Raw genomic sequence first — 57,671 nt, 5'->3', positions numbered from 1 at the left:
ATCTGGTAATGCACCAGGTTTTTTTGTAAGGCCAAAAGGTATAGCAGTAGATGAAAAAGGGTATATTTATGTAACAGATTCCTTCTTACACAGAATTCAAATTTTTGATAAGTACGGAAACGTATATCTTGGTATAGAGGGAATAGGGTGGAATCCAGGTGAATTCAGGTTACCAGCGGGAATTTTTATAAGAAATAAAAAAGTTTATGTGGTAGAACAGATGAATTCAAGAATACAGATATTTAGTATTCTTTATTAGAGTCTTTCTTCAAATTTACGGAAAGGGGAAGAAATGAAGGTGAAATTGCAAAAAGCACATTTATAGGGAGAAAAGTTTTCCTTTACAAAGAATATATTTTCGCATTCAGGACATTTGATTTTTACTTTCAAGTCAACATCAAGTTCAATTTTTATCATTTTACCCCTACATAAGGGACAGAATAAAGGCTCTTTTTCTCCCTGAATACCAATTAAAGAACCACAACTTTTACATTCAAAAATTTCCATCATATTTCTTTATAAAAAACTCTAAAAACCTTATAGGGCAATCCACCCAATCTTTTAATTAAATTATTTATTTCTAAATTATTCTCAAGAGTAAGTGAGCCTTCTCCATACCTATAACCCAGTTTATAACCCTTTAAGAGGATTTTTGCTGCCATTAGAACACCAGCTCCTTCCTGATATTCCTTTTTTACTCCAAGTATAAGTAACCTTCCTGATTTTAATCTTGGAATTTTTGATGAAAAAGGAATTTTGTTTAATCTCCATATTAATTTTAAAACATTCATGGGATTTAAACTTCCTCTAAAATCTCTTATGGCTTCAAGAAAATTTGGAATTCCTATTGCAACGCCAACTGGCTCATCTTTTACTTCTGCTATAAGTGCTGCATCTGGAAGTATAACAGGTTTTAGTTCTTCTGCTATATATTCCATATCTTCCTCATCAAGAGGAACAGTTCCCCAGTTATTTTCCCATGCTTTATTATAAACTTCTCTCACTCTCTGAAGTTCATTTTTAAAATCTTTTAAATTGGCTCTCCTAATTTTAATACCATTTTCCTTATATAACCTTTCCTCAGCATTCACTATTTTTGATAACCTTGGATGTATAATATACAAAGGTATGAACCAGGCAAAAAAATCAATAATTTTTTTATAACCTTTTTCCTCTATAAGGTCTGCATAATATTCCGGGTTCCATGGTGTCATTACCATGGGAAGGTATTCGAAACCTTTGATCTGAACCCCATATACTCCATCATAGGCAAAACTTGCTGGTCCAATAATTAATTTAGAACCCTCTTTTTTTAAAAATTTTTCAGCCTCTTCAAGAAGTGCATCTGCTACTTCTTGGTCAGGAATTGATTCAAAATGTCCAAAAAAACCGGTTATTTTTTCATCAACACCAAAAACTTTATGATTTGCCTTATATGCACTTATTCTTCCAACAGGTTTATCATTTCTAAGGGCAACAAAGTATTCAACTTTTGCTTTTTTAAATAAGGGATTTTTTCCTTTCTTGTTTAAATGCTCTTTTTCCAGAATCTTTAAAGGTTCAATATAACCAACAAGAGGAAGTCCTTTATAGATTTCTTTTTGAGTATCTATAAAAATCTCTAAATCCTTTTTACTTTCAACTTTTATAATTTTTAGATTGCCCATTTATTTAATCTTTAATTATAATTTTTTTTCAATCAAGGAGGCAAAAATGAAAGAAAAAATTTTTTTTGAAGGAAAATGGCAGGAAGGTGAAAAATATTTTCCTGTTTATAAAAAAGGGACAAAGGAAATTGTATATGAATTTCCTGAAGCCACTCATATACAGATAGAAAGGGCAATTGATTTTGTCCATAAAAATAGAGAAAAAATTAAAAAACTTACTTCTTTTGAAAGATATAAAATTCTTATGAAAGTTAAAGAATTAATTGAAAAAAAGTTTGAAGAGCTTGCAAAAACAATCTCAATAGAATCTGGAAAAACAATTAATGAGGCTAGAATAGAAACCAAAAGAGCACTTGAAACAATTAATTTTTCAGCTGAAGAAGCAAAAAGAATTTATGGAGAATTTATACCAATGGATGCCTCTGAATTTGGAAAAGGAAGAATAGCTTTTACAATAATGGAACCTGATCCCATTGTTCTTGCTATTACTCCTTTTAATTTTCCTCTTAACCTTGCTCTACATAAAATTGCTCCAGCAATTGCAGCAGGATGTAGTATAATCTTTAAACCATCAAGCTATACCCCTAAAACAGGGAAAATTCTAACAGAAATAATTCTTGAAGCAGGTTTTCCAGCAGAAGGTTTTGCTTTTTTGACAGGTGGTGGAAGTAGTGTAGGTGAAACTTTGTGTAAGGATGAAAGAATAAGACATATAACTTTTACTGGTTCAAAAGAAGTAGGCGAAAGAATATCTCTTATAGCGGGTTTAAAAAAGAAGACCTTTGAACTCGGTTCAAATTCAGCCCTCTGTATTTTCTCAGATTTTGATTACAGAAAAATCCTCGAAAGAATAATAAAAGGTGCATATTCTCTTGCAGGTCAGGTTTGTATATCAATTCAAAGAGTTTATGTAGAAAAGAAAATTAAGGATGAATTTATTAATGACTTTCTGAATGCAATCAAAAATTTGAAAGTTGGGGATCAATTAAAAGAAGATACAGATGTAGGACCTATGATTTCAGAGGAAGCTGCAAAAAGAGCAGAAGAATGGGTTAAAAGGGCAATTCGAAGAGGTGCTAAGGTTTTACCAGAATTAAAAAGAGAAGGTTCATTTTTTTATCCGATACTTATAGTAGATGCTCCTGAAGATAGTGAGGTTTGTGCAAAAGAAGCTTTTGCTCCACTTGCTGTTTGTAATGAATTTGAAACAGAAGAAGAACTTGTTTTAAGGGTAAATAATTCTGAATATGGTCTTCAATGCGGTATTTTAACTAATGATTTAACGAGAGCATTAAAACTTGCAAAGGAGATTGAAGTTGGAGGAGTTATTATAAATGATATTCCATCTTTCAGAGTTGATCATATGCCCTATGGTGGAATGAAGGGTTCAGGTCTTGGAAGGGAAGGACCCAAATATGCTATAAGGGATTTTTTAGAAGAAAAAATTGTTGTAATAAAAATAGAATAGTTTTTATAACTATTTGAATTAAAATTGTGCAATTTTTTTAAAATTAAAATGGAATAATATTTGCTATTTAATTATTTGGGAGGTGATAAAATGAAAAAATTAAATTTTTTAATTTTTTTAAACTTAATGGGATGTTCTATATCCCTTTACAGGGGAGATATACCTTTTATAAAAGATGATATAAAGAGTATAAAGGCCCCCTATCCTGAAGATCCTATGATAGGTCTTTCCTTTGATGCTATATCAAGGGATCAAAATGCAATAATTTTTGCTTCCTTTCAAGGTGGTTATACATGGAAAGGTGGGGCAGAGCTATATGCGCCTCCTGATACATACAAAGCTGTTGAAACAAAATTTACTTATTTACAGGGTTCTATAAATTTTGGTGTTTTACCCTTTTACAGAATGAGACCTTATATTTATCCCTATGCTGGTATAGGTCTTGGAATATTTAGTTCTGAAGCCTATGGGGTTTACAAAAATGATTTTACAACTATTTTTTATCCCTATTTAAGGGGTGGATTTCAAATTTCGTTTACATTTTCAAAGGAAATTCTTAAAAGAGAAAAAAGTAAATTTTCTCCCTGTTTAAATTTTTCCTTGGGTTATCAATTTTCCTTTGAAAGATGGCTTCAAGGGCCGTATTTAACGATGGGTTACTCTGGTTTTTTTCCACCTGAAGGCATATGGGCAATTTTGCTTGGTGGAGCACTTATAATTTTAGGAGGCATAGAATGAAAAAATTAATAATTGTTTTAAATTTATTTTTAGTTTCCTGTATTTCCCTTTACCTTGAATCAGGTTCAGAGTATCTTGATTTGAAAGGTATAAACAATGAGATTAAACTTTTGAATTCTGAGGAGGTTAAAAACTATTCCCTTGGCTACGGATTTGGTGGTGGTTTTTATAACCCAGGTAAAGTTTTTTTGCGTTTACTTTTTCATCAAAATAAATTTGTTTCAGATAATAAGTTAAACAGATTTTACATTCAGACAGGAATACTTGATGGAGGAGCAAACTTACTTAAGTCAGATATTCTTGGTATTTATCCAATTGTCGGAATAGGAACAAGTTTTCAGGAACTTATACTTAAAGGTAAAAGTTATAGAAATTATGTTTATCCAGTGATAAAGGGTGGTGTTGAGTTTAACATAAATTTAACAAGAGAAATGCCAGGAATTTTTACCTTATATTTAAGAATGGAAGGAATTTATTCTTCAGGATATTTTCTTGATAGGCCAGATTTTTCAGACTTTATAATTTCAAATCCTTTAAAGGGTATTAATTTTTCCTTTGGTTTATCAATGGGTTATTATAAGGAAGATTGAAGGAAATCTTACAAAAAATTTTATTCACAAAAGGACTAATTGGTGGAACAGTATGGTCAACCTTTGGACTTTTTTCAAATTCTGTATTTTATTTTCTTTATTTATCCTTTGTAGGCAAAATTGTGAGCGCTGAAGGAGTAGGAGTACTTGGTATTTTTTATTCTTTCTATACCTTTTCTTCCTTTTTTCTTGGTTCAGGATTTAGGGACTATTTAACAAGAAAAATAACTGAATTGAAAGCTAAAAATGAATATAAAAAGCTCAGTGATTTACTTGATGAAACTTTTACTTATGTTTTTTTGACCTTTATTTTTTCTTTTATTTTTTTCTTTGTTTTTAAAGATTTGCTTTTAAAAAAATTGTTTAATAACAGTTTTTTCCTTTTTCTATGTGCCTTTTTAGCTCATTTTTTTTCAACCATCTCATTAATAGGTAGGGGTATTCTTCTCGGAAAAAAACTTTTTTACCTTTTCAGTTTACTTACTTTTATTAGAGGCTTAATATTTTTAATTTTTGGTTTTTTATTCTTTTTAAAGGGAATTGATAAAATCCCCATTTTCATAATCCCATACATTATTTCTGAATTTTCAAATTTTCTTTTCTTTGTTTTATATTTTATTTACTTAAAAAAAGGTTTTAGATTTAAAGCAAATTTCAATTTTTTAAAAGAAGGCATTTTTTCAATGAGTTTTTCCAATACAGTTTTCCAAGGTTTTTACAATTATCCCATAATACTTATGAAAATTAAGAATATCTCTGATACTTTAATTGGTAATTTAACCGCCGAAATTTCAATTTTTCAGTCAGTAAGGTTATTTTTCAATTCCTATTTTGTTCCAGTTTATCCCCATGTGGCAAGTTCTTATTATGAAGGTAAAAGAAAAAAATTTTTCAAAACAATTTTTTATTCACTTATTTTAATTTTTACATCAGTTTTAGCTTTTACAATTCTTGTAATATTCGGAGGGAAAACCTTTCTTTATTTGTTTTTCCCAAAAAATAAATTTACTTTTTACACATCAGAATTTTTATTGCTCTCCCTTTCTCTTTTACTTCATCTTTTAACAAGATTTTTTTCAAGGATATTTTTTGCAATTCAGAGAGAAAATTTTGTTTTTAATATATTACTTATGTGGCTTTTGATTTTGACAATTCCTTATGTTATAATTAAATCAAACAATGAAATAATTTTTTTACTGTTTTTAATTAACATATTAAGTTTTATTTCTGCTTTAATTTTTATATATTTTTCAATTAAAATTTTTACTAAAAAAGGTTCCAATCCTTTTAAGGAAGGAGAAATAAGAAATGAAAATTTTTCTTGATAGTTCAAATCTTGAAGAACTTAAAAAATTTAAATTACTTGGAATAATTGATGGAGCAACCACAAATCCAAGTCTTCTTTCAAAGGAAATTAAAAGACTTTATCCAGATTTTAAAGCTAAGGATAAAAGAGAGCTTTTTGAAAAGGGTAAGGAAATATTAAAAGAAATATGTGAAATAGTGGATGGACCTGTTTCAGCAGAAGTAATTGCCACTGATTCTGATGGAATGGTTAAAGAAGGAAAGGAATTGTCAAAGGTTCATAAACATATTGTTGTAAAAGTACCTTTTGGAGAAGAAGGTTTAAAGGCAACAAAAAAGCTTTCTTCAGAGGGAATTAATGTTAATATGACCCTTATTTTTTCACCTTCACAGGGTTTACTTTCAGTAAAAGCTGGTGCAAGGTATATATCACCTTTCATAGGAAGGCTTGATGATATTTCAAACGAAGGAATGGAAGTTGTGAGAGTTCTTTCACAAGTTTTTTCAATCTATGATTTTGATGCTGAACTCCTTGTAGCAAGTGTAAGGCATCCAATTCATGTGATAGAAGCTTCACTTACTGGAGCTGATATTGTAACTGTTCCCCCAGAAGTTCTTGATAAAATGTTAAAACATCCTTTAACAGATATAGGGCTTAAAAGATTTCTTGAAGACTGGGAATCACTTATAAGTAAATGAGTTTTTTTTTAAATTCTTTTCTTTTAATTTTATTTTTAATATTTCAAAAGGAGATAAGTGAATCAAGAGAAAATGCCATAATCAATGCTGTTAAAAAGGCTCAAAATTCTGTTGTTTCAATTACATGCTTTAAAACAAGGTATGTTTCTCTTGCACCCTCAATAATAAATGACCCTTTTTTCAGAGATTTTTTTGAATTTTTTGATTTTCCAGAGTATAAAGAGAAAATTTCTTCACAGGGCTCGGGTTTTATAATTTCAGAAGATGGTTTAATTCTTACAAATGAACATGTTATCAGTAATTCTGATAGTATAATTGTTACATTACCTGATGGAAGAAATTTTGTTGCAAAAGTTATTGGTTCTGATTATTCGCTCGACATTGCTCTTTTAAAAATTAATGAAAAGAATTTACCCTATCTTTTATTTGCTGATTCTGATAAACTGGAAAGGGGAGAGTGGGCAATAGCAATGGGTAATCCCTTTGGTTACCTATGGGAAGATGTTGAGCCAACAGTTACAGTGGGTGTTATAAGTGCGCTTAACAGAACTTTTAAAGGAGAAGGTGAAAGAATTTACAGAGGAATGATACAAACAGATGCTGCAATAAATCCAGGAAATTCAGGTGGTCCTTTACTCAATTCAAAGGGTGAAGTAATAGGGATGAATACTTTTATAGTATCAAAATCTGGTGGTTTTGAAGGTATAGGTTTTGCTATTCCTTCAAATATTTTAAAAAATGTTCTTTTTTACTTAAAAAAGTATTCTTATTACCCAAGGGGATTTCTTGGTATTGAAGTGAAACCTGATGAAAAAGGTATAAAAGTTATATCTGTTCTGGAAGGGAGTCCTGCTCAAAAATCAGGGATAGAGAAAGGAGATGTAATTGTAAAAATTGGAAGAAATGTTATAAAAAATTATTCTGATTATAAAAAAATAGTAGACCTTTTAAGAAGTGATGAAAATGTAGTTATAACAGTAGAGAGAAGAAAAAATAAAGAGGTAATCAATCTTGCACCTATATCACGATATGAAGGTGTTATTAAAATGCTTGGTGCAACAATTGAAGAGCACAGGGGTTCTCTTATTTTAAAAAATATAAAAAGTGGAAGTTATGCAGCAAGAATTGGTCTCAGGGAGAAAGATAATATAATTCATATTGAGGGAAAAGAGGTAAATAGTATAAAGGATTTAGAGAAGATTCTTTCAGAATATGTAAAAAGGGAAAAAAAATGGGGTATAAAAAGGGGAAGGTATATATATGAAATTGTTTTCAAAGAATTGGATTAGTTTTTTAATTATTTTTATAATTTTAACAACTGGAATTTTCCTTGGTTTCTATTTTTATTTATCAAGGGATTTACCTCCTCTTGAGATGATATATTTTTATAAACCGGATAAGGTCACCTATGTATATGACAGGGAGGGGAAGATAGTTTATGAATTTTTTACAGAAAAAAGAGAACCTGTGCCCCTTGATTCAATTTCTCCTTTAATACAGAAAGCTTTTATAACACTTGAGGATAAAAGATTTTACAAGCATTTTGGTATAGATTTTTTACGATTAATTAAAGCATTCTTTGTAAATATAAAAGAAGGTAAGTACACACAGGGTGCATCAACAATCACACAGCAATTAGCAAGAAATATGTTTCTTACTTTTGAGAAAACACTTGAAAGAAAAATAAAAGAGATTGTTTTAGCTTTAATAATAGAGAAAACCTTTACAAAAAATGAGATTCTTGAAAGATATTTAAATCAGATTTACTTTGGAGAAGGTATATACGGTATAAAAACAGCATGTAAACATTTTTTTGGTAAATCTCCGAAAAATGTAACATGGGCTGAAGCTGCTTTACTTGCTGCTATTCCCAAAAATGCAAACATTTATTCTCCTTTTAAAAATCCGGAACTTTCTAAAAAAAGAAGAGACTTTGTCCTTAAAGTTCTTTATGAAAATAAAGTTATAGATAAAAAAACTTATGAAAAAGCTTTAAAGGAGCCTTTACCTCAGAAACAAGATAAGGATAAGGAATCTGTTAAAAGTATAGGAAGATATTATTTTGAGGAGGTTCGTAAATATATTAATTCTCTTTACGGAGAAGATTTTCTTTACAAGGAAGGAGTTAAAGTAAAACTTTCAATGGATTTAAGATTGCAGAAAATAGCAGAGAAAATTGTTGATTCTATTTTACCTATTTATGATAAAAGAGTAAGAACCTACTATAAAGGAAGATATAAAAAATCTGATTCTTTAAAACTGGAAGTCGCTATGATTGCAGTTGATGTAGAGACAGGTGATGTTCTTGCTCTTATAGGTGGAAGAAACTTTTTAAAGTCGCAGTTTAACAGGGCAATTCAGGCTAAAAGACAGGTAGGTTCAGCTTTTAAACCCTTTATATATCTTACAGCAATTAATTCAGGGATTTTTCCTGGTGATCCGGTTGAGGATTTACCTTATGTTATAGAAGATGATGGTTCAGGGAAACCATGGAAACCAAGGAATTTTGATGACCAGTTTATGGGTCTTATTACAGTTAGGGATGCCCTTGCTCATTCAAGAAACCTGGCTACAGTTCATATTCTTGAAAAGATTGGGCCAGAATCAGTAATTGAGTTTGCCAACAGACTGGGTATAAAAGGTTATATACCTCCTGTTCTTTCAATAGCTCTTGGTTCCCCCAGTCTTTCTTTGTGGGAGATGTGTGAAAGTTATCTTACTATTGCCAATTTAGGAAAAAGGAAAAAGATGCATTTGATAAATGAAATAGAACTTTCTAATGGTAATATAATTGAAAAATTTACATATGAACCAGAAAAAGTTTTTGATGAAAGGGAAGTCTATATTTTAGTAGATATGATGAAATCCACTTTCCAGTATGGAACAGCTTATTATGCAAAAGATTACGGTTTTAAAGGAATTGCTGCTGGGAAGACTGGAACAACTGATAAATATACAGATACCTGGTTTATCGGTTTTACACCTAAAATTTTATGTGGAGTATGGGTAGGTTTTGATTCAGTTATGACAATTTTTGATAGAGCTACAGGAGCTGTTCTTGCTTTACCTATATGGTCTCTTTTTATGAAGAGATCAAACGAAATTCTTGGAATTCCTGATACTGTTGATTTTAAAAAACCTGGAGGAATTATTTATGCCACAGTTTGCACTGAAACAGGAGAACTTGCTACAGAGTTTTGCCCAAAGAAAAGGGTTGAAATTTATATTGAAGGAAAAGAACCAAAAGTTTTATGCTCAAAACATTTAAAAGAAAGGTCTCCTCTCAAAAGGGGAAAATTGTAAAAAAATATTGAATTTTTGAAAAAAATTTTTTATAATTTATACTATGAAAGGAAGAATAAAAGAAACTGAATTAAATCGAAAAAAACACAGAAAATGGAAAATAAAAAAATTGAGAGAAAAATATTTAAAGGCTCAAACAGAGGAGGAAAGAAAAAAAATTATAGAAAAAGCATTAAAAGTTAATCCCTATTTAAAGAATGCGGAGGAATTTTTAAAGCCAATAAAGGATAAGTTGAAATCTGTTTGATTTATCAAAGGGTTCAAATCCCTATCTTATATATTTTATCTCTATTTTATTTTAAATATGAGAACTAAAGAAGTTTTAGTTCCTGAGATTGAGGTAAAAAGGAGTATTTTATTAAAGTCTGATGAAACTTCTTTAATTATTGTTGATATGCAAAATGATTTTGTGGATGAAAAAGGAGCTCTTTTTGTTCCTGATGCAAAAAAAACTATTCCTGTTATAAAGAATTTAATAAAAAAAGCAAGAAATAAAAGAGTTAAGATTTTTTATACACAGGATTATCATGAGGAAGAGGATATTGAATTCCCTATATGGGGAAAACATGCTGTTAAGGAAACATGGGGTTCTGAAATAATTGATGAGTTAAAACCTGAAAAAGGAGATTATGTTATTAGGAAACTTAGATACGATGCCTTTTTTGGAACCTCCCTTGACCATCTTTTAAGGATAAATAATGTAAAAAATGTTATAGTAACAGGAACTGTTGCAAATATCTGTGTTTTACATACTGCTGGTTCTGCTGCTTTACATGGTTATAAAGTAATTGTTCCTATGGATGCCATATCAGCAATAAATGAATTTGATTTTTATGCTGCATTAAGACAGGTTTCTTTTTTATATAAGGGTATAATAACAGAGGAAAAGGAAATAAGTTTTGAATAAATATCCTGTCGTTCTTACCATAGCAGGTAGTGATAGTGGTGGTGGAGCAGGAATTCAGGCAGATTTAAAAACCTTTGCTGTTCATAAAACTTTTGGACTCTCAGTTATCACTGCTATAACTTCACAGAATACAGAGGGGGTTAAATCTATTCAGGGTATTGACCCTGAGATTGTAAAAGATCAGATAGATATGGTTGCAAGGGATTTTCAAATTAAAGCCTTTAAATCAGGTATGCTTTATTCAAAGGAAATAATAGAAGTTGTTGCAGATAGAATAAAATTTTTTAATTTAAAAAATTATGTACTTGATCCTGTTGTTTTTGCAGGTTCAGGAGATAGATTACTTCTTGAAGATGCAAAAAATGCTTTAATTGAAAAGCTTTTTCCACTTTCTCTTATTTTAACACCAAACAGATGGGAAGCTGAAAATTTTACAGGAATAAAAATAGAAAGTATAGAAAATGCAAAAAAAGCTTCTGAAATCTTAAAAAGTATGGGGCCAAAATATGTGGTTATAAAAGGGGGACATTTTGGTGATAAGGCTATTGATGTTGTATATGACGGAAAAAATTTTGAGCTTCTTGAAGGGAAAAAAATTATAAAGGGAAAAAAATTTCATGGAGCCGGGTGCACTTTTTCTGCAAGTATTGCAGCGAATCTTGCTCTTGGTTTCTCACCTTTTGATTCTATTTCAAGAGCCAAAAAATTTATTGAAGGAGCAATAAAATATTCTTTTGAAATAGGCAAAGGCTCAATTCCTGTAAATCATATATGGGTTCTGAGCTGATTTTTTATAATGGGAAATTTGTAAAAAGTAAAAATTATTATAATTTTTTAAAAGATAGAGGTTTTAATTTCGGTGAATCTGTTTATGAGGTTATAAAATACAGTAAAAAAGTTTTAATTTGTTTTGATGACCATATGGAAAGAATGGAAAAAGGATTGAATGAGATTATGATTAAAAATCCATTAAACAGGGATGAATGGAAAAAAATATGTCTAAAGGTTGCTAAAAAATTCAAAAGTGATGAATGCTCAATTTATATTCAGGTAACAGGTGGTTCAACAGAAAGAGAGCATTTTGTTAAAGCAAAACCAGAGCCCAATTATTTAATTTTTGCTCAAAAAATTCCTGAAATTCCTGAAAAATTTAAGATAATATTTTATCCTGAAATAAGATGGAAAAGGGCTGATATTAAAACGATAAATTTATTACCAAATGTTATGGCAAAGTTCCAGGCAAAGAAAAGGGGATATGATGAGGCCTTATTTTTTGAAGAGGACGGCTCTATAAAAGAAGGTTCATCAACCAACATTTTTTATTTTAAAAATCAAGTATTTTTCACTCCCAAGCTTAATGGTATATTACCAGGTGTGACAAGAAAAAGGTTTATTGAATTTTTAAAAAATAAAGGTTTTAAAGTTATTGAAAATAGAGTTTATTTATGGGATTTATTTGATGCTGATGGTGTTTTTCTTACAGGAACAACAACAGAACTAAAACCTGTGGAAGTTATTAATGGAGTTGAAATTAAAGTTTTTAAAGATTATAAAAATTTAGAGAGAGAATTTATTGATTTTCTTTTAAAAATTTCAAGTTAGTGCTTTATAATTAATCCCATAATTAAAAAGGAGGTAAAAAATGTCAGAAGTCTGGAAAGGACCTTTAAATCAAATTGATGATGTTACATTTGAAATTCCCAAAAATTACAAACCTGGAATGAGGGTTCCTGGAATTATTTTTGCTACAAAAAAACTAATGGAAAGTATAGTTCAGGATAAAGCTCCTGAACAGGTTGCAAATGTAGCCCACTTACCCGGAATTTTAAAGGCTTCTCTTGCAATGCCTGATATTCACTGGGGATATGGATTCCCAATAGGGGGTGTTGCTGCAATGGACGAAAATGAAGGAGTAATTTCACCAGGTGGTGTTGGTTATGATATAAATTGCGGAGTAAGAGTATTAAGAACAAATTTAAAAAAAGAAGAAGTAGAACCGTATCTTGATAAATTACTTGATGCTCTTTTCGTCAATATACCTTCAGGAGTTGGAGCAAAGGGTAAATTAAGAGTAAGTGAAAAAGATTTGGAGGATGTAATGGTTTTAGGAGCAAAATGGGCTGTTAAAAAGGGATTTGGAACAGAGGAAGACTTAAAAAGAACTGAATCATATGGAGCAATGCCTGGAGCGGATCCTTTGCCAGTTTCAAAGAAAGCAAGAGAAAGGGGTATGCCACAACTTGGAACTCTTGGCTCAGGGAATCACTTTCTTGAGCTTCAGGTTGTAGAAAAAATTTTTGATGAAGAGTCTGCTAAAAAGATGGGTCTTTTTTTAGGGCAGGTATGTTTAATGATTCACTGTGGTTCAAGAGGGTTCGGTCATCAAATAGCTGATGATTTTATAAAAATAATGTTAAATGCCATGAGGAAATATAATATTGACCTTCCTGATAAACAGCTTGCCTGTGCTCCAATTAATTCGAAGGAAGCAAAGGATTATATTAAGGCGATGACCGCTGCTGCAAATTTTGCTTGGTGTAACAGACAGATGATTGCACACTGGGTAAGAGAAAGTTTTGAGAAAGTTTTTGGAAAAAGTTCCGAAGAACTTGGAATACATATGGTTTATGATGTTGCCCATAACATAGCAAAAAGAGAAAAACATGTTATAAACGGAAAAGAAAGATGGGTTTGGGTACACAGAAAAGGAGCCACAAGAGCTTTTCCTCCTCATCATCCTGAAATACCAGAAGTTTATAAAGAGATAGGTCAACCGGTTTTAATTCCAGGAAGTATGGGGACGGGTTCATATATACTTGTTGGAACAAAAACTGCGATGGAAAAATCCTTTGGTTCAACTTGTCATGGTGCAGGAAGAGTTCTTTCAAGAGCAGCAGCAGTAAGAGCTTCAAAAGGGAGGAATATAGAGGCTGAACTTTTAAAAATTGGAGTTAAAATAAGAGCAGCATCAAGAGATACAATGGAAGAGGAAATTCCTGATGCTTACAAAGACCTTGATATTGTGGTGGATGTTGTTGATAGAGCAGGAATTTCAAAAAAGGTTGCAAGATTAAAACCTTTTGGAGTTGTAAAGGGGTAGAAATTATTTAAAACAATATAATGGGAAAGTCCTTTAATCTGATTATTAAAAAAGGAGAAGAAATTTTAAAAATTTTTCCGATAAAAAAAAATGAGATTTTAATAGGCAGAAATCCAGAGAATGACCTTGTTCTTGATGATTCCCTTGTTTCAAGAAAACATTGTAAAATTTTTTTAAAAGAAGATTCTATTTTTATAGAGGATCTTGGTAGCACAAATGGAACATTTTTAAATGGTCAGAGAATAAAAAGGGAAAGATTAAAAATTGGAGACGAAATTGGAGTTGGAATTTATAACTTGATTTTTACCACTCAAGAAATAACACTTGATGAAAGCACAAAACAGATTTTAAATGTAAGCAAAAGACTTTACTATATAGCAAAAGAGGAGAGAGAAAAAATTTTAAGACTTGAAGAAATGGCTTTAAGGGATGAGTTAACTGGACTTTTTACAAGAAGAGCTTTCTATCAGAAGATAAAGGAAGTTCTTTTAAAAGCAGAAGAAATTTTTATTCTTTTTATTGATATTGATAACTTTAAAAGATTCAATGATATTTATGGTCATGATACAGGAGACAGCCTTTTGGTTTTTATTTCAAGGATATTAAGAGAGTTAGAAGATAGGGGATTTGTTATAAGATGGGGAGGAGAAGAATTTTTAATTATTTTACCAGATTTTAAAAAAGATGAAGTTATTAAAATTGCTGAGGATATATTGAATAAAACAAGAGAAAGTTCACAAGAGGAAATAGGGGAGAGGGTCACTGTATCAATAGGGATAAGTTCCTGTAAAGAAAAGGAGAATATTGAAGAATGTATAAAAAGAGCAGATAAAGCACTTTATTTAGCAAAGAATAAGGGAAAAAATAGATTTGAATTTAAAGAGTAAACCGTTTTAAAATTAATTCTTAAAAATTAAATTCGGTTCAACTCCGAAGGATTATTTAATTTAACTTATGAAAAAGTTTGTTTATTCTTTTGGAGATAATCAAGCAGAAGGAAATGCTCAGATGAAAGACCTTTTGGGGGGAAAAGGTGCAAATCTTCATGAAATGACAAGAATAGGAATAAGTGTTCCGCCCGGATTTACAATATCAACTGAAGCCTGTGTATATTACTTTAAAGAGGGTAAACTCCCTGAAGGTTTAAAAGAAGAAGTAGAGAATGCTTTAAGGCTTCTTGAAAAAAGAACAGGAAAAAAATTTGGAGACCCTGAGAATCCTCTTCTTGTTTCTGTGAGGTCAGGTGCAAGGGCTTCAATGCCAGGAATGATGGATACAGTTTTAAATCTTGGTCTTAACGATGAAACGGTAAAGGGACTTGCAGAAAAAACAAAAGATGAAAGGTTTGCCTATGATTCCTATAGAAGGTTTATTATGATGTTTTCAGATATTGTTTTAGGCATAGACAGGAAAAAATTTGAGGAAATAATAGAGGAGAAAAAAAGAGAAAAAAATGTTAAATATGATAATGAATTAAAAGCTGAGGACTGGAAAGAAGTTGTAGAAAGCTTTAAAAAACTTGTAAAAGAGGAGAAAAAAATAGATTTTCCACAGGATCCATATGATCAGTTATGGAAAGCAATTATTGCAGTTTTTGAGTCATGGAATAATAAAAGAGCAATTGAATACAGGAGAATATACAAAATACCCGATGACTGGGGAACTGCATGTAATGTTCAAGCAATGGTTTTTGGAAATATGGGTGAAGATTCAGGAACAGGAGTTGCTTTTTCAAGGAACCCTTCAACAGGAGAAAAGGAAGTTTTTGGTGAGTTTTTGTTTAATGCTCAGGGTGAAGATGTTGTAGCAGGAATAAGGACTCCTCTTCCACTTTCAGAATTAAAACATAGAAAACCTGAAATTTATAATCAATTAGTGGAAATTTTTGAAAAACTTGAAAGACATTATAAGGATATGCAGGATATGGAATTTACAGTTGAAAAAGGTAAGGTTTACTTTCTTCAAACAAGAGTGGGAAAAAGAACACCACGAGCTCAAGTTAAGATTGCTGTAAGTATGGTTAAAGAAGGAATAATTGATGAAAAAACAGCTCTTAAAAGGGTTTCACCAGAAGACCTTGAAAAGCTTTTACATCCGCAAATTTCACCTGAATTTGAAAAGAAAAATTCAGCAATTGCAGTTGGACTTCCCGCATCTCCGGGAGCAGCAGTAGGAAAAATTTATTTTACAGCCGACGATGCAATGGAAATGGCTGAAAAAGGAGAACCTGTTATACTTGTAAGAGTTGAAACTTCTCCTGATGATATACATGGGATGGTTAGGGCAAAAGGTATTTTGACAGCAAGGGGAGGTATGACTTCACATGCAGCAGTTGTAGCAAGGGGAATGGGAAAACCATGTGTTGTTGGTTGTGAAGCCCTTCATGTTGATGAAAAAGGTAAATTTATGGAAGTTAATGGAAAAATTTTGAGAGAGGGTGATTATATAAGCATTGATGGAAATACTGGAAAAGTCTATGAAGGAAAGGCTGATCTTATTGAACCTGAAATTTTTCCTGAACTTGAAGAGCTTTTAAAATTTGCAGATAAAATAAGAAGATTAGGAGTAAGAGCAAATGCAGATACTCCTCGTGATGCAAGGAAGGCAAGGGAATTTGGAGCAGAGGGTATAGGTTTATGCAGAACAGAGCATATGTTTTTTGAAGGAGAAAGAATATACACAATGCAGGAAATGATCCTTGCTGAAAATGAAGAAGAGAGAAAAAGAGCTTTGGAAAAGCTTTTACCTCTTCAGAGAGAGGATTTTTATTTAATTTTCAAGGAAATGGACGGTTATCCTGTAACTATTAGAACGCTTGATCCTCCTTTACATGAATTCTTACCAAAAGATGAAGCGTCAATAAGAAAATTAGCAAAAAGAACTGGAAAAACTGCTAAGGAAATAAAGAAGATTGCAGAAAGTTTAAAGGAAATGAACCCAATGCTTGGTCACAGGGGTTGTAGACTTGGTATAACCTATCCAGAAATTACTGAAATGCAAGCAAGGGCAATTTTTGAAGCAGCAGCTAAGGCAATAAAGGAAGGAATAAAAGCAATACCTGAAGTTATGATTCCACTTGTAGGTATAAAAGAAGAGTTAGTTTTACAGAAGGAAACTGTGGATAGGGTTGCAAAGGAAGTTATGGAAAAGGAAGGTATCAAGATTGATTACAAAGTTGGAACAATGATTGAAATACCGAGAGCATGTATAACAGCAGATGAAATAGCACAGGTTGCTGAATTTTTCTCCTTTGGAACCAATGATCTGACACAAACAGTTTTTGGTTTTTCAAGAGATGATATAGGAAAGTTTTTGCCCTATTATATTGATAAAAAAATTTTAAAAGATGATCCCTTTAAAACTCTTGATCAAGAAGGTGTTGGTGAGTTTATGAAAATTGGAGTTGAAAAAGGTAAAAAAGCAAATCCAAATTTAAAAATAGGAATTTGCGGAGAACACGGAGGGGACCCTGAGTCAGTGAAGTTCTGTCATAGAATAGGTCTCACTTATGTTTCCTGTTCACCTTTTAGGGTTCCTATTGCAAGATTATCAGCAGCACATGCTGTAATTGAAGAAGAAGATAAAAACCTTGTAGAGGAACATTATGGAAAATAAAAATTTAACAAAAAAAATTTTTTTCTCTTTATCTTTTATAATAACTTTTGTTATTTATCTTAAAACAACGGCTCCAACAATTGTTTTCTGGGATGTGGGTGAATTTTTGGCAACTTCCTGGATTCTTGGAATACCTCATCCTCCAGGAACACCTTTTTATGTTATTGTAGGGAGATTCTTTTCTCTGCTCCCTATACCCTTTTTAAATGTAGTCCAGAAAATTACTCTTGCTGCTATTCTTTCAGGAGCATTTTCAGCAGGAATTGGCTATTTACTTTTATATAAAATCTTTAACAGGGTTTCTAAAAAGCTACCTGATATTTTAAAGCATTTCTCAGCTTTTATGGGTTCTTTATGTGCACCCTTTACCTTTACAACCTGGTGGAGTGGAATAGAAGCTGAGACTTATGTTCCTTCAACCTTATTTATTACTCTTTCAGTGTATTTACTTTTTCTCTGGTGGGAGAAAAAAGATAAAAATGATTCCCTTAGGTATATTATAACAGCTTTTTACTTATTATCTTTAAGTTCTGGAATTCATTTACTTTCTCTTATTATAATTCCTGTTTTGCTTATTTTCATTGCAGTTATCAAAAAAGAAGAAATTTTTAATATAGAATTTTTATCCAGTATAGGGATTTTTTTGCTTCTTGCAGGAGCTTTAAGGGCAACATATGAGCCTTTCAGTTTGAAGGCTCTTCTTCTTTTTATAATTACAGGTTCTTTATTTTCTTATACTTCCATATGGAAAAAGCATAATAAAAAATTTCTTTTTAATTCTTTTGAAATAATTTATTTTATTCTATTTATTTTGTCCTTGGTTTCAATATTTCAGCAGTGGAAAATTTTAATTTTTGTTTCCACAATCTTTTTATTACTTATAACTTTCATATATACAAAACTCTTTCTTGATGCAAGGGGTTTTGCTTTAATTTTTATAATTATTGGAGTTACACCTGAATTTTATCTTTTGATAAGGTCAAGATTTGATACTCCAATAAATCAGGTTGAACCAAAAACATGGCAATCTTTCTGGGATGTTTTATCAAGGAAACAATACGAACCTATGAATATTTATCCAAGAAGGACAAGTAATGTAAGACAAGGTGAGTTTTTTTCAACTCCTGTTTATAATCAATTCTGGTCTTTTATAGATCAAATATGGGGATTTTTTTATTATTTTTCCTGGCAGTTTATCCCCTTAATTGTAATACTTGGAATAATAGGTATAATTTCGCATATATATTCTGACTGGAAAAGTTTTGTTCTTTTTGGTGGAGCTTTTATAATAGGAACTCTTGGTTTAATAGTTCAATTAAATTTAAATTACCCTTCAACTCTAATAGATTTTCTAAATTTCATAAAGCAGTTTCCCAAATTTTTATATTCTCAAAGAATAAGAGAAGTTTTATCAATATTTGATTTAAATAACCCAAGTTTCTTACAACTTTTAAACTCAATTCCTACAGAGGTTAGAGATAGGGATTACTTTTTTATTCCTGGATACTTTTTCTTTGGTCTCTATGCTGGATTTGGACTTTTTGAAATAATAAGACTTTCTTTTGAAAATTTAAAAGAAAAATTCAGTGTTTATTTAAAATATATCTTTATTATCTTTTCAATTTTTATTCCAATCTGGCAGATAAGTGCTTTCTATCATAAAGTTGATAGAAGTAAAAATTATATTGCTGAAGATTACTCTTATAATTTACTTTCCTGTGTTGATGATGGTGGAATAGTATTTACAAACGGTGATAATGATACATTTCCCCTATGGGCTTTACAGATTTTATTTGGTTATAAGAAGAGTGTTATTGTTGCTAACCTTTCTCTTTTAAATACTGACTGGTATAACATTCAGCTCAAGAGATGGGGAGTTCCTATTCATTTTACAGAGGATGAAATAAAAAAACTTATTCCTTTCAGAACAGAAAAAGATATTGTTCTTGTGAGAGATATAATGATAAGGGATATTATTGCTGGTGTATTTGGCTATGAATTTAATGAAAATACGAAAACAAGAACATTACCCACAGGGGTTTCAATACCTGAAATTTTCTTATGGGATGGAAGAGAATTTATGAAGGAAGTAATTGAAAAAGGTAAAAACAAATTGCCTAAACCACCTTTATTTTTTTCTATGACCTGTGAAAGAAAATCTTACAGGGATTTTCAAGATTATCTTTTACTTGAAGGTATGGTTTATAGAGTTACACCTTTCAAACAGGAAATTACATCACCATTTGGAACAGGTATGGATGTTAGTAAAACAGAGGACTTTTTACATAATAGGTTTAGATACAGAGGGATATTGAAAGATGGTAAAAAAGATGAAAGTGTTTTTAAGGATTTAACTCATGATAGATTACTTGGTCAGTATCGTTCTCTTGCAATAGTTCTTGGTCTTTATTATCAGAGTATTGGAGAAATTGAAAAGGCTATTAAAGAGTTTGAATTTTCTGAACTTTTCCAGGGTGATGTTAAATCAGGTGAACCTGAGGAGGAAAGAGCTTGGATTGCAGTGAAACTCACTCTTGCTGATCTTTATAATAGGAAAGGTGAATATGAAAAAGGTTTATTGAAGGCTCAGGATATTTTAAAAGAAGCTCAGGCTCCTGAGATTTATAGGGTGATTGGTGAAAGTTATTTGGGACTTAAAGATTTAAATAAAGCAGAGGAGAATTTTAATAAAGCTTTGAGTTTTAGATTTGCTGATCCCTTCTTAATAATGGACTTTTTGACCCTATATAATCTGAAAGGTGATACACAAAAATTGAGAGAGATTATAAAACTTACCGAGAGGATGCGTAATCTACCTGAGCCCTTTAAAAATAAGATAGATTCTTTAAAAAAAACTTTAAAAAATAGATGATTGAGTATTTAAAAGAATTATCAGAATTAAAAGGGCCTCCTGGAAGAGAGGAAGAAGTTAGAAATTTTATTAAAAAAAGACTGGAGGAAAAAGGGATTAATTATGAAGAGGATTTTTTTGGTAATATTTATGTATACAAAAAGGGAGAAAATAAAACAGATTTAAACATTGCGATTCTGGCTCATATTGATGAGGTTGGTTTTATAATTACAGGTTATACCCAGGATGGTTTTTTAAAATTTAAACCTCTTGGAGGACTTGAAGCTGAAATATTACCAGGAACTGAGGTTGAACTTTTAAATGGTGTTAAAGGTGTGATTTCGAGCCTTCCACCACACAAAAAAAACAGCATAGAATATACCTATGAAAAACTTGTAATAGATATAGGTGTTTACTCAAAAGAGGAAGCAAAAGGAAAAGTAGATATAGGTGAAGAAGGTGTTTTTTTGACTAAATTTGAAGAAATTGGAAAAGGAGTTTATAAGGGAAAAGCTTTTGATGATAGAGCAGGTAGTTCTATTCTTCTTTCTTTAATCCTTGATGATACTTTACCCTGTGATTCTGTTTTAATATTTACAACTCAGGAGGAAACAGGTCTTATGGGTGCAAGGATTGCTTCAAAAAGAAAAAATATTGATCTTGCCTTTATTCTTGAAGGAACTTTTGCTTTTGAACCATATCACCCAGAGGAGGAGTATTACCCGAAGATGGGAGGGGGACCTGTTATAACAAAAATGGATAGATCTCTTATAGTTGATGAAGTTTTAATTAAATATATAGAAAAGGCAGCTTTTAAAAATAATATTAAATTTCAGTGGAAAATACCTTTAACTGGAGCAACGGATGCAGGAGTTATTTCTTTGACAAATAAAGGAGTAAAATCTTGTGTAATAGCTGTTCCATGCAGATATATTCATTCAAAAGCCTCACTTTTATATGAAGAGGATTTAATCAATACAAAAAAGCTTCTTTTAAAAACTTTGGAGGAAATGTATGGAGAAAATTTTAAAGGAATTGTGTGAAACTTTTGGTCCATCTGGATTTGAGGAAAAAGTAAGGGAAAAAATAAAGGAACTAATTAAAGATGAAAATTTAAAGTTAATTGAAGATAGATTTGGTAACCTTATTTTTCATCATGAAGGAAGGAAACCCTCTCTTGCTTTTAGTGCTCATATTGATGAGATAGGTATTGCCTGTGTGGATGCTGATAAAAGAGGATTTATAAAATGTTCCCCCTTAGGAAGGGTTTATCCGCATCTTTACACAGGCCACAGAGTAATTTTTAGAAATGGTGTGATAGGAATTTTTAGTGGTAAAAACTGGAAAAAAGAGGAAATAAAAGGATTTGAGGAAATAATCATAGATATAGGTTGTTCTTCAAGAGAAGAAGCTTTAAACCTTGTTCCTGTTGGTGAACCTGCTGTTATTTCTTCTAACTTTATAGTGCAGGATGATAAAGTGATAGCAAGGAATTTAGATAATAGAGCCGGTGTAAGTTTATTAATAAAATTAATAAAGGATATAAAAAATTTAGAACAGGACATATATTTTGTATTTAATGTTCAAGAAGAACTTGGTTTGAGGGGTGCAAGAGTTTTTGCTGATTACTTAAATGCTGATTTTGTATTTACTATCGATGTTTCAACTACAGGTGATACTTATACTGAACCTGAAAGGTCATTCAGACTTGGTGGAGGAGCAGGCATAAGGGTTATGGATTTAAGAACTGTTTTTCCGTTAAAACTTGTAAATTATCTTGAAAAACTTGCTGAAAAAAGAGGTATTAAGGTTCAAAGGGATGCTGGGAGCTGGGGAGTGACAGATGCTTTCTCAATTCAAACTGCAAGAGGTGGGATTCCATCAATAGCAATAACAATTCCAATAAGATACACACATTCCCCTTCTTCTTTAATTTTGTTGAAAGATTTAAAAGAAACATATGCTCTTTTAAAAGCTATAATTGAGGAGCCTCCTTCACTTGAATAAAAAAGAAAAAGGGGTTTTTTTAAAAATAATACCTGACGGTGCTTCTCAAGTTAAAGACTTTTATTTATCTCCCTCTTTAATAAAATTTTTAAAAGTTTTATCAATATTTATTTTAGTTGTTTTAAGTTCAATAACATTTTTTTCTTTATGGATGCTTGGAAATTTTGTAAAGATGAAAATGCTTGAATATGAAGCAAATAAAGTAAAAATTCAAGAAAAAAAAATAAAAGAACTTGAATCAAAACTTGAAAAATTTATACTTTTTTCAAAGAAGCTTGAAAATCTTTTAAAACCTGAAGAAGTTTTAAAAACTGAATTAAAAAATATTAAGGAAAACTTAGATTTTGTGCAATCTGAAATATCTGAAAATAAAGATAAGGAACCAAAAAGGAGTGCCCTATCTTTTGATTTACCTGTGAAGGGTATTATAAGTAATTTTTATTCACCTCTTCATCCTGGTATTGATATAGTTTCTTCATCTGGAACACCTGTTAGAGCACCTTTTGATGGAATAGTTAAGGAAAAAGGAATTGATGAAAATTATGGACTTTATCTGTGGATAGAACACAGTGGAGGTATAAAGACTTTTTATGGACACTTAATGGAGATAAAAGTTAAAAAGGGAGAATGGGTAAGAAAAGGTGAAATAATAGGGAGGGTCGGGAATACAGGTAAAAGTACAGGACCACATTTACATTTTGAGATATGGAGTGAAGGTTTTCCTGTTAATCCATTAAATTTTACAAATTATAATATATTTGCTTTAAAATATAGGAGTAAATAAGGAGGTGTAAAATGAGGAATTTAATAGGTGTGATAATTTTAGTTTTTTCAACATTAATGTATTCCTGCATCAGGATAGGGAGAGAATTACCCCAAAACCCTGAAAAAGGCGGTGTTCTTGCGATTGGTATTACACAGGATTTTGAATCACTTATTCCCGCATTTCCTTCAACAAGACAGGATAATTCAATTTTTGATTTAATTTACTATCCCCTTATAAGAGTTGAGAAAAATAAAGTATATCCCGGTATAGCTTCAGAATGGGAATTTTCAGAAGATCTTAAAACGATTACTTTTTATCTAAGGAAGGATGCAAAATGGCATGATGGAAAACCTGTGACTGCTTCAGATTTTATATTTGCCTATAAACTGATAACTTCTCCAAATTCAAATTCTTTATTAAAAGGTAATTTCAGATTTGTAAAGAACATAGAAAAGATTTCTGATTATGTACTCAAAATTGAATTCACTCATACTTATTCTTCCCAATTAATTGACTGTGAAATATATCCTTTACCTGAACATATATTAAGGGATGTTCCGGATGTAAGAAATTCTGAATTTTCAATTAAACCTATTGGTAATGGTCCTTATAAAGTTGTTGATTACATAAAAGGTGATAGACTTGTTCTTGAGAAGTTTAATGAATTTTTTGAAAAAACAGGTTTTGTAGATAGAATAGTTTTTAAAATATATGATACTCCAGAAGATGTAGCCGAAGCATTGAAGATGGATCTAATTGATATTGGTTTTTCTTTAATTCCTGAAGTTATACTACACGGGTTAAAGGATTTTGATAAAGGAAAGATAAAGAATTATGAATCAAACAGGGTTATTTTTATAGGATGGAATTTAAAAAAAGAGCCTTTTAATAGCCTTGAATTCAGAAAAGTTGTATCAGGTATATTAAATGTTGATAATATAATTGATAGTGTTTTTAAAGGATACGCTGTTAAAGCAAAATCAATTATCCCTCCTTCAATCTGGGCTTATGATAGCACCTTAAAAGACTTAGAAAAATCAAACTCTAATGAAGTAGTTTCTATTTTATCAAGATATGGATATACAAAAAGAAAACCTTTTCAGATTAACATTTTGTATGATAACACACAGGAATTATATATGAAATTAGCTGAAAATATAAAAAGTGACCTGGAAAACACAGGCTTTGTCAAAATTAATCTCCTTGCACTTCCACCTATTGAATTTGTATCAAAACTTATATCTTCAGATTTTGATGCTTTTATACTTTCCTATCCTCTCAATGAAAAAGTAGATCTAAGTCCTTTATTGGAGAGTGGTGGAATTTTTAATTTTATGGGTTATAGCAATAAAAAGGTGGATTCTCTTTTAAACCTTTCAAGGATGACTTTAAATAGAAAAAATGCAAAAAAGATGCTATCCTCTCTGCAAATGATACTTCAGAAAGAGTTACCTATCACCCCCCTTATAGTTCCTCAGGAAATCTTTGCATTTTCTAACAGGATTAAGAATATAGAGAACTATGCTTCCGGTATTCTTATTTCTAACCTTGACCTTGTATGGATTCCTTCAGCAAGTAGAACTGAAAGGGTGAGTTTTGAAATAAAAAGGGAAATGCCAAAGCCTGAAACTGAGGCTATTTCTGAGAGAAAAATAGAAAAAGAAGAATTAAAAGCTATACCTGAAGAGCCAAAACCAGTGAAAGTTACTCAACCTGAGATAACAGCTGAAGAACTTTTACAAAAAAGAATAGCAGAGGAAGCTGCAAAAAAAGTAGAGGCTCCTCCAGTTGAGGAGAAAAAAGAAGAAGTAAGTGAAGCACCAAAAGAAGAAAAAATAGAAGAGACCCCACCGCCTCAAACTCTTATTCCAACTATTATGCCTGTGGTAAAACAGGAGGTAAAGCCCAGTTATCCAGATATTGCAAAGAAGCTGGGTGCAAGGGGAGTTGTGTATTTAAGGGTACTTGTTGATGAAGCCGGAAGAGTAAAAGATGTAAAGGTTACAAGGAGTAGTGGTTATGATTTTCTTGATAATTCTGCTGTTGAAGCTGCAAAGGGTTACATATTTGAACCTGCAAAAGACCAGAACGGAAATCCTATAGCTGTATGGGTTCCTCTCACAATAAGATTCTAAACTAAAAATTAAATTGTGAATATTTTTGATTTTATAGAAAGAAAAGATGAAAATTTTTCTCCTGATGAATTTTATATGAAAAAAGTTTTAGAAATAGCAAGATTAGGTGAGGGTAGAGTATCTCCGAATCCTTTGGTAGGTGCCCTTGTGGTAAAAAAGGGAAGAGTTATATCAACTGGCTATCACATGGGTCCTGGAACAAAACATGCAGAGAGAATAGCTCTTGATTATTTACCTTCAGATATAGAAGGTGCAACTCTTTATATAAACCTTGAACCCTGTGTTCATTATGGTAGAACACCCCCTTGTGCTCCATATATTGTTGAAAAGAAAATTAAGGAGGTTATTATAGGAAATATTGATCCTGATGAAAGGGTGAATGGAAAAGGGATAGAATATTTAAAGAAAAATAATATAAAAGTAATAACAGGAATTCTGGAAAAGGAATGTAAGGAGCTTAACAGGTTTTACTTTACTTATAAGACTAAAAAGAGACCATACATAACTTTAAAATTTGCAATGACATTAGATGGCAAAATTGCCTTGAATGATGGAACATCTAAATGGATTTCAAGCGAAGAGGAAAGAGAATTTGTTCATTATTTAAGAGGAAATTATGATGCTATAGTTGTAGGTAAAGGAACTTTTTTAAAAGATAACCCTCTTTTAACTCCAAGAGAAGTTTTTTCCTTCAGGAAACCTTACAGATTTATCTTATGGGGAAAAGAAAATTTTGAATTTAAAAATCAGAATTTCTTTAAGGATGAAAAGGGGTTTATAGTTGTTTCAGAGGATTATAAGGGGAATAATTATGATTTTTTAATTAAAATTAAAGGAAAAGGAAGAGTTAATTTAAGAAATTTTATTAAAAAAGTTTATAAAATGAATATAACTTCATTACTTGTTGAAGGAGGTAGTACTGTTTTATCAGCCTTTTTAAAAGCAGGACTTTTTGATGAGATTCATGCATCCTATTCCGGGAAAATAGCAGGTGACGGAATTTCACCATTGACAGGGTTGGGTCTTAAAAAATTTATGAAAAATTTTGAGATAAAGGATATAAAGATTTTTAAGTCAGATGTTTATATAATATGGAGGAAAAAAGATGAAAACTGAAATGAGAGTTTGCTACTGCGGTGAAGTTGATAGTAAATATATAGGAAAAGATATCACTTTATGTGGATGGTTAAAAAGAAAGAGAGAAATAGGTAAGATTTCATTTTTTGTTCTTGAGGATAGAGAAGGAGAGGTTCAGATTGTAGTTGAAAATGAAGAAATAAAAAATAAAATTAAAAATTTACCCCTTTATTCAACATTAAAAGTAAAAGGTATAGTAAGAGAAAGACCAGATAAGGATAAAAATCCTGATATGAAAACAGGTGATGTTGAAGTTCTTGCTCAAGAAATTGAAATTTTTTCAAAATCTAATATACTTCCTTTTTTACCTGATGAGGAGAAAGAAGTTTTTGAGGAAACAAAGCTATCATACAGATTTCTTGACTTAAGAAGCAAGAAGAAGAAAGAAGTTTTTAAACTGAGAAGCCAGGTTAAATTTATAATGACTAAAACTTTAATCGAAATGGGATTCATTGAGGTTGAAACTCCATACCTCTCAAAAAGCACACCAGAAGGTGCAAGGGATTTTTTGGTTCCATCAAGACTCCATAAAGGAAAATTTTACGCCCTTACCCAATCACCACAGATGTATAAACAGATTTTAATGGTATCTCAGTTTGATAGATATTTCCAGTTTGCAAGATGCTTTAGAGACGAAGACTTCAGAAAAGATAGACAACCAGAATTCACACAACTCGATATAGAAATGAGTTTTATAACTGAAGAAGATATTTTTTACTGTGTTGAAATAATATTTTATGAAGTTTTTAAAAAAATTTTTAAAAAAGAATTAAAAATACCTTTTGAGAGAATGACTTACGAAAAAGTAATTGAGTTATATGCATCTGATAAGCCAGATTTGAGGTATGATTATAAATTTGAAGATTACAAAAATCTTCTGGGGCAATTAGAAATTTTCAAAAATTATAAATATGTTAAAAGTATATTTTTTCCTTACAAATTTTCAAGAAAATTTATTGATGGTTTAGAGGAAGAGCTTAAAAAAGAAGGTCTTCCTGGATTAGGTTGGGTTGTTTTGGAAGGAGGAGAATTAAAAGGTCCATTTAAGAAATTTTTTAAAAAGTCTGATTTTTCTTTTGAGGGAGTAAGGTTTGTGATTGCTGGAGATGAGGATAAGATTTTTAAGTGGTGTTCTTTATTGAGAGAAAAAGTTATTGAAGAGTTAAAAAATATTGATTTAAAAGATGAGTTTAAATTTTTGTGGGTAATTGATTTTCCTCTTTTTGAAAAAAATGAAGAAGGTGTTATAGTTCCTGCGCATCATCCTTTTACTATGCCTAAGGATGAAAACTGGAAATTTGAGCCTTTAAAGGCAAAATCAAGGGCTTATGATCTTGTTTTGAATGGTTTTGAGATTGGTTCCGGAAGTATAAGGATAAGTAGCCCTGAGTTGCAAAGAGAGATTTTTAGGTTTCTTGGATACACTGATGAGGAGATAGAGGAAAGATTTGGGTTTCTTTTAAAGGCTTTATCTTTTGGAGCACCTCCCCATGGAGGTATTGCTCTTGGTTTTGATAGAATAATAATGATTTTGGGTAAAGAAAAGAGTATAAGGGATGTTATAGCTTTTCCGAAGACAGCACAGGGTATAGGTCTTCTTGAGGGTTGTCCATCATCTGTTTATAAAGAGCAGCTCAAGGAACTTGGTATTGAAATAAAGGAGGTTAAAAACAAATGACAGAAAAAAAACTTGTTGATTCTAATGAATTTTCAAGGATAATTGAGAGGTTATGTTTTGAAATTCTTGAGAGGCATTCTGAAGGTGATATTGATCTTGTTGGTATACAAACAAGAGGTGTTTATATTGCAAAAAGGATTAAAGTTTTGCTTGAAGAAAGGTTAAATAAGGAAATAAATATGGGGACTGTGGATATAACCTTTTACAGGGATGATTTAATGAAGTTATATGAGCAGCCGGAGGTTAAGGAAACAAACATTCCATTTTCTGTTGAAGACAGAAAGATTATACTTGTAGATGATGTTATATTTACAGGAAGAACAATAAGGTGTGCTATAGATGTTTTACTTGATTATGGAAGACCGAAAAAGATAGAGCTTTTAGTGATGGTGGATAGAGGTCATCGTGAATTACCAATTCATCCTGATTATTTTGGCAGAAAAATACCAACTTCAAGGGATGAGATAGTGGATGTAAGAGTTAAAGAGATTGATGGTGAGGATTCAATAATTTTGAGAAAGAAATCTTAAAGTAAAGATAATGTATCTTATGTTAACTTGATAAAATTCTTAGAATCTTATTTATTTTCTTCTCTATCAGGGATTCTTTTTGTTTTCCTTTTCTAATTTTCTTTTTAATGAGGAAAAGTAGCCTTATAAAGTAGTTTTATTATTATCAAAAAGGTTTTTATTTTTCTTAAAATAAAAAATGTTAATTTTTCTATTTTCCTTTTATCTTTCTGTTCACGAGGTAGATTTTTTTTCAGGTTGTCCCCTATCCCTTTTCAACCCACTTTTTTTGCCTTATATTTATATAGATTCTATAAATGACTTTTCACCTAATTTTTCTTATAAAAATTTTAATTATGAATTTATTGAACCTGATTCTGAAGGAATTATGACAAGATTTTTACTTTACAGAACCATTTTGAATACTGAACAAAACAGTATTTCAAGTTTTTTACCCTTTTTTAATGGAAAAATTAAATCTCTTTTATATTTTTCCCTTCTTAAAAATAGAGAAAATTATAATTTTTCTAAACATAACTATTATTTTCTTTTAAAATCAAAATCAATCCCCTTATACTTTAAACTTTCCAATTTTGATGCAAACCCATTTCAAAAAGAATATTCTTTAAAAAATTACTCTATCTCCCTTAAATTACTTTTCTTTTATATCTTATTTTCTGAAGAAAAAGGATTTATCAAAAAAAATAAATACAGTATAAAATTCTATAATCTCTTTAAAAATCTATATTACACCTTTGAATTTTCTAATTATAATTTTTATTTAGAAAACAAAAGGAACTTTAAAAATTTTAAAGTTAATTTATCTCTGCCTTTTGCTTTCACAAATATTGAACAAGGTAAAGAATCAAAAGAAGGAGAAAGATATATTGTTGATACAGGTTTAAATATAAAATTTCTAAAATTCTCTTACTTTATTCAAAAACTAATATTTCCCTTACCTTTTGATAGTTTAAGAGAAACATTAAATTATAAAAGTCCTGTTAGAAAAAGAGGCTTTAAAATCTCCCTAAATTACAAAAACAAAATAACAGGTTTAAATTTAGAACTTGAATACTTCAATACAAAGGACCTTTTTATCACTTTACCCTTTACTATAAAACCTCTCCTCTACTCTGGTAACTTTCTATCAATATTTACCTGTGATTCAATAGAATTATTTGATAAAATAAGAATTTTTTTAAAATATAAAAATTTAAAATCAAGTTCTTTTAATCATAAGCTTTACAGTTTTTCTTTAAAATTATTTTTTTTAAAGAATCTTGAAAAAAATTATTTAATCTATTTAAAAGGCAGTTTTAATTCTTTTGATAAAAATTATTTATTTAATTTAAGTCTTGAAGGTAATTTTTATTCCTATTTTATGCTTTCTTTTTCTTATAATCAACCTATGGGGGGAAATTTCTTTTATCCTCAAAATTATTCTCCTTTTCCCTTTTATTCCATCAAAATTTTTGTAAATGTTTCTGATTGAATTTTTTTTATTAATATTCATAGAATTTAAAGGATGAAAAAGGGATTTACCCTTGTTGAACTTTTGATTGTGGTTGTTATAATTGGAATACTTTCAAGTATAGGAATAGTAAATTATATAAGACTTGTTAATAACGCAAGGGAAGCCTCTTTAAAAAATAATATGCATATACTTCATACTGTTGTTGAAATTTTTTCTGTTACATCGCTTGGTCAATATCCAGGTGGTATTGATACAAAGGTTAAGGATGTTAATCCTTCTTTAGTAAGTCATCCAGATGGAGAAAAATCCATTGCTGATGGAAGAAGAAAGCCGCCTTTTTCTCAGAATGCTCTTCTTCTCCCCCATGAGAGTTTTAAAAATCCTTTTTTTCCCGATGAAAATGCTTTAGACAATCTTTTTTCAGGTCCACCTCCTGTTCCGCCAATAGGGTGTGTTTATTATACAGGATTTAAGGAAGATGGAAATATTGCAACTGAAGGAGAAGTTGCTTCTAAATATGTGATAACTGCCTATGGATTAAAAGGTCCCCTTGATTTAATTCTTCCTTAAAATATAATAATTTAAAATGAATATTGTTGAGGTAAAAAATTTAACAAAACATTTCCTTATCGGGTTTAAAAAAAGAAAAGTTTTGAATTCTATATCCTTTAATATAGAAAAAGGGGAAATTGTTGGTTTTTTGGGACCAAATGGTGCTGGAAAAACAACTACAATAAAAATTTTAACAGGACTTTTGAAATATGATGAAGGGGAAGTAAAAATTTTTGATTTAAAACCAGGGGACAAAAATGTAAGGAAGAAAATAGGTTTTTTGCCAGAACAGCCTTATTTTTATGACCATCTTTCAGGTTATGAATTTCTTGAATTAATTGGTGAGCTTTACGGAATTAATAAGAAAGTATTAAAAGAAAAAATAAATGAACTCCTTGAAATAGTTGGTTTAAAAGGAGATGGACATAAAAGGATAAGGACTTATTCAAGGGGAATGCTTCAGAGAGTAGGAATAGCAAGCAGTCTCATAAGAGACCCTGAATTTTTAATTCTTGATGAGCCTTTAACAGGGCTTGATCCAATTGGTAGAAAAGAAATAAAAGAGCTTATTTATGAGCAAAAAACAAAAGGTAAAACTATATTTTTTTCCTCCCATATTCTTTCAGATGCTGAGGAAATATGTGACAGGGTAATTTTAATTTTCAGTGGTGAAATAATAAAAGAGGGTCCTTTAAGTGAAATATTAAGGGAGAGAGTTAAAAGTTATGAGATAGTTTTGAAAAATGTTAATGAAGAAAATTTAAAGGGCAAAAATTTTGAAAAAAAGGGTGATGAAATTGTTTTGAAACTTCTGGATGAGAATATAGAGAAAGTTTTAAGAGAACTTTTTGAAAAGGAAAAAAATTTAAAAATTATAAGAATTACTCCTGAACTATATACCCTTGAAGAGTGGTTTGTTGAAATGGTGAAAGGGAAATGAAGGGAATAATTGCAATTGCAAAAAATACTTTTAAGGAGCTTGTAAGGCAGAAAATATTTTTTATAATTGTTATTTTTGGTTTTTCATTGCTTTTTATTTCTTTTTTCCTTTATCCCTTATCTGTTGGTGAACAATCAAAAATAATAAGGGATTTTGGGCTTTCTGCAATCACATTTTTTAATACTATACTTGTTATAATTGTAGGTGGTTCTCTATTACATAAGGAATTTGATAAAAGAACGATTTATCTTATTGTTACAACACCTGTGGAAAGAAGGGAGATAATCATAGGAAAATTTTTTGGTTTTTTAGTTCTTATATTGATAAATATAATTGGTATGTCAATTTTTCATCAAATATTAATATTTTTAACTGATGGGAAATTTGATTTAAAGATTTTTATAGCTCTTTATCCTTTTATTTTTGAAATTTCTATAATAATCTCAATACTTATTTTCTTTTCAACTTTTACAGGGGTTATTTTTTCTGCTTTTATGGGTTTTATTTTTTATGTTATAGGACACCTAATTGAGTCCTTAAAGCTTTTTTCAGAGATTTCTAAATCGCTTTTTTTGAAAATTATAAGTTATTTTCTATATTACTTTTTACCCAATCTTGAGCATTTTAATATAAAAAATAATATCGTTTATGGTGAAATTCCTAAAAAAGAATATTTCCTTTTTTCCACTTCCTATGGACTTATTTATATAATTCTTTTACTTTATATTTCATCTCTAATTTTTGAAAAAAAAGAGTTTAAATGAAAAAATTTTTTTATGTTTTTCTTTTATTTTTAATTGTTATAAACCTTTCTTATAGACTTGATGAAATAAGAGGTGTAAAAGAAAAAGTAGAGGAAATTCTTTATCTTCCAAAGGGTGAAATTTTAAAATATATAGCCCTTGACCACAGGAATACTTTATCAGATTATTTCTGGTTGCTTTTTATTCAATATTATGGACATCATCTTCAAACAGACCTCCAATTCCCCTATTTATATCCTATTACAGATATTATAACAGACCTTGATGAAAAATTTCTTCATGCCTATACATTTGGTTCTGTTAATATTGCTCATCATTTAAAAGATAAATTAAGTGTTAAAAAACTGCTTATGAAAGCTATGTATAAGAATCCTGAAAAGTGGGAATACCCTTTCTGGATGGGTTTTTTAAATTATGTTTTTTTTAAGGATTATAAAACTGCTGGAATATTTTTTAAACTATCAACATTTAAAAAAGATGCTCCACCTGTTTGTTATAGATTTTATGCTTTTACCTATTATAAAAAATTAAAAAATCTTGAAATAGCTCTTAAATTATGGGAGTATATGTATAACAGTGTAAAAAGTGAAGTAGAAAAAGAAATTGCAAAGGATTACATAAAAAGAACAATAATGAAAATACATATGAGAGACTTAAATATTTTAATAAAAAAATTCAAAGAAAAAGAGGGATACTCACCCTTATCTCTTAGAGAACTTTTAGAAAAGGGATATATAAAAGAAATACCCAAACACCCTTACGATGGTTATTACATAATAAGGGGGGATACAGTAGAGTCCATTATTCCTAAAAGATGATTTGCAAATTGCAAAAATCATTTGCAAAATGCAAAAAAAATCAATGAAAATTATAGGAAAAATAAAAGATTTGATACTGGAATGAATTTTGCATTATTTTTAAATTGAAAATTGAGTTTGTTTGGGTTCGAATCCCTGTGAAATAAAAGGAGGTAAAAAAATGAAAAAAGGTTTTACCCTGATAGAGCTACTCATCGTGGTGGTGATCATAGGTATACTGGCTGCTATAGCCATACCAAACTTCATAGCGATGGTGTCAAAGGCAAAAGATGCAGCAGTTCAAAGTAATATGAAAACAGCCCAGACTGCTGTTGAAGCTTTTTCTACATATACAGAAGGATACTATCCGGTAAATTTTTCCTCAACTGTGGCAAATGCAAGACAAGAAGTTGGTTTACCTCGTGGTAACGATAATACAAGTGTGGCTGGAATTGCCGCTGCTACAAAACCTGATAATAGTGGGGGTCCAATTTTATTACCTGTGGACTTCCATAACCCTGTAAGGGCTGCGACTAATGCATTTGAAAGTGGTCCTGGTGGTGTTGATGATGGTAGAGACGGTATTTTTGACGGTACCTGGGATATAAGTAGTGCAGGAATGATTCAGTATGGTTCTTATGATCTCCTTCCCGGTGGTGGATGGACTCCAACAACTGCGACCCATGCAGCTCAGGCTTATGCTATTGGTGGGTTTGGTTCCAAAGCAAATATAGGTCTTGTGCTTACATCCGGTCAATAAAATATAAAAAGGTATAAATTTAAATAAGGGGGGGGTAACAATCCCCCCTTTATTTTTTTTGTGTGATTATACTTTTAGGCTTTAAATAGGTTTTTTCACCTAAAGGAGGGTAGATAGAAATTAATGTGTTATCCCCTTATTTAAGGGGATGGGTGCTTCAAGGTTCACTTTTTCTCCTTATCTAAATGAAAGAGTAAAGGTTTTCAAAGTATTCTCTTCCTTTTTCAATTCCTTTAATTAACTTTATATTTAAATTTCTTGCATATTCTTCTGTTTCTGGATAAGGAAAAATTGCAACAATTATCTTTTCATCAATTTTTTCCCCTTCTTCCTTTTCATAAAATCTCACTGACCTTTCAAAACTTTCAATATCTCCAAGGGTTAAAGATGATTTTACCTCTATTGCTATTTTCTTTTTGTTTTTTATTAATATATCTATCTCAGCTGTCCTTGGATATATAAAAAATTCAGAATTTTTGTCAAATCTTCTCCATTTTATAACTTTATAATCAAGTTTTGAAAGAACTTCTTCAAATCCTTTTCTAAAAGCTTCCTCAGCTCCTACTCCCCACCTTGAACCAATAGCTGAGATTGTGTCTCTTAAAACCTTAAATCCATTCTCCATTTTTAATGTAAGAACTTCAAATTTTTTATTAATTTCTTCAAATCTTTTACTATTTTCTTCTCTTTGTGCTTTCAGTTCAAGGAGTATTTCTTTTATTTCCTCTTTTGTGGCAGCTTTTTTTTCAATCAATTCTTCAATTTTTAATCTTACAGAGGGATATTTTTCTATGATTTCAGGCAACTTTTCCTCAATTATCCTAATTATCTCCTCTTCAGATAGAATATTTTTCATCATAAAATTATAAAAAGAAAAAGTAAAAATTTCAATAATTAAATGGTAATTATATGTCTAAATTTTGGACCTTCTTTGCATTTTGCATTATAAATTCCCTTCTGGGTTCTGTTTTTTCACCCATTAAAATAGAAAATAATCTATCTGCCTCTGCTGCATCTTCAAGGGTTACCTTTTTTAAAATCCTTCTTTCAGGATCCATAGTTGTTTCCCATAACTGCTCTGGATTCATCTCACCAAGACCCTTATAACGTTGAATATTTACCCCATCTTCTCCTCCGATCTTCTTTAAAATTTCCTCCTTTTCTTCCTCTGAATAAGCATAATAAACCTTTTTACCTTTCTGTAACCTGTAAAGAGGAGGCTGTGCTATATACAAGAATCCAAGCTCTATAAGTGGTTTCATATACCTGTAAAATAAAGTTAAAAGAAGTGTCCTTATATGACTTCCATCAACATCAGCGTCAGTCATTATAATTATTCTGTGATACCTTATTTTTTCAGGCTTAAAATCTTCTTCATCAAAACCTATACCTATTGCCTGAAAAATTGTCTTAATCTCTTCATTTTTTAAAATTTTATCTATGGAAGCCTTTTCTACATTTAAAATTTTACCCTTTAAAGGCAAAATTGCCTGAAATTCCCTTGCTCTTGCCTGCTTCGCTGAACCACCTGCACTCTCGCCCTCAACCACAAATAACTCTGCTTTTGAAGGATCCCTGATAGAACAATCAGCAAGTTTTCCGGGAAGAGAAACTGATTCTAAAAGGGATTTTCTTTTTGTTAATTCTCTTGCTTTTTTTGCAGCCTCCCTTGCCCTTGCAGTAGCTATAACAAGTTTAACTATTTCCTCAGCAACAGAAGGATTTTCCTCAAGAAATCTGTAAAACCTGTCATAAAATACTGATTCTACAATACCTTTAACATTTGAGTTTCCGAGTTTTGTCTTTGTCTGACCTTCAAACTGTGGTCCTGGCATTTTTACATGGATACAGGCAGTTAAACCTTCCCTTGTGTCTTCTCCCTGAATCTCAATATCGTTTGATTTAAGCAAATTGTTCTTTTTTATATAATCAACTATTACCCTTGTAAGAGCTGATTTGAAACCCGTAACATGAGTTCCACCTTCATGGGTATTGATAGTATTAACAAAACTTAAAATATTTTCATATTGATAATCTGAGTTATATTCAAGGGCTATTTCAACTTCAATATCTTCCCTTTTTGCCTCCATCCAGTAAGGCTCATGAATTGGTTTCCTTGCCTCATCAAGGAATTTTACAAAGTCTTTTAATCCACCTTCTGCATAAAATTCCTTTTCCTTTCCATCTCTTTCATCAAAAACTTTAAGTCTTAAACCTTTAACAAGAAAAGAAAGTTCTTTTAATCTTTTTTCAACAATTTCAAACTCAAATTCTGTTTTCTTGAAAATTTCAGGGTCAGGCTTAAATCTCACCTCTGTTCCACTCTCCTCTGTTTTACCTATCTCTTTGAGTTCAGTAATTTTTTTTCCTCTTGAAAATTTTTGATAATAAATTTTCCCATCCCTTTTTACTTTTACTTCAAGAAATTCTGAAAGGGCACATACAACGGATGCTCCAACTCCGTGAAGACCACCTGATATCTGATAGATTTTTTGATCAAACTTTCCTCCAGCGTGAAGATAGGTAAATACAATCTCAACTGCTGGTTTTTTTTCTGTTGGGTGGAGATCAACCGGTATTCCTCTTCCATCATCTTTAACAGAACAGGAACCATCAGAATGAAGGATTACTTCAATATTTTTTGCATAACCGGCAAGAGCTTCATCAACTGAATTATCAAGTATTTCAAAAATTAAGTGGTGAAGTCCCCTTTTTCCAACATCCCCTATATACATTGCAGGTCTTCTTCTAACACCCTCTAAACCAGGTAAAATTTGAATTTTAGATGCATCGTATCTTTCTGTCATATTATTCCATCCTCCTTGTAAATTTTATTTCTTTTACAATTTTTCTCTTAAAAAAATTATTTATTTCTTTTATAATCTCTTTTTTTAAATTATATATTTCTGACCTCATAATTGAATCACTTGAAAAAAGATAAAGAATTCCATCCTTGCAATTAACTGCCTTTACTTTTAAAGCTATACCCTCCCCTACAATTTTCTCCCATTCCTTTATAACCTGATATTCATAAAATCTTTTTTCAAGCCCTTTCTTTCTAAAAAATTCAAAAAGAATATTGCTTAAATTTTCCATTTTACAAAACTATTTTATTTTTTATATCAAGATCCTTCAGGGATGTAATAATAATCTGACCTTCCCATTTTCCAATAAAATCTTTCACAAGATTAAAATCAAGAATTGAAAAAGGGTCATCTAATAAAAGTAAGGGTAAATTTCCACTTTCTTTCATCATTTCAGCAATAGCAATATAAAAATAAAACAAAAAAATCCTTTTTTCACCCTCCGAACACTGCGTCTTTAACTCAAAACCATCTTTTAAAAAAGTAATTTTATCCCTCGAAATACCAAAAAGAGTAAAACCTTTTTCTTTCTCCTTTTCAAAATCATAATCCAAAACTGAAGGTTCATAATTAATAAAAACATTTAAATAGTTTTTCATAACTTCCTCTATTTTTTTAATATATATTATACGTTTACTCTGTAATATTTTTCCATTATCTTGAAGCAATTTCTTAAAAGGGTCTATATTTTCTTTAATATTTTTAAGATATTTATTTCTTTGTTCAAGAATCCTGTTGTAATTAAGTAAGATTTTAAAATATTCATTATCCAAAAGGGAGATAAGGTAATTTATTTCTCTGAGGAGTTCACTTTTACTCCAGAATATTATTTCTTTTTTTGAATGAAAAAAAATTGTGGGTAATTTTTTAAAGACATAGGAATAGGATGGAACTTTTTTATTATTTAAGTAAAGATTTTTTTTATCTTTTTCTATTTCAAGTTTTATTTCGTATTTTCCATTTTTTGAATTTCCCTTACAGAGGATTAGGGAAAATTCTTTACCTTTTTTAATAATTTCAGAATTACTTGCTCCTTTCAAGTTTCTCGGATAGCTGAGAAGGTGTATTGCTTCAAGAATTGTTGTTTTCCCTGCTCCATTTGGTCCTGTAATAAGATTTACTCCTTCTTTAAAGAAAAATTCTTTCTTTTCAAATTTTCTGAAATTTTGCAAAAATAGATAATTTATTAACATGCATTTTAAAAATTATAAGCCAAAAAATATTGATTTTCAAATTCAGTGGAATTTTAAATATTGATTTTTAAAATTTTTACTTTTATATATAAAAATGTTTATTCTTTCCTTTGAAACCTCCTGTGATGAAACTTCGGTTGCTATTTTACAAAATAAAAAAGTAAAATCCCACATTTTATCCTCTCATATTTCAGGAATTGAGTTTGGGGGTGTAATGCCTGAATTTTCCTCACGAACCCACATGGAAATAATTGTCCCATCACTTAAACTTGCCCTTGAAATTGCTAAGATTGATACAAAAGATATAAATTTAGTTGCAGCAACCCAGGGACCAGGTCTTATAGGCTCTCTCCTTGTAGGTTATATCTTTGGTAAATCACTCGCTTCTTCTTTACAAGTTCCCTTTTACGGAATAGATCACCTTGAAGCACATCTTTTTTCTGTTTTTATAGATAGAGAACCAGAATTTCCTTTACTTTCCCTTCTTGTTTCAGGAGGGCATACAGAGCTGTTTCTACTTCAAGACATAAATGAAATAAAATATCTTGGTGGAACACTTGATGATGCAGGAGGTGAATGTCTTGATAAGGCTGCAAGACTTTTTGGTTTTAAATATCCAGGAGCAAAGAGGCTTTCTGAACTTGCTAAAAAAGGTGATAAAAATTTTATCAAATTTCCCCTTCCACAAACTAAACCCTTTACTTTCAGCTTCAGTGGTTTAAAAACTGCATTAATAAGGTATATTGAGAAGATAAATCCAGAGGAATTTGAAAATTTAAAATCCAATATTGCAGCCTCTTTCCAGGAAACTGTTTTTCAACATATACTGGAAAAAGTTAAAGAAGCTATACATGTTCTTAATTTAAAAAATTTAACAATTTCAGTTGTAGGGGGTGTAGCAGCAAATGATAGACTAAGAGAAATATTTTATGAAAACTTTGATAAGGTTTTATTTCCTCCATTAGAATACTGCGGAGATAATGCTGTTATGGTTGGTATAAGAAGTTATTACCTTCATAAAAATAAAAAAAATATTTTAGAATTTTACGATGTTTATACAAAATATCCTTTTCAAACAAAAGGAGGGTAAAAATGCTTGAAATAAAATTTGGTGGAGTTTCTGAGCAAATAAAAGATAGAAGGGCTGATATAATTATTCTCGGAGCAGGTCCTGCAGGGCTTTCAGCTGGCTTATATGCAGCAAGAGCAAATTTAAAAACAATAATTCTTGAAAAGGAAACAATCGGAGGGCAGCTTTCCCTTACTGAATGGATAGAAGATTATCCAGGTTTTCCAGATGGAATTAAAGCAAGCGAACTTATAAATTTAATGAGAAAACATGCTGAAAATTTCGGAGCAAAAATACTTATGGAAAAGGCTAATAAAATTGAATTACTTGATAAAGGTTATAAAAAAGTCATCACTGATAGAGGCGAATGGATAACAAAAGCCATAATCGTTGCAACAGGAGCACATCATAAAAGACTTGGTATAAAAGGTGAATTAGAACTTATGGGAAGAGGTGTTTCAAATTGTGCTGTATGTGATGGTCCATTTTTTAAAGATAAGGAGATTGTTGTGGTTGGGGGAGGAGATTCTGCTGTAACAGAAGGTATCTATTTAACAAGATTTGCAAAAAAAGTTTATATTGTTCATAGAAGAGATAAATTCAGAGCCCAGAAGATTTATATTGAAAGGGCTAAAAATAATCCTAAAATTGAGTTCATTCTTAATACTGTTGTTGAAGAAATAAAAGGTGAAAAAAAAGTTGAAGGTATTGTTTTAAAGAATGTAATAACCGAAGAAGTATGGGAAATGCCTGTTTCTGCTGTTTTTATATTCATTGGACTTATGCCAAATTCTGAAATTCTTGAAGGCTTAACACCTCTTGATGAAAGAAAAGCTGTGATTACAAATGAGAAAATGGAAACTTCTATTCCAGGAATTTATGCAGCTGGAGATGTAAGGAATACGACTCTGAGACAAGCAATTACAGCAGCTTCAGATGGAGCAATTGCAGCAATGATGGCTGAAACTTATATAAATGAAAATTTCTAATTTTAAATTGAATTTTAATTTAAAATATATTATAATTTTCTATGATTGAACTTGGATATTCTTCTTTATTTGGATCTTTTTTATCCTTTCTTTTAGCAGCTATTTTATTTATTATTGGATTTAAAAGAAAGGATTTACTTTTTTTTGAATCCGGTAAAAGGGCTATTTTTTTAGGTTCTTCCTTTATAATTTTATCTTCCCTTTGTCTATGGTATCTTCTTTTAACTTCAGATTTCAGGGTAACATATGTTGCAAACTACACCTCAAAAACTCTTCCCTTTATCTACAAATTTTCTGCTTTCTGGGCTGGAATGGATGGTTCAATGCTTTTCTGGATTTTAATACTTTCAATTTATTTTTTGATTTATATCTTTTCAGCAAAATCAGAAAACTTACATAGATTAATTTCTTACACTGTTATTTCAATTGTTATTCTCTTTTTCACATTTATAACTTTCTTTTTAACAAATCCATTTAGGACACTTCCTTTTACTCCTCCAGATGGAAGAGGTTTAAATCCTCTGCTCCAGAATATATGGATGCTTATTCATCCTGTTGCCATATATTTTGGATTTGTTGGTTTTACCATTCCTTTAAGTTATGCAATAGCAGTTTTTCTCAAAGGTGAAAGAAAAGACTTTTCTTTGGAAATAAGAAAATGGACCCTTATATCTTGGCTATTTTTATCCATAGGTATTGTTCTTGGAGGAAGATGGGCATATGTTGAGCTTGGATGGGGTGGATACTGGGCGTGGGATCCGGTTGAAAACGCTTCTTTTCTTCCATGGTTAACTGCAACTGCCTTTGTCCATACCCTTTTTATTCAGGAAACAAAAAAAATGTTAAAATTATGGAACCTTTCTTTAATAATAATTACCTTTATACTTGTTGTTACAGGAACCTATATTACAAGAAGTGGGGCTCTTTCATCAGTTCATGCTTTTGCAGAAAGTGAACTTGGACCATATTTTGGTTCTTTTGTTCTTTTGAATTTATTCTTTCTATTTTTTGCTTTATTTAAATATAGAGGAAAATTAAAAGATGAAGGAGAAAAATTCAGCATTTTTGGGCTCGAAGGTTTGATTTTAATTTTACTTTTTTCCCTTATTGCTATAACCATAGTAACCCTTATTGGAACCTTTTACCCAATTATTACAGGCTTAATTCTCGGTCAAAAGATTGAAGTTACTCCTCTATTTTTTGTAAGGGCTACAGGTCCATTTTTCATTATAATTCTTATACTTTTAGCTATTTATCCCTTTACATACAAAAATTCTTCAAAATTTTTCTTTTTAATTTCCTTTTTAGCTTTCCTTTTAGTTTCATTTTTTGTGTTTATAAAAATATCAAAACATCCAGGAGCCTTTCTTGGATACGGAGTTTCAGCCTTTGCCTTTGTTTCAAATATTTATCGTTATATACATGATATTAAAATTGGAGAATTAAAATTAAATGAATATTTTGTAAGGAAAACTGGTTCTTTTCTTATTCATTTTGGTATTGTTCTTTCAGCAATTGGTATTATTTCTTCTTATGGATTTAAAGAAGAAAAAGAATTTGTAGTTAAAAAAGGAGAAAGTGTTAATTTTAAAAATTTTGAAATTGAGTATATTGAATTATCCATGGCTTCAGGACAGAATTATGATGAAGTTAGAGGAGATTTTTTAGTTAAAAACTCAGGAAGAATAAAAGGAAAACTTTCACCTGCTTTAAGGTTTTATCATAACTGGGAACAACCATCAGCTGAAATGGATGTATTGCCCCTTTTAAATGGAGATATTTATGCAGTTATTCAGGGATGGGAAGAAGATAAAACTGTCTATATTCAAGTTTTTTATAATCCTCTTATACAGCTCGTTTGGTTTGGAACATTTTTATTATTCATAGGTGGTGTTTTTGTAATTATAACAAAAAGGAAAAAATAATGATAAAAATTTTTTATGTTGTATTTTTTATTTTTATAATTTTTTATTTTGTTTTTGAGCCCTTTTTTAGAAGAAGATAAATTAGAAGAAGATAAAAATTTTATAGTTGATTTTTTTTATAAAAAACTTTAAAATTTTAATTAATGTATTATGAGGTATGCTTAAGATGCGGTTCGGAAATTGATAGAAAAGGTTTTTTCTGCCAGAATTGTGGTTTTTTCATTAGTAAAGATTTTACGGAAAAGGAACTTCTGGTTTTTAGAATGGATATAATAGGATTTACTCATCTAACAGAAAAAATAGAACTTTTTGACTTAAAAATAAATCTTTCTCTTTTATTTTCCAATTTAAGAAATATAGCAGAAAAAAATGGAGGATATGTTAACCAATATATAGGTGACGAGATTGAAATTTTATGGGGACTTGTAAAAAAATTTGAAAAAGCTGAATTTTTTAGCTTTTTAAAAGATATAAAGGATTTTTTTAACTCAAAACTTTTGAAAGTAAATTTCAGAATGCATATGTTTGGTGGATATGGTAACACAATAGTTTTTCCGGTTAAAACAGGAGAAAAGGCATATTTAATACTTATTTCTGATTTTATTAATAAAATTAATGATTTAAAAACAATTGTAAAAGAAGGAGAAATCGGTTTAATAGGAGAACCAGAGAAAATTTTTGAAGGAGATATGCTTGAAAAAAGAAGCTTTGATAATTTTAATTTTTACATTTTAAGGGAGGTAGTCTTACATGGAGCAAATTGAAAATTTATTAGTAGAACTTTTAAAACAAATGGGGGTTGGTTTAAATTATTCAAAAATGTATCCACCCGGACACCCTGCTTTTACGAGATTAGCAGAACAGTTTTTAGAGGTTATAAAAAAATTTCCAACTAAATACAAAACATTATCAATTTATTTCTTTGAAAATATAATTCTATTTGAGGAAACAAGAATGGATATAAGTAAAATTCCTGCAATTCTATCTTTATCAAAACAGCTATCAAGATATAAAATTGAGAGTGTATCAATTGACAGAGATGTTACCCAAGAAGATATAAAAGGATTTTTTGAGGTTTTTACTCTTCCGGCAAAAAAATTTTTAGAAACACAGGATCCAACAGAATTTCTGCTTCAAAAAAATATAGAAAAAATCAGATTCAATGAAGTGAAGTTTACCTTGAGCTCATCTACCACTGATAAAGAAATAAAGTTTGACCTTGAGTCAGTTTTGAAAGAAATAGAAAACACTGATAATCCTTTAAATCTTATAAAATCAATACCAGGAGAAGATATGCTTACTAAGACTAAAAATCTTTTCAAAAATGCTAAAAAAATTAATCCTCTTCAGTTATCAAAAATCTTTTCTTCAATAATGATGGAAGGAGGCGAAAATCTCCTGTCTGAATTTTTGAAAGATGAAGAAATCAAAAATAAAATCAGAGAGATAATGGTTTCTATGGATGAAAGTGATTTTTTACTTATTCTTTCTGAAATACCAAGGGAAAAAAGAAGTGATATTTTATCATTTGTCCCTGAAGATAAAAGGAAAGAAATTTTGAATAAAATTCCGAGTTTTTTAATTCCCTTTGAAACAGAAGGTGTAAGTGCTTTTAAAGAAGAAAAAGATTATGAAGGAATTGTTTCACCTAATATTTATGAAGAAGTTCGGGCTGGTTCTGAAATTGAAGAAAAAATTGATAAAATTTTTAATAAAATTGAGGAATTAAAGGATGAAGAAAAAGAAAAGGAAATAAGGGATATCTTTTTAAAAATGGTTGGAATTGATCTTAAAGAGGATTTCGATAGTTCCAAAATTTTAAGTATTGTTTCTGCTTTAAAAATAGTTGCCTATTATTTACTTGAAAAATATGGAGAAGAAGGATTTTCAGGCCTTTCACTTATTGTTTCACAAATCCTTAAAATTTTATCTCCCTCTTTAAAAAGAAGGTTCCTTCAAGAATCAGAAAAACACAGGGAAATTGCCCAATCAATAAGGAAAGTTCTTGAGGAAATGAAGGATGAAGAACTTATTTCTCTTTTATCTGGTATAAAAGAAGGAGATACAACTGTACCTGATACAATTAAGGATATTCTTGAAAAAAGGAAAGTATACACTAAGAGTGAGATTTCCTATCAGGATAAAGAGTTGGAAATGCTTGAAAGAGTTACAAGAGAAAAAAGACTTGTTATAACAGGTGAAAAGAAATTGAAATTTATGGAAAAGGAACTTGAAGAGGGAATTGGTGCCTCTGAAATGGATCTTGTCCTTGAACCACTCTTAGAAAAACTGAACAAAGGAGACGAAAATGAAAGAAGTTCAGCTGTTAGTGCTATTGCTGCTTTAGCAGTGTCCTTTATAAAGTCAGATAAACTTGGACCACTTGAAAAATTAATAAATCTTATAAAATCAAAAATACAAGAAGAGGAACATCCAGCTGTTATCTTTTCATATATTGATGGTCTTGAAAAAATTGTAGAAATTGCAAAGATAAAGGGGAAAGATTTTATTGTTGAAGATATACAGAAAACTTTTAGAGATTTACTTGATTCAGAATCAAAGAAAAAAATGGCAATAAGAGCACTTGGAAAAGTAGGTACTCAATTTGCCTTAAGGATGCTTCTAACAGCTCTATGGGATGAAGATACAGAAATAGAAGTGAAAGAGGCACTTCTTTCTTCAGGTAAGGAAGGATTTAATGCGCTTAAAGAGATATTTCCAGAAATTGAAAATATTGCTATCAGAAGAAGAATAGCTAAAATTCTTGCAGCTTTTCCACCAGATTATAGGAAGGAATTTTATGAAGCTCTTGAAGAAGAAAACTGGAAAACACAAAGAGATATAGTGTTTATACTTGGGGAAAGTAAAGATGAAGAAGGTTTACCTCTTTTAGTAAAATTTTTAAAAACCGGTCAGGATATAGTAAGATTAGAGGTACTCAGAGCTTTATCAAAAATTAATAATCCAAAAGTTGAAGATGATATTATTGAGGTTTACATTGAATATCCTGGAAAGGAAGTCAAGATAGAATGTATAAGAACACTTTTAAAAATAGGGACTGAAAAAAGTGTGGATGTAATCTCTAAGTTTATTAAAGAAACAATTGAAAAAGAAGATTTTAACGAACTTGTAATTCCTGCTTTTAATTTTGTAATGAAACATTCACCTGAAAAGGTGTACCCTTTTATAGAAAAGATTTTATTTGAAAAAACATTTTTAAAGAAACCTAAATATCCTTCTGGAATAAGAACAGAATTAGTAAGAGTTTTATCAAAATATAAAACAGAAAAAATCAAAAGTTATTTAGAGGAACTTATTAAGGATTCTGATTCTTCTGTAAAACTGGCAGCAACTATGGGATTAAGGAGATTTGAAAGTGATAGAAACTGAAAATAGAATTCAATGTAAGAGATGTAAATCTTATGTTAGAGATATCTATAACTTTTGTACATATTGTGGTTTAAAACTAAAAGATGTAAAAGTTATTGTTCCTGATAAAGAAAAAATTGCAATTTATCTTAGAAAAAAATATGTTATTTCTTTCTTTCTGAGTCTAAAATGGAAAACAAAAATAAATGCTCTTTTAATTTCTAAGTTCCACTATTTTTTAAAAAAAATTGATGAATTATGTGTTAATTATGATGGTTTTTTTGAGAAATTCAATCATTTTGAAGGCGGACTTTTTATATTTGGTTATAATGAATTTGAAAGAGACCTTATTTTTAAAGTTATTGATTTTTCTTTTAAAGTTGAAGAGTTAATTAAAAAAAATTTTTCAGATTTATGTGAATATGGTATAGGAATATGTTCTGGATGGGCATTCTTTGGAGAAATTGAATCAGGAAATAGCATGTCTATAACAGCTCTTGGTGATTGTGTGAATACCTCTGCAAGACTTTCTACTCTCTTTAATAACAGAAAATATGTTTGTGTTGATATATACGAAACTGCTATGAATTTTTATGAATTTGAACATATGGGAAAAATCAAGTTAAAAGGAAAATTTGATAGAATTGATGTTTATACTTTGATTTCTGAAAGGAAGGAAATTATTTATGAGGAATTCCAAGTTCCCTATATAGAAAGAAGTGATGTTAAGGGAAGATTAGAAGCAATTATAGGTGAATGGGAAAAGGGAGAAACTAAAAGTGTAATAATAACAGGTGAAGCAGGGATTGGAAAAACATTTCTTACAGAAAATTATTTAAAAAAATTAAAAGATAAAGGTTTTATTATAAAACTTAAAGGAAGTGATATATATTCTAACGAACCGCTCTACCCTTTCAGGTTATTTATTGAGAATTCCTTAAATAAAGAGGAATTTAAATTTATAAAAAGATATCTTGAAACTTTTTTAAAAAGCTTTTCTTATTTTTTTGAGAGAATAGAAGAAAAACCTAATAGAGAAAAACTTAAATATCTTTTATTTGATCTTTTAAGAGTTATATGCAATAAAAAAGGTAACCTTATTATATTTTTTGATGATATAGATAGAACTGACCCTTTTACAATTGAATTTATAAACTTTTTAAAATCAAAAATTGAAAAAACCCTGATTATTTTAACAGGGAGAGTCTTACCAATATCTTTAGATCCTAAAAATGTTTATAGAATCAATTTGAGAGCTTTTGATTATGATGAAACAAAAGAATTAATATTAAAATACTTCCCTGATGTAAGTCCAGAGATAATTCTTGAAATTCACCCAAAAACCGGGGGTATCCCTCTATTTATAACTCAGTATTTAAAAAGTTTAAAAGTAAGGAAAAAAGATATCAAAGAAAAACCTGAACTTCCACTTTCTTTAATAAGTATTGTTCTATCACCGATTCAGGAACTTACTGAAGGAGAGAGAGATTTATTGGAAATATTAAGTGCTGTTACTGAACTTGACCTTGATTCTCCTCTTTCAGAATACTTCTCTCACAAAATAGAAAAAAATTTAGACAAACTTATTTTAAATGATATTTTAAGAATTGAAAACAATAGAATTTTATTTGTTAATCCACTTGTTAGAGAAGTAATCTATGAATCATTACCCGATTTAATTAAAGAAAGGATTCATAAAGAAATTGTTGATGCTGTTTTAGATAGTCCCTGGGCTGAAGAGAACCCTTATTTTGTTTTTATAAACTCTTTAAAGGCGAGAGAATATGATAAAGCATGGAAATACGGTATAAAGAGTTTAAAAAAACTTTTAAGAGAAGGGACGGGTTTTATACCGAATTTTATTTTTGAAAAAATAGATGATGAAGTTATAAAAAACTATAAAGTAAAACCCCTTGATATGGGTGATTACTTTTTCCTGAAAGGAGTATATTCTTTTCTTGCCAAAGATTTTGAAAAATCTATTCAACATTTTCACAAAGCACTACTTCTGACAGAGGAAAAAGATGAAAAATGGAATGAAATTAATCTTTATCTCTCAAAGTCTTATATTGAAAGGGGAAGTCTTGAATCTGCAAAAAAATTTTTGAGGGATATAAAAATTAAAGATGAAATTACCTCAGCTAAAGTTAATATAACATGGTCTTTTCTTTACCAGAAAGAAGGTCTATTCTTTGATTCGCTTATTTTTATGAGAAGAGCAAGTAATGAACTTAAAAAGAAGGGAGTTTTTCTTTCTGAATTTAAATTGAAACTTTCTGACCTTTTATTCTGGACAGGAAATCTTGAAGATTCCTTAAACACTATTCTTGATGCAGAAAAATCTTCTTATATGGAAATGAACTTTGAAAATTTAATTGATGTTCTTAAAATAAAAGCTTTCCTGGGTATATTTTTGAAAAATGAGAATTTATTCAATTCTGCTTTTAAAATAGGACTATCTTTTTCTCAAAAATTTGAAAACCTTCCATATATTTTTTATTTTAAGAATATTAAATCTCTTCTTGAAGGAAACGAAGCAACTACTTTAGATTTAAATCTTTCATTCCTAAGGGATCCTTATATATTTTTTACGATTTTTCTTAATACAAATGAAGAGTTTTTTAAAAAAATAGATATAGGAGAAATAGAAGAAAATCCAAATTTCCCCTTTTACCAGAAGTTTTACATTAAAGCAATTAAGAAAATTAAGGAAAGCACAAGATTAAGTGAGGATTTGAAACTTCTATTTGAAGAAATTTTTAAATACCCTATACCTATCTTACATATTATCATATTAAGAGAACTTTTAAAGATATGTAAAAAAATTGAAAGATACGATGCGGTGAAGTTTCTTCTTAAAAATTATATATATATATTTGAAGACTTGAAAAATAGAATAAAAAGTGATATTTATCGGACTGGATTTGAAGAAAATCCCTTCTTTAACCCGGAAAAAATTTTAAAAGATTAACTTAAATTATTTCTTTTCTCCCAGTATTTTAAATTCAACCCTTCTATTCATCTGGTGTTCATCTTCAGTTTTTGCATTTCTTATAACAGGTCTATCTTCTCCGTAACCAATTGCTATTAATCTTGATGGATCTATTCCATGTTTATCAATAAAATAAATCCTGACAGCATCAGCTCTTCCCTGGCTCAATTTTTTATTGTATGCATTTGAACCCCTTTCATCAGTATGACCACCTATTTCAACAATTATTGTAGGATTATCCTTTAGCATTATAGAAATTGAATCAAGTATAGGATAAGATTCAGGTCTAATTGTTGCTTTGTTAAAATCAAAATATATATTTCTAAAGGTAAATACCATTTTTTCCTTTAACATAGGAAAATCTTTTATTAAAACAGCTCCACCTTTAACCTGAACATAAGCTGCCTGTGGTATATAATTGGGAACTTTTACTTTAAATAGATAAATACCTTCAAGGAGTTTTACCTCATAAGTTCCCTCAGAAGGAGATACAATTTTTTGAATTAAACTATCTTTATTTTCAGGGTAAATTTCTATATCACCTGAAAGAGTTTCCATTGTTTGAGCATTAAAAACCTTACCTTTCACAATTCCCCATTTTGTTGAAAGGAAAACATCTACCTCTTTAACTGTTCCCGGTTCTATGGAAATTCTTTCAGTTTTGAGAACATAATCAGGGTGTTCAAACCTGAATGTATATTCTCCTTTTTCCAGTTTAAATTTTAGAGTTCCTGTTCTATCTGTTTTTACCTTTGTAGTTTTTTCTTTATATTGAATAGTAACATCCACATCACTTAAAGGCTCTTCATTATCTTTATTCTTAACATAAAGTGTTAAGATTCCAAATTTTGTTTTTAAAGGAACCTTTTCTTCTCTTTTTTCTCCGGATTTTATTACAAAAGGACCTGATTTTGAATAATAATCATCTGCCTCAACATCAAATTTATACTTACCTCCTTTTATTTCACCCTTTATTTCACCATTAACATCGCTTAAACCTTCAAAAACCTTTTTATCTTTTGTATCAATTAACCTTAAAACAGCATTTGCTATAGGTTTATTGGTAAGTGAATCTATAATTCTAAACTTAAATTTACCCTTAAAAGGTGAATGAAATTCAGTTAAAAAGGATAAAGAAATTCCTCTACTTCCTGTAAAAATTCCTCTATGCTGTGATATTCCTATATTTATGGATGAAATATCCCTACTTATTATACCAAATCCAAGAGAAAAGGCAAAACCTTCGTAACCTCCAAAAGTAAACCCTGCTCTTAAAGGGATTCTTGGATGGACAAAATACTCACTACCCAAGGAAATTCTCGGTGTTTTTGTAGAAAAGGCTGTGTTTTTAAAACCCTGTTCATAGGCAAAAAACAATCTGTATTTATCCTCTGGATGCCTGTAAAAACTTGAAAATTTGAAAATCAAGGGTAATTTTACACTGAAAGCTCCGGGTATTGTGTCCACATCATCGGTTGCAATTGTGTCGTAATCTATTCCTTCACCTATATAAAGGGAATCAAGATTTCCCCTGTGACTAAAAATTACTCCTTTTGAAAAGTTTAGATTTGATATTATATTGGAAAATCCAAAAGAAAAATTAAAAAGTTTTTTATATTCAAAACCAAAACCAAAATCCATTGAATATCCAAAGTTAAAAAAGTTTGTATCTGCTCTTATACTTAAAAAATCATTTCCTGTTATTGCATCACTTGAGGAATTTAATTTAACATTAATATCACTTAATTCAAGATAGGGTCCTGAAATATAGAAAGAAAAAGAAAGTCCATAAAGTAATCTGAATTTTTCATTTGGATCAAGGAAAATACCGTTTCCAAAACCCGTTTTTATTTCAAAAAGATTAAGAACCTGAAGTGCTGTGTTATTCTTATTAGCTTCGTAAACTTTATCAAGTTCATTTCCATATAATAATAGCCTTAACCAGGGTTCTGGAATCATCATAAAAGACCCTTGAATTAATCTAAACCCCATAGCAAACCTTCCTATTGAAAATGAAAAAGGAGAAAAATAAGAAAGATGGTTCAATTTCCATGCATTACCTGAGTATTTTAAAATTTTATCTTTTAATTCCCTATTAAGTGAATCACCATTAGCAGACATTATATCATTATAAAGGGATATTGATAATGCGTTATTAGTAAGGGCAAGGTTTGTTCCAAGAAGTGAAATAGTATAGGAAGGGTTAAATTCTGAACCAATTATGGCAGGGTTGAAAAAGATGCTCTGACTTCCAAATGGGTAACTCACAGGGATATTCTCCCCTAAGGTATTATAGAGAGGATAAAAAATCAGTAATAATTTAATCATGATTATCTCTCCAATGTATATACTGTAATTCCAAGATAGCCTTTTAATTTTAAAAAGTCAAGAGGTTTTATATAGGCATTTCCCTGACTGTCCACAATAGCAAATGCTTTGTAAAAAATAAGTGAATCCTTAGCAAGATCTATAACTTCCTTTGGAATATCAATTTCAAAGGAAAACTTTGTGCTATCAATAGATACACCATCTATATTTTTAGGAGAAGCCCTGAAAAGCAAATTATTAACAGGCATAAAAGTGTCACTATTTTCTGTAAAAACTTGAATGGATAAATAAAATCTTGCAGGTAAAGAATGGGTAACATCTGCATGAAGAAAAATTTTTTGAATCCTGTTCTCTTTTGCTAAATCTCTTACATCTTTATTATCGTTTTTAATTGTATCGGTAAATGTTAAAATGTTATCACCAAGAATTCTTGCACCAAAAAGAGCCTCTTTAAAAGTTTCTACTGTATCAAAATTTGCTGTTCCTGTTAAAATCTGAGGAATGATAACAAAAAGATGAGGACCGGCTGGAAAATCATTAAAGGGTAATCTGTGAATTATATTGAAATTACCTGATACTTCTTGCTTTACACTGTCTTTTTTAAAAAGTTCAAAAGTATCTGAGATATCATTCCAACTAAAAGCTAAAATTTTAGTTTTCAAGGTGCAGGGTGAATTTAAAACATTACCTTTATATTTTGTTCCTCCGTATATAAGAAATAAAAGCGAACCAAATTCACTCCGTGTTGTATCTATAATCTTAGGGATAAACCTTCTTAAAGTGTCTCTTGCTAATTCTGAAAAACCTGAATAATTGTTAAGATTTGGGTGAATAATTTTCTGTATATTAAAAACCGAATCGGCAATAACTCTATATTTATCACTTTTAGAAACCTCATCCAAAACAGTAGTTTTTTTTAATTTTCCAGGTATTCTGAGAGTTAGAAACCAACCCACCTCATGGGGTGATTTTATACAGGCATAAAAAATGAAAAAAACAATTAAAAATAATTTTTTCATAATTTAATATTAAGAAAGACAAAAATATTTTTTCACTTATTTAAAATAAAAACCCCCCTCATTACGAGGGGGGCTATTAAAAGTGGACTTTAATTTCTATATTATCAGGGCTTTAACCAGCGAAGTCCTCCGTATTTCTGGAACCAGTAATCAAAAGTCACCCTTCCGTCACTTCCTATTGAATTTATTGTAATTTTTACAAAATTATCATCATCAGACCAACCGTTAGCTGAATGGTCTATCCAGAGAAAATACGTTTCACCCTGGACTATGGGGTTCTGTGTTGTTGGTGTATAATAGTTTCCCGGTGCAGGTGCTATATCAGCTGTTCCCACTGCAAAAGCTGTTTCAGTATTATTGAATGGGTTACCGAATGCGTTGTAATTGGGACTAACCAGGTATATATTTGCAGGATCAGTTGAACCACTTGTTAAATCATCAAGATAAAAATCGAATTGTGAAAAATTATTTTGGTCAAGAATTGAATAACTTGTTCCTATACCATCAGAATTCCATCCATAAGCACTGTTTCCTGAAGCACTTCTTTCCCAGAGTTCCTGTCCTGTTCTTGAAACAGGTGTAAAATTAAAAGATTTTGGATTTGATTCTTTATCACCAGCATAAGCAACTATTTCTATTATTTTAGCAGGATTTGTCCATTCAAAATATGTATTTGTTCCCTGATACTGTTGTGTTCCATCTACATAAACTCTATATCCATCGGCACCATCAACAGGATCCCATTCAAATCTTAATCCTCCACCCTGATTTAGAATCTGTGTTATTCTTGCATTTGGAGTGGCTATTTCCTCTTCTCCATTACAGGCAGCAAAATATATTATGGCAATGAATAACCCTGAAAGAATTAAAATCTTTTTCATTTTTACCTCCTTATTTTTTCCTTACTGGTGGGAGCTTTGGTTTAGCTTCACCTTTTGTCTCAGTTTGAGGTTTTGTTTCTTTTGACCCTTTTTCCTGTTTTAACTCTTCTACCATTGTCTTTAATTCATTAACTCTTGATTCAAGATCAGAAACTTTACTCTCAAGTTCCTGAACTTTTGTTTCCAGAGCACTCACCTTATCAGGTAGTGCCTTTATATTTTCAGGGACCTGGCAGGATATAAATAAAAGTCCTGCTATTGGTAGTATGTATAAGAGCTTCTTCATTAAATTACTCCTTATTTTTAAAAGGGGATTCGGACCCCACAATTATTTGTATTTATATATTTTTATTATAAGACTTCCTTTAAAAATTTTCAACTTATTCTTCCTTATGGTGTTTTATAACTTTCCCTTCAACCATAAAGATTACATCTTCACTTATATTTGTTGAAAGGTCTGCTATTCTTTCTATATTATTTGAAATTCTTATTATATGGATTCCCCTTTCCACTGTGGAAGGGTCTTTGGTCATATAATCTATAAGTTCTCCAAAAATTTTTTTATTAAGGTCATCAACTATATAATCCCTCTCACATACACTTTTAGCTTTTTTTGGATTTTCCTCAATAAAAGAATCTACGCTATCTTTAAGCATAGTTATGGATTCTTTTGCTATTTTAGGTAAGTCAATATAGGGTTTTACCTGAGGTCTTTCTATAAGAAAAAGAGCACTTTCACATATATTAACAGCATGGTCAGCCATTCTTTCAAGATCATTATTTATTTTTAAAATCATTAATACCATTCTTAAATCTTTTCCCTTAGGTTCATATTTTGCAATTATTGTGACAACAAGTTCATCTATTTTAATTTCAAGTTCATTGGCAGAGATTTCATCCTTTTCTATTACCTCTTTTAAAAGTTCCTCCCTCTTTTCAAGCAAACCTGTTATACTTTTTTCTATCATTTTTTCTACAAGGAAAGCATAATTTATTATTTCTTTTTTTAGTTCTTCTAATTTCTGTTCAAACATTTTAAATTACCTCCTTCTTTTATCCAAACTTTCCACTTAAATACTCCTGAGTTTTTGGATGTTTTGGAACTGTGAAAATTTTATCTGTTTCATTAAATTCTATTAATTCACCAATATAAAGAAAAGCAGTGTAATCTGAAATTCTTGAAGCCTGAGATGGGTTATGAGTCACAATTACAATTGTTAAAAATTTTTTTAACTCCTCAAGTAATTCCTCTATTTTATTTGCAGCAACAGGATCAAGAGCTGAAGTCGGCTCATCAAGAAGCAAAACCTCAGGATTCACAGCAAGTGCCCTTGCAATACATAATCTCTGCTGCTGTCCACCTGAGAGATTTAAAGCATTTTCCTTTAATTTATCCTTAACTTCGTCCCATAAATATGCTTTTTTCAATGACTCTTCCACAATAAAGTCAAGTTTCGATTTGTCCCTTATTCCTAAAATTTTTGGGCCATAAGCAACATTTTCATAAATTGATTTTGGAAAAGGATTCGGCTTTTGAAAGACCATTCCAATTTTTGTTCTTATTTCTGAAGGTTCAACCCCATTATCATAAATATTTAAACCCTTAAACAAAACTTTACCTTTTAATACAAAACCATCAATTAAATCGTTCATTCTATTAAAACACCTTAAAAGGGTCGTTTTTCCACATCCTGAAGGACCCATTATTGCTGTTATTTTATTCTTCTTTATTTCAAGATTGATATTTTTTAGAACAATTCTATCACCAAAAGAAACCGTTAAATTTTCTGTTTTTAAAACTATCATTTTATAACTTATATTTTTTTCTATAATAATTTCTTAAAATTATGCTCGTTAAGTTTAACATAAAAGTTAAAAAAAGTAAAACTATTATTGCACCTGCTGCATTATGATGAAAGGCTTTCTGAGGTCTTGAAACCCAGTTAAATATTTGAATGGGTAAAACTGTAAAGGGTGAAAGAGGAGTTGACGGCAAAAAGGCAATGTATGTTAAGGCTCCAATTGTTATAAGAGGTGCTGTTTCACCAATTGCTCTTGAAACAGCAAGAATAATTCCTGTTAAAATTCCAGGCATTGCAAGAGGCAAAACCTGATTTTTAATTGTCTGCCATTTAGTTGCACCAAGAGCTAAACTTGCTTCCCTTATAGAAGATGGCACAAGTCTTATTGATTCTCTTGTAGCCATTATTACTATCGGTAAAACAAGGAGAGAAAGGGTTAAAGAACCAGCTAAGATAGACCTACCAAGTTTAAAAAATCTAACAAAGATTTCAAGTCCAAGAAGTCCATAGATAATTGATGGAACACCAGCAAGATTCGCTATATTAATTTCAATTAGATTTGTTAAAAAGTTTTTTGGAGCAAATTCTTCAAGATAAATAGCTGCTCCTATTCCAACAGGAACAATAAAAATTATCATAACTGCCATAACATATAGTGAACCTACAAGAGGTGATAAAATACCTGCTTCTTCAGGTTTCCTTGACGGATAACTTAAAAGAAATTTAAGACTTAAAACCGGGAAACCATCTATAAAAATATCTGTAAGTAAAAGAATGAGAGTTAAAAGTGCAAAGGATAAAAATAAAATAGAAATTAATATAAAGATTTTTTCATTAAACTTTTTTTGTAATATTAATTTTTTTAAATCATTCATATTCTGAAAGATTTTATAAATTTCATTCTTAAATTATGACTCAAAATATTAAATATTAATGTGATTACAAATAATACCATACCAACAGCAAAGATTGTTCTATACTCCAATGAACCTGCTGGTGTATCACCAAGTGAAACTTGAACAATATAAGCAGTAATCGTCTCAATTGGAACAAGAGGATTGAGTGTTAAAATAGGTCTCTGTCCAGCCGCAATTGTTACTATCATGGTTTCACCAATTGCCCTTGAAAAGCCAAGAATAACTGAAGATATAACTCCAGAAGATGCAGCAGGTAAAATAACCTTCAAACTTGTTTCCAGCTTAGAGGCACCCAAAGCATAGGAAGCTTCTCTTAAACTCATCGGAACAAGGGAAAAAGCATCTTCACTCATTGATGCAATAGTTGGGATTATCATTATACCAAGAACTATCCCTGGTGAAAGGGAATTAAAACCAGAAATTTGAGGTATTATCTTTTTTAAAAGGGGGGTAACATATAAAAGAGCAAAGTATCCATAAACAACTGTCGGGATTCCTGCAAGAATTTCAAGAAGTGGCTTAATAATTCCTTTCAATTTAGGATGTAAATATTCACTTATAAGTATTGAAATAAAAATTCCCATAGGGAAAGCTATTAAAAGAGCTATAAAGGAGGTTAAAAATGTACCTGAGAGCAAAGGCCAGATTCCAAATTTTTTAATAGCAAAAAGTGGAGTCCATTCCCTTTCTGTAAAAAATCTAATTATTGATACTTCTTTGAAAAAAGAAATTGTCTCAAAAATAAGTATAAATATGATTCCAAAAGTTGTTATTACTGAAAGAAAAGCAAATAAAAAAAATATTCTTTTTATTAATTTTTCTTCAAATTTTTTTCTTTTAAAGTTCATTTTTTATTTTTATACTTTAACTGTTAAAAAATCCTTAAATTTCTGTTAAATTTCTGTTAAATTTAAAACCTTAAGGGAAGTTCTATTAAAAATTTCGTCCCTTCCCCTTTTTTACTTTCAACACTAATTTTTCCATTGTGTAAATTTATTATTTGTTTCACAATTGCTAAACCAAGACCTGCACCTGATTTTTCTCTTTCCCTTCCCCTTACACCTACATAAAACCTTTCAAAAATCCTTGGTAAATGTCTCTCATCAATACCTTCACCTGTATCATTGAATTCAATTAAAACCCTATTATCCTTTTTTCTTGCCTTTATATTTATTTCACCCTTAAATGTAAATTTTATAGAATTATCAAAAAGATTTATAAAAACCTGTTCTAATTTAAATCTATCTCCTTCAATAAGAGGTAAATCAGAAGGTATATAAACCTTTACTTCTATTTCCTTTTCTTTTAAACGCTTTTCAAAAATGGGTAAAACTCCGTCAATTATCTCTCTCAGGTTAATTTTTTCAATTTGAAGAGCTTTCTCCTCACTTTCTATCTTAGAAAGAGAAATTATTTTTTCCGTCATATCTATAAGTCTTTCAATGTGTCTTTTAATTATTGAAATGTACCTTTTATTTTTTATCTCTTCCTCTTCTTCAATCGTCTCAATATAACCTTTTATTAAAGTTAATGGCGTTTTAAGTTCATGGGAAAGATTTAATGTAAAATCTCTTTTAACTTCTTCAAGTTTTTTCATTTCAGTTATATCAGTCAAAACTATAACAAAATTCTCTGTTTCAGGTATTTTTTTTATTTTTAAATAAAAAATTTTATGATCTAAACTGATTTCACCTTCTGCTTCTCCTTTTTCAAGTGCTTTTTCAAATTTATATAAAAATTCCGGTTCCTTTATAAACTCATAATAAAATTTGCCTTTTTCAATACTTTGAAAATTTTCCTTTGCTTTTTCATTAAAATAAAGAACCTCTCCTCTTTTATCAAGCAATAAAACTAAATCAGGTAGTGCCTTAGAGAGTGAGTCAATAATCGATTTTTCCTTTTCAATTTCATCAAGTGATTTCTTTATGTTAACTGCCATTAAATTAAAATTCTTTGTTAATTCACCCAATTCATCCTTTCTTTCAGAAAAAATTCTTATATCAGTATCTCCAGAAGATATTCTTTTGAATGCCCTTGTTAAATCCCTGAGCGGAAGAGTAAAGTTTCTTGAAAGTATTAATGAAATTATGGAAGAAAATAAAATAAGAATTAAAATTACAAGTCCTATTCTTCTATATAAATTAGTAATAAAATCATCTATCCTTTGAGCTTTTAAACCTATTCTTAAGACCCCTATTATATTATCATTTTCATAAAGGGGAACTGCTAAAAAAATCATATTATCCTTATAAATTTCACTTTTTCTTATAGAAAATCCTTTTTCCCCATGGAAAGCTATATCTATTTCAGGTTTTTTATTTTCCATTATTTTTATCTGTTCCTCAATATCAGAGTCTAAAAATAATTCTCCGTATTTATCATAAATGCTAATTTTTAAACCTCTCTTATTACTGAATTCCTTAATAAATATTCTTAAACTTTTGATATCATTGTTAATTAATAAGTATTCTGTCCTATCAGATAAAGAAAAAATAAGATCATCGAGGTGACTTTTAAGTTCATCTATATATCTATTTCTAACTACTCCTAAAATTGAAATT

The 57,671-nt window shown here is 30.1% G+C and carries 50 protein-coding genes and 1 pseudogene (2 of these 51 running past the window's edge); 36 read left to right on the top strand and 15 right to left on the bottom strand.

What is annotated here, in order from left to right; all coding sequences use genetic code 11:
- A protein-coding gene (locus ABIN17_01090) for a 6-bladed beta-propeller (protein MEO0283655.1) crosses the window boundary here: on the top strand, positions 1 to 259 show its 3' end. It extends 713 nt beyond the left edge of the window; the window shows 259 of its 972 coding nt (coding positions 714-972); its start codon lies off the left edge, out of view; it ends in the stop codon at positions 257 to 259.
- Here ABIN17_01090 and ABIN17_01085 read toward each other — a convergent pair.
- Both ABIN17_01085 and ABIN17_01080 read right to left on the bottom strand, forming a co-directional pair.
- A complete protein-coding gene (locus tag ABIN17_01085) occupies positions 256 to 507 on the bottom strand; it encodes a hypothetical protein (GenBank protein MEO0283654.1) in 252 nt (83 codons plus the stop codon). The genes ABIN17_01090 and ABIN17_01085 overlap by 4 nt on opposite strands.
- A complete protein-coding gene (locus tag ABIN17_01080) occupies positions 507 to 1,667 on the bottom strand; it encodes a hypothetical protein (protein ID MEO0283653.1) in 1,161 nt (386 codons plus the stop codon). Before ABIN17_01080 ends, ABIN17_01085 begins: the two co-directional genes overlap by 1 nt.
- Before the next feature lie 46 nt (positions 1,668 to 1,713).
- Between ABIN17_01080 and ABIN17_01075 the strand changes: the two genes are divergently transcribed.
- The 29 genes and pseudogenes from ABIN17_01075 (at position 1,714) to ABIN17_00935 (ending at position 33,762) form a co-directional block, all read left to right on the top strand.
- The gene (locus tag ABIN17_01075) at positions 1,714 to 3,135 is read left to right on the top strand and encodes an aldehyde dehydrogenase family protein (GenBank protein ID MEO0283652.1); all 1,422 of its coding nucleotides are present in this window, start codon (positions 1,714 to 1,716) and stop codon (positions 3,133 to 3,135) included.
- A 90-nt stretch (positions 3,136 to 3,225) separates the two neighbouring features.
- Positions 3,226 to 3,873, top strand: a complete 648-nt coding sequence (locus ABIN17_01070; protein ID MEO0283651.1) for a hypothetical protein — start codon at positions 3,226 to 3,228, stop codon at positions 3,871 to 3,873.
- A complete protein-coding gene (locus tag ABIN17_01065; protein MEO0283650.1) occupies positions 3,870 to 4,463 on the top strand; it encodes a hypothetical protein in 594 nt (197 codons plus the stop codon). Before ABIN17_01070 ends, ABIN17_01065 begins: the two co-directional genes overlap by 4 nt.
- A complete protein-coding gene (locus tag ABIN17_01060; GenBank protein MEO0283649.1) occupies positions 4,460 to 5,788 on the top strand; it encodes a hypothetical protein in 1,329 nt (442 codons plus the stop codon). Before ABIN17_01065 ends, ABIN17_01060 begins: the two co-directional genes overlap by 4 nt.
- On the top strand, positions 5,772 to 6,467 hold the full coding sequence (gene fsa, locus ABIN17_01055; protein ID MEO0283648.1) for a fructose-6-phosphate aldolase: 696 nt from the start codon (positions 5,772 to 5,774) through the stop codon (positions 6,465 to 6,467). Before ABIN17_01060 ends, fsa begins: the two co-directional genes overlap by 17 nt.
- On the top strand, positions 6,464 to 7,756 hold the full coding sequence (locus ABIN17_01050) for a trypsin-like peptidase domain-containing protein (protein ID MEO0283647.1): 1,293 nt from the start codon (positions 6,464 to 6,466) through the stop codon (positions 7,754 to 7,756). Before fsa ends, ABIN17_01050 begins: the two co-directional genes overlap by 4 nt.
- Positions 7,728 to 9,770, top strand: coding sequence for a PBP1A family penicillin-binding protein (locus ABIN17_01045; GenBank protein ID MEO0283646.1), 2,043 nt, complete (start codon positions 7,728 to 7,730; stop codon positions 9,768 to 9,770). Before ABIN17_01050 ends, ABIN17_01045 begins: the two co-directional genes overlap by 29 nt.
- A 43-nt stretch (positions 9,771 to 9,813) precedes the next feature.
- Positions 9,814 to 10,017 (top strand): DUF6800 family protein, encoded by a 204-nt coding sequence (locus ABIN17_01040; GenBank protein MEO0283645.1) that lies wholly within the window; start codon positions 9,814 to 9,816, stop codon positions 10,015 to 10,017.
- 57 nt (positions 10,018 to 10,074) lie between these two features.
- A complete protein-coding gene (locus ABIN17_01035) occupies positions 10,075 to 10,677 on the top strand; it encodes an isochorismatase family cysteine hydrolase (protein MEO0283644.1) in 603 nt (200 codons plus the stop codon).
- The gene (thiD, locus tag ABIN17_01030) at positions 10,670 to 11,464 is read left to right on the top strand and encodes a bifunctional hydroxymethylpyrimidine kinase/phosphomethylpyrimidine kinase (GenBank protein ID MEO0283643.1); all 795 of its coding nucleotides are present in this window, start codon (positions 10,670 to 10,672) and stop codon (positions 11,462 to 11,464) included. The genes ABIN17_01035 and thiD overlap by 8 nt, the downstream gene beginning before the upstream one ends.
- Positions 11,449 to 12,279 (top strand): aminotransferase class IV, encoded by an 831-nt coding sequence (locus tag ABIN17_01025; protein ID MEO0283642.1) that lies wholly within the window; start codon positions 11,449 to 11,451, stop codon positions 12,277 to 12,279. The genes thiD and ABIN17_01025 overlap by 16 nt, the downstream gene beginning before the upstream one ends.
- Before the next feature lie 40 nt (positions 12,280 to 12,319).
- A complete protein-coding gene (locus ABIN17_01020; GenBank protein ID MEO0283641.1) occupies positions 12,320 to 13,777 on the top strand; it encodes an RtcB family protein in 1,458 nt (485 codons plus the stop codon).
- Between the two features lie 20 nt (positions 13,778 to 13,797).
- On the top strand, positions 13,798 to 14,664 hold the full coding sequence (locus tag ABIN17_01015; GenBank protein ID MEO0283640.1) for a GGDEF domain-containing protein: 867 nt from the start codon (positions 13,798 to 13,800) through the stop codon (positions 14,662 to 14,664).
- A 67-nt stretch (positions 14,665 to 14,731) separates the two neighbouring features.
- Positions 14,732 to 17,392, top strand: a complete 2,661-nt coding sequence (ppdK, locus tag ABIN17_01010) for a pyruvate, phosphate dikinase (protein MEO0283639.1) — start codon at positions 14,732 to 14,734, stop codon at positions 17,390 to 17,392.
- Positions 17,382 to 20,264, top strand: coding sequence for a DUF2723 domain-containing protein (locus ABIN17_01005; protein ID MEO0283638.1), 2,883 nt, complete (start codon positions 17,382 to 17,384; stop codon positions 20,262 to 20,264). The genes ppdK and ABIN17_01005 overlap by 11 nt, the downstream gene beginning before the upstream one ends.
- Complete coding sequence (locus tag ABIN17_01000) at positions 20,261 to 21,286, top strand: M42 family peptidase (GenBank protein ID MEO0283637.1); 1,026 nt, start codon at positions 20,261 to 20,263, stop codon at positions 21,284 to 21,286. The genes ABIN17_01005 and ABIN17_01000 overlap by 4 nt, the downstream gene beginning before the upstream one ends.
- Entirely contained in the window at positions 21,258 to 22,250 is a 993-nt protein-coding gene (locus ABIN17_00995) for a M42 family metallopeptidase (protein ID MEO0283636.1), read from the top strand. Before ABIN17_01000 ends, ABIN17_00995 begins: the two co-directional genes overlap by 29 nt.
- Positions 22,243 to 23,034: a M23 family metallopeptidase gene (locus ABIN17_00990; protein ID MEO0283635.1), complete on the top strand. Its 792-nt coding sequence runs from the start codon at positions 22,243 to 22,245 to the stop codon at positions 23,032 to 23,034. Before ABIN17_00995 ends, ABIN17_00990 begins: the two co-directional genes overlap by 8 nt.
- 11 nt (positions 23,035 to 23,045) lie before the next feature.
- Positions 23,046 to 25,151, top strand: coding sequence for a TonB family protein (locus tag ABIN17_00985; protein ID MEO0283634.1), 2,106 nt, complete (start codon positions 23,046 to 23,048; stop codon positions 25,149 to 25,151).
- Positions 25,152 to 25,166: 15 nt separating this feature from the next.
- Complete coding sequence (gene ribD / locus ABIN17_00980) at positions 25,167 to 26,267, top strand: bifunctional diaminohydroxyphosphoribosylaminopyrimidine deaminase/5-amino-6-(5-phosphoribosylamino)uracil reductase RibD (protein MEO0283633.1); 1,101 nt, start codon at positions 25,167 to 25,169, stop codon at positions 26,265 to 26,267.
- Positions 26,257 to 27,966 (top strand): aspartate--tRNA ligase, encoded by a 1,710-nt coding sequence (gene aspS, locus ABIN17_00975; protein MEO0283632.1) that lies wholly within the window; start codon positions 26,257 to 26,259, stop codon positions 27,964 to 27,966. Before ribD ends, aspS begins: the two co-directional genes overlap by 11 nt.
- The gene (pyrR, locus tag ABIN17_00970; protein ID MEO0283631.1) at positions 27,963 to 28,496 is read left to right on the top strand and encodes a bifunctional pyr operon transcriptional regulator/uracil phosphoribosyltransferase PyrR; all 534 of its coding nucleotides are present in this window, start codon (positions 27,963 to 27,965) and stop codon (positions 28,494 to 28,496) included. The genes aspS and pyrR overlap by 4 nt, the downstream gene beginning before the upstream one ends.
- A gap of 178 nt (positions 28,497 to 28,674) precedes the next feature.
- Positions 28,675 to 29,967 (top strand): hypothetical protein, encoded by a 1,293-nt coding sequence (locus ABIN17_00965; protein ID MEO0283630.1) that lies wholly within the window; start codon positions 28,675 to 28,677, stop codon positions 29,965 to 29,967.
- 33 nt (positions 29,968 to 30,000) lie between these two features.
- Entirely contained in the window at positions 30,001 to 30,519 is a 519-nt protein-coding gene (locus tag ABIN17_00960) for a prepilin-type N-terminal cleavage/methylation domain-containing protein (protein ID MEO0283629.1), read from the top strand.
- A gap of 16 nt (positions 30,520 to 30,535) precedes the next feature.
- Complete coding sequence (locus ABIN17_00955; GenBank protein ID MEO0283628.1) at positions 30,536 to 31,441, top strand: ABC transporter ATP-binding protein; 906 nt, start codon at positions 30,536 to 30,538, stop codon at positions 31,439 to 31,441.
- Positions 31,438 to 32,205, top strand: a complete 768-nt coding sequence (locus ABIN17_00950) for an ABC transporter permease subunit (protein ID MEO0283627.1) — start codon at positions 31,438 to 31,440, stop codon at positions 32,203 to 32,205. The genes ABIN17_00955 and ABIN17_00950 overlap by 4 nt, the downstream gene beginning before the upstream one ends.
- Positions 32,202 to 33,023: a hypothetical protein gene (locus ABIN17_00945; GenBank protein ID MEO0283626.1), complete on the top strand. Its 822-nt coding sequence runs from the start codon at positions 32,202 to 32,204 to the stop codon at positions 33,021 to 33,023. Before ABIN17_00950 ends, ABIN17_00945 begins: the two co-directional genes overlap by 4 nt.
- Positions 33,024 to 33,183: 160 nt before the next feature.
- Positions 33,184 to 33,249: pseudogene (locus ABIN17_00940) on the top strand (prepilin-type N-terminal cleavage/methylation domain-containing protein).
- 24 nt (positions 33,250 to 33,273) lie between these two features.
- Complete coding sequence (locus ABIN17_00935) at positions 33,274 to 33,762, top strand: hypothetical protein (GenBank protein ID MEO0283625.1); 489 nt, start codon at positions 33,274 to 33,276, stop codon at positions 33,760 to 33,762.
- Between the two features lie 181 nt (positions 33,763 to 33,943).
- On the opposite strand, the gene ABIN17_00930 is transcribed toward ABIN17_00935, so the two are convergent.
- Genes ABIN17_00930 through ABIN17_00915 form a run of 4 tightly spaced genes read right to left on the bottom strand, consistent with a single transcriptional unit; the run spans position 33,944 to position 37,819 of the window.
- Positions 33,944 to 34,618: a DUF3782 domain-containing protein gene (locus ABIN17_00930; GenBank protein MEO0283624.1), complete on the bottom strand. Its 675-nt coding sequence runs from the start codon at positions 34,616 to 34,618 to the stop codon at positions 33,944 to 33,946.
- A 49-nt stretch (positions 34,619 to 34,667) separates the two neighbouring features.
- Positions 34,668 to 36,569, bottom strand: coding sequence for a DNA topoisomerase (ATP-hydrolyzing) subunit B (gyrB, locus tag ABIN17_00925; GenBank protein ID MEO0283623.1), 1,902 nt, complete (start codon positions 36,567 to 36,569; stop codon positions 34,668 to 34,670).
- A 1-nt stretch (position 36,570) separates the two neighbouring features.
- Positions 36,571 to 36,858 (bottom strand): DUF721 domain-containing protein, encoded by a 288-nt coding sequence (locus tag ABIN17_00920; GenBank protein MEO0283622.1) that lies wholly within the window; start codon positions 36,856 to 36,858, stop codon positions 36,571 to 36,573.
- 1 nt (position 36,859) lies between these two features.
- Positions 36,860 to 37,819, bottom strand: a complete 960-nt coding sequence (locus ABIN17_00915; protein ID MEO0283621.1) for an AAA family ATPase — start codon at positions 37,817 to 37,819, stop codon at positions 36,860 to 36,862.
- Between the two features lie 94 nt (positions 37,820 to 37,913).
- On the opposite strand from ABIN17_00915, the gene tsaD reads away from it, so the two are divergent.
- The 6 genes from tsaD to ABIN17_00885 all read left to right on the top strand — a co-directional run bounded on the left by tsaD (position 37,914) and on the right by ABIN17_00885 (position 48,142).
- Complete coding sequence (tsaD, locus tag ABIN17_00910; GenBank protein MEO0283620.1) at positions 37,914 to 38,909, top strand: tRNA (adenosine(37)-N6)-threonylcarbamoyltransferase complex transferase subunit TsaD; 996 nt, start codon at positions 37,914 to 37,916, stop codon at positions 38,907 to 38,909.
- 2 nt (positions 38,910 to 38,911) lie between these two features.
- A complete protein-coding gene (trxB, locus tag ABIN17_00905) occupies positions 38,912 to 39,877 on the top strand; it encodes a thioredoxin-disulfide reductase (GenBank protein MEO0283619.1) in 966 nt (321 codons plus the stop codon).
- Positions 39,878 to 39,918: 41 nt separating this feature from the next.
- Entirely contained in the window at positions 39,919 to 41,802 is a 1,884-nt protein-coding gene (locus ABIN17_00900) for a cytochrome c-type biogenesis CcmF C-terminal domain-containing protein (GenBank protein ID MEO0283618.1), read from the top strand.
- Positions 41,803 to 41,945: 143 nt separating this feature from the next.
- Positions 41,946 to 42,566: a hypothetical protein gene (locus ABIN17_00895; GenBank protein ID MEO0283617.1), complete on the top strand. Its 621-nt coding sequence runs from the start codon at positions 41,946 to 41,948 to the stop codon at positions 42,564 to 42,566.
- Entirely contained in the window at positions 42,553 to 45,192 is a 2,640-nt protein-coding gene (locus ABIN17_00890; protein MEO0283616.1) for a hypothetical protein, read from the top strand. Before ABIN17_00895 ends, ABIN17_00890 begins: the two co-directional genes overlap by 14 nt.
- The gene (locus ABIN17_00885) at positions 45,179 to 48,142 is read left to right on the top strand and encodes an AAA family ATPase (GenBank protein ID MEO0283615.1); all 2,964 of its coding nucleotides are present in this window, start codon (positions 45,179 to 45,181) and stop codon (positions 48,140 to 48,142) included. Before ABIN17_00890 ends, ABIN17_00885 begins: the two co-directional genes overlap by 14 nt.
- A gap of 6 nt (positions 48,143 to 48,148) precedes the next feature.
- Here the strand turns inward: ABIN17_00885 and ABIN17_00880 are convergent, their stop codons facing one another.
- The 9 genes from ABIN17_00880 to ABIN17_00840 form a co-directional block, all read right to left on the bottom strand.
- Complete coding sequence (locus tag ABIN17_00880) at positions 48,149 to 50,491, bottom strand: OmpA family protein (protein ID MEO0283614.1); 2,343 nt, start codon at positions 50,489 to 50,491, stop codon at positions 48,149 to 48,151.
- Positions 50,492 to 50,493: 2 nt separating this feature from the next.
- The gene (locus tag ABIN17_00875; GenBank protein ID MEO0283613.1) at positions 50,494 to 51,510 is read right to left on the bottom strand and encodes a hypothetical protein; all 1,017 of its coding nucleotides are present in this window, start codon (positions 51,508 to 51,510) and stop codon (positions 50,494 to 50,496) included.
- A gap of 104 nt (positions 51,511 to 51,614) precedes the next feature.
- Positions 51,615 to 52,391, bottom strand: a complete 777-nt coding sequence (locus ABIN17_00870; GenBank protein ID MEO0283612.1) for a hypothetical protein — start codon at positions 52,389 to 52,391, stop codon at positions 51,615 to 51,617.
- A 10-nt stretch (positions 52,392 to 52,401) separates the two neighbouring features.
- Entirely contained in the window at positions 52,402 to 52,677 is a 276-nt protein-coding gene (locus ABIN17_00865; protein ID MEO0283611.1) for a hypothetical protein, read from the bottom strand.
- 94 nt (positions 52,678 to 52,771) lie between these two features.
- Positions 52,772 to 53,425, bottom strand: a complete 654-nt coding sequence (gene phoU / locus ABIN17_00860; GenBank protein MEO0283610.1) for a phosphate signaling complex protein PhoU — start codon at positions 53,423 to 53,425, stop codon at positions 52,772 to 52,774.
- Positions 53,426 to 53,444: 19 nt separating this feature from the next.
- A complete protein-coding gene (gene pstB / locus ABIN17_00855; protein ID MEO0283609.1) occupies positions 53,445 to 54,197 on the bottom strand; it encodes a phosphate ABC transporter ATP-binding protein PstB in 753 nt (250 codons plus the stop codon).
- Position 54,198: 1 nt separating this feature from the next.
- Positions 54,199 to 55,068: a phosphate ABC transporter permease PstA gene (gene pstA / locus ABIN17_00850; protein MEO0283608.1), complete on the bottom strand. Its 870-nt coding sequence runs from the start codon at positions 55,066 to 55,068 to the stop codon at positions 54,199 to 54,201.
- A complete protein-coding gene (pstC, locus tag ABIN17_00845; GenBank protein ID MEO0283607.1) occupies positions 55,065 to 55,958 on the bottom strand; it encodes a phosphate ABC transporter permease subunit PstC in 894 nt (297 codons plus the stop codon). Before pstC ends, pstA begins: the two co-directional genes overlap by 4 nt.
- A gap of 62 nt (positions 55,959 to 56,020) precedes the next feature.
- Positions 56,021 to 57,671: the 3' portion of an ATP-binding protein gene (locus ABIN17_00840; GenBank protein MEO0283606.1), read on the bottom strand. Its footprint extends 71 nt past the window's final position; only the last 1,651 of its 1,722 coding nucleotides appear in the window; its start codon lies beyond the right edge, outside the window; it ends in the stop codon at positions 56,021 to 56,023.

Source organism: candidate division WOR-3 bacterium (assembly GCA_039803925.1).
Classification (GTDB): domain Bacteria; phylum Hydrothermota; class Hydrothermia; order Hydrothermales; family JAJRUZ01; genus JBCNVI01.
The sequence above is the reverse complement of the archived record's forward strand: the minus strand, read 5'-3'. Positions and strand labels throughout refer to the sequence as shown.

What these genes read in the sequence shown, in the direction of transcription:
- ABIN17_00870 (MEO0283612.1), bottom strand. Translation starts at nt 52,391, where the DNA reads ATGAAAAAGATTTTAATTCTTTCAGGGTTATTCATTGCCATAATATAT.
- ABIN17_00895 (MEO0283617.1), top strand. Translation starts at nt 41,946, where the DNA reads ATGTATTATGAGGTATGCTTAAGATGCGGTTCGGAAATTGATAGAAAA.
- ABIN17_01035 (MEO0283644.1), top strand. Translation starts at nt 10,075, where the DNA reads ATGAGAACTAAAGAAGTTTTAGTTCCTGAGATTGAGGTAAAAAGGAGT.
- pstC (MEO0283607.1), bottom strand. Translation starts at nt 55,958, where the DNA reads ATGAACTTTAAAAGAAAAAAATTTGAAGAAAAATTAATAAAAAGAATA.
- ABIN17_01025 (MEO0283642.1), top strand. Translation starts at nt 11,449, where the DNA reads ATGGGTTCTGAGCTGATTTTTTATAATGGGAAATTTGTAAAAAGTAAA.
- ABIN17_01075 (MEO0283652.1), top strand. Translation starts at nt 1,714, where the DNA reads ATGAAAGAAAAAATTTTTTTTGAAGGAAAATGGCAGGAAGGTGAAAAA.
- ABIN17_00890 (MEO0283616.1), top strand. Translation starts at nt 42,553, where the DNA reads ATGGAGCAAATTGAAAATTTATTAGTAGAACTTTTAAAACAAATGGGG.
- ABIN17_01045 (MEO0283646.1), top strand. Translation starts at nt 7,728, where the DNA reads ATGAAATTGTTTTCAAAGAATTGGATTAGTTTTTTAATTATTTTTATA.
- ABIN17_01015 (MEO0283640.1), top strand. Translation starts at nt 13,798, where the DNA reads ATGGGAAAGTCCTTTAATCTGATTATTAAAAAAGGAGAAGAAATTTTA.
- ABIN17_01050 (MEO0283647.1), top strand. Translation starts at nt 6,464, where the DNA reads ATGAGTTTTTTTTTAAATTCTTTTCTTTTAATTTTATTTTTAATATTT.
- ABIN17_00945 (MEO0283626.1), top strand. Translation starts at nt 32,202, where the DNA reads ATGAAAAAATTTTTTTATGTTTTTCTTTTATTTTTAATTGTTATAAAC.
- ppdK (MEO0283639.1), top strand. Translation starts at nt 14,732, where the DNA reads ATGAAAAAGTTTGTTTATTCTTTTGGAGATAATCAAGCAGAAGGAAAT.
- ABIN17_00880 (MEO0283614.1), bottom strand. Translation starts at nt 50,491, where the DNA reads ATGATTAAATTATTACTGATTTTTTATCCTCTCTATAATACCTTAGGG.
- ABIN17_00935 (MEO0283625.1), top strand. Translation starts at nt 33,274, where the DNA reads ATGGTGTCAAAGGCAAAAGATGCAGCAGTTCAAAGTAATATGAAAACA.
- fsa (MEO0283648.1), top strand. Translation starts at nt 5,772, where the DNA reads ATGAAAATTTTTCTTGATAGTTCAAATCTTGAAGAACTTAAAAAATTT.
- ABIN17_00960 (MEO0283629.1), top strand. Translation starts at nt 30,001, where the DNA reads ATGAAAAAGGGATTTACCCTTGTTGAACTTTTGATTGTGGTTGTTATA.
- ABIN17_00900 (MEO0283618.1), top strand. Translation starts at nt 39,919, where the DNA reads ATGATTGAACTTGGATATTCTTCTTTATTTGGATCTTTTTTATCCTTT.
- ABIN17_01085 (MEO0283654.1), bottom strand. Translation starts at nt 507, where the DNA reads ATGGAAATTTTTGAATGTAAAAGTTGTGGTTCTTTAATTGGTATTCAG.
- ABIN17_00965 (MEO0283630.1), top strand. Translation starts at nt 28,675, where the DNA reads ATGTTAATTTTTCTATTTTCCTTTTATCTTTCTGTTCACGAGGTAGAT.
- ABIN17_01020 (MEO0283641.1), top strand. Translation starts at nt 12,320, where the DNA reads ATGTCAGAAGTCTGGAAAGGACCTTTAAATCAAATTGATGATGTTACA.
- tsaD (MEO0283620.1), top strand. Translation starts at nt 37,914, where the DNA reads ATGTTTATTCTTTCCTTTGAAACCTCCTGTGATGAAACTTCGGTTGCT.
- pstB (MEO0283609.1), bottom strand. Translation starts at nt 54,197, where the DNA reads ATGATAGTTTTAAAAACAGAAAATTTAACGGTTTCTTTTGGTGATAGA.
- ABIN17_01000 (MEO0283637.1), top strand. Translation starts at nt 20,261, where the DNA reads ATGATTGAGTATTTAAAAGAATTATCAGAATTAAAAGGGCCTCCTGGA.
- ABIN17_00920 (MEO0283622.1), bottom strand. Translation starts at nt 36,858, where the DNA reads ATGGAAAATTTAAGCAATATTCTTTTTGAATTTTTTAGAAAGAAAGGG.
- aspS (MEO0283632.1), top strand. Translation starts at nt 26,257, where the DNA reads ATGAAAACTGAAATGAGAGTTTGCTACTGCGGTGAAGTTGATAGTAAA.
- ABIN17_00985 (MEO0283634.1), top strand. Translation starts at nt 23,046, where the DNA reads ATGAGGAATTTAATAGGTGTGATAATTTTAGTTTTTTCAACATTAATG.
- pyrR (MEO0283631.1), top strand. Translation starts at nt 27,963, where the DNA reads ATGACAGAAAAAAAACTTGTTGATTCTAATGAATTTTCAAGGATAATT.
- trxB (MEO0283619.1), top strand. Translation starts at nt 38,912, where the DNA reads ATGCTTGAAATAAAATTTGGTGGAGTTTCTGAGCAAATAAAAGATAGA.
- ABIN17_01005 (MEO0283638.1), top strand. Translation starts at nt 17,382, where the DNA reads ATGGAAAATAAAAATTTAACAAAAAAAATTTTTTTCTCTTTATCTTTT.
- ABIN17_01040 (MEO0283645.1), top strand. Translation starts at nt 9,814, where the DNA reads ATGAAAGGAAGAATAAAAGAAACTGAATTAAATCGAAAAAAACACAGA.
- ABIN17_00995 (MEO0283636.1), top strand. Translation starts at nt 21,258, where the DNA reads ATGGAGAAAATTTTAAAGGAATTGTGTGAAACTTTTGGTCCATCTGGA.
- ABIN17_00930 (MEO0283624.1), bottom strand. Translation starts at nt 34,618, where the DNA reads ATGAAAAATATTCTATCTGAAGAGGAGATAATTAGGATAATTGAGGAA.
- ABIN17_00950 (MEO0283627.1), top strand. Translation starts at nt 31,438, where the DNA reads ATGAAGGGAATAATTGCAATTGCAAAAAATACTTTTAAGGAGCTTGTA.
- ABIN17_00865 (MEO0283611.1), bottom strand. Translation starts at nt 52,677, where the DNA reads ATGAAGAAGCTCTTATACATACTACCAATAGCAGGACTTTTATTTATA.
- ABIN17_01080 (MEO0283653.1), bottom strand. Translation starts at nt 1,667, where the DNA reads ATGGGCAATCTAAAAATTATAAAAGTTGAAAGTAAAAAGGATTTAGAG.
- gyrB (MEO0283623.1), bottom strand. Translation starts at nt 36,569, where the DNA reads ATGACAGAAAGATACGATGCATCTAAAATTCAAATTTTACCTGGTTTA.
- ABIN17_00875 (MEO0283613.1), bottom strand. Translation starts at nt 51,510, where the DNA reads ATGAAAAAATTATTTTTAATTGTTTTTTTCATTTTTTATGCCTGTATA.
- phoU (MEO0283610.1), bottom strand. Translation starts at nt 53,425, where the DNA reads ATGTTTGAACAGAAATTAGAAGAACTAAAAAAAGAAATAATAAATTAT.
- ABIN17_01065 (MEO0283650.1), top strand. Translation starts at nt 3,870, where the DNA reads ATGAAAAAATTAATAATTGTTTTAAATTTATTTTTAGTTTCCTGTATT.
- ABIN17_01070 (MEO0283651.1), top strand. Translation starts at nt 3,226, where the DNA reads ATGAAAAAATTAAATTTTTTAATTTTTTTAAACTTAATGGGATGTTCT.
- ABIN17_00915 (MEO0283621.1), bottom strand. Translation starts at nt 37,819, where the DNA reads ATGTTAATAAATTATCTATTTTTGCAAAATTTCAGAAAATTTGAAAAG.
- pstA (MEO0283608.1), bottom strand. Translation starts at nt 55,068, where the DNA reads ATGAATGATTTAAAAAAATTAATATTACAAAAAAAGTTTAATGAAAAA.
- ABIN17_00955 (MEO0283628.1), top strand. Translation starts at nt 30,536, where the DNA reads ATGAATATTGTTGAGGTAAAAAATTTAACAAAACATTTCCTTATCGGG.